Source organism: Kribbella sp. NPDC000426 (assembly GCF_040300265.1).
Lineage (GTDB): Bacteria > Actinomycetota > Actinomycetes > Propionibacteriales > Kribbellaceae > Kribbella.
This window is the reverse complement of the sequence record NZ_JBEPDK010000009.1, coordinates 398,979-456,649: the sequence shown is the minus strand read 5'-3', so window position 1 is coordinate 456,649 and position 57,671 is coordinate 398,979. Positions and strand designations below refer to the sequence as shown.

The 57,671-nt window shown below is 68.0% G+C and carries 50 protein-coding genes and 1 pseudogene (2 of these 51 cut by a window edge); 35 read left to right on the top strand and 16 right to left on the bottom strand.

Annotation, left to right across the window (positions count from 1 at the left end; translation table 11 throughout):
- From ABT313_RS39130 to ABT313_RS39090, 9 genes and pseudogenes are all read left to right on the top strand, one after another.
- Positions 1-1,300: the 3' portion of an MFS transporter gene (locus ABT313_RS39130; RefSeq protein WP_350864931.1), read on the top strand. The gene continues 179 nt to the left of window position 1, outside the view; 1,300 of the gene's 1,479 nt are visible here — the last part of the coding sequence; the start codon falls outside the window, past its left edge; its stop codon occupies positions 1,298-1,300.
- Positions 1,301-1,303: 3 nt separating this feature from the next.
- On the top strand, positions 1,304-2,206 hold the full coding sequence (locus ABT313_RS39125; RefSeq protein ID WP_350864929.1) for an ABC transporter substrate-binding protein: 903 nt from the start codon (positions 1,304-1,306) through the stop codon (positions 2,204-2,206).
- The gene (locus ABT313_RS39120; protein ID WP_350864927.1) at positions 2,203-3,192 is read left to right on the top strand and encodes an ornithine cyclodeaminase family protein; all 990 of its coding nucleotides are present in this window, start codon (positions 2,203-2,205) and stop codon (positions 3,190-3,192) included. The genes ABT313_RS39125 and ABT313_RS39120 overlap by 4 nt, the downstream gene beginning before the upstream one ends.
- A gap of 81 nt (positions 3,193-3,273) precedes the next feature.
- Positions 3,274-4,662, top strand: coding sequence for an NAD-dependent malic enzyme (locus ABT313_RS39115; protein ID WP_350864925.1), 1,389 nt, complete (start codon positions 3,274-3,276; stop codon positions 4,660-4,662).
- Positions 4,655-6,214, top strand: coding sequence for a malate synthase A (gene aceB / locus ABT313_RS39110; RefSeq protein WP_350864923.1), 1,560 nt, complete (start codon positions 4,655-4,657; stop codon positions 6,212-6,214). Before ABT313_RS39115 ends, aceB begins: the two co-directional genes overlap by 8 nt.
- Positions 6,202-6,933, top strand: coding sequence for an aspartate/glutamate racemase family protein (locus tag ABT313_RS39105; protein ID WP_350864921.1), 732 nt, complete (start codon positions 6,202-6,204; stop codon positions 6,931-6,933). The genes aceB and ABT313_RS39105 overlap by 13 nt, the downstream gene beginning before the upstream one ends.
- Before the next feature lie 108 nt (positions 6,934-7,041).
- A complete protein-coding gene (locus ABT313_RS39100) occupies positions 7,042-8,466 on the top strand; it encodes an MFS transporter (RefSeq protein ID WP_350864919.1) in 1,425 nt (474 codons plus the stop codon).
- Between the two features lie 13 nt (positions 8,467-8,479).
- Positions 8,480-9,901, top strand: coding sequence for a M24 family metallopeptidase (locus ABT313_RS39095; RefSeq protein ID WP_350864917.1), 1,422 nt, complete (start codon positions 8,480-8,482; stop codon positions 9,899-9,901).
- Positions 9,898-10,542: pseudogene (locus ABT313_RS39090) on the top strand (ABC transporter substrate-binding protein); the annotation flags it as partial. The gene ABT313_RS39095 and the pseudogene ABT313_RS39090, both read left to right, overlap by 4 nt.
- Before the next feature lie 270 nt (positions 10,543-10,812).
- Here ABT313_RS39090 and ABT313_RS39085 read toward each other — a convergent pair.
- Both ABT313_RS39085 and ABT313_RS39080 read right to left on the bottom strand, forming a co-directional pair.
- The gene (locus tag ABT313_RS39085; RefSeq protein WP_350864915.1) at positions 10,813-12,078 is read right to left on the bottom strand and encodes an ABC transporter ATP-binding protein; all 1,266 of its coding nucleotides are present in this window, start codon (positions 12,076-12,078) and stop codon (positions 10,813-10,815) included.
- A gap of 121 nt (positions 12,079-12,199) precedes the next feature.
- Positions 12,200-13,336 carry an N-acetylglucosamine-6-phosphate deacetylase gene (locus ABT313_RS39080; protein WP_350864913.1) on the bottom strand — a complete coding sequence of 379 codons (1,137 nt, stop codon included), beginning with the start codon at positions 13,334-13,336 and terminating at the stop codon, positions 12,200-12,202.
- 128 nt (positions 13,337-13,464) lie between these two features.
- On the opposite strand from ABT313_RS39080, the gene ABT313_RS39075 reads away from it, so the two are divergent.
- The gene (locus ABT313_RS39075; protein WP_350864910.1) at positions 13,465-14,247 is read left to right on the top strand and encodes a glucosamine-6-phosphate deaminase; all 783 of its coding nucleotides are present in this window, start codon (positions 13,465-13,467) and stop codon (positions 14,245-14,247) included.
- Here ABT313_RS39075 and ABT313_RS39070 read toward each other — a convergent pair.
- Positions 14,244-15,551, bottom strand: a complete 1,308-nt coding sequence (locus tag ABT313_RS39070; protein ID WP_350864907.1) for a Gfo/Idh/MocA family protein — start codon at positions 15,549-15,551, stop codon at positions 14,244-14,246. The genes ABT313_RS39075 and ABT313_RS39070 overlap by 4 nt on opposite strands.
- A gap of 11 nt (positions 15,552-15,562) precedes the next feature.
- On the bottom strand, positions 15,563-16,213 hold the full coding sequence (locus tag ABT313_RS39065) for an SGNH/GDSL hydrolase family protein (protein ID WP_350864904.1): 651 nt from the start codon (positions 16,211-16,213) through the stop codon (positions 15,563-15,565).
- 93 nt (positions 16,214-16,306) lie between these two features.
- On the opposite strand from ABT313_RS39065, the gene ABT313_RS39060 reads away from it, so the two are divergent.
- Positions 16,307-17,518, top strand: a complete 1,212-nt coding sequence (locus tag ABT313_RS39060) for a putative glycoside hydrolase (protein ID WP_350864902.1) — start codon at positions 16,307-16,309, stop codon at positions 17,516-17,518.
- 13 nt (positions 17,519-17,531) lie between these two features.
- On the top strand, positions 17,532-18,788 hold the full coding sequence (locus ABT313_RS39055) for a putative glycoside hydrolase (RefSeq protein WP_350864899.1): 1,257 nt from the start codon (positions 17,532-17,534) through the stop codon (positions 18,786-18,788).
- Positions 18,789-19,144: 356 nt separating this feature from the next.
- Here ABT313_RS39055 and ABT313_RS39050 read toward each other — a convergent pair whose 3' ends face one another.
- Positions 19,145-20,152 carry a LacI family DNA-binding transcriptional regulator gene (locus ABT313_RS39050; RefSeq protein ID WP_350864897.1) on the bottom strand — a complete coding sequence of 336 codons (1,008 nt, stop codon included), beginning with the start codon at positions 20,150-20,152 and terminating at the stop codon, positions 19,145-19,147.
- Positions 20,153-20,343: 191 nt separating this feature from the next.
- Between ABT313_RS39050 and ABT313_RS39045 the strand changes: the two genes are divergently transcribed.
- From ABT313_RS39045 to ABT313_RS38970, 16 genes are all read left to right on the top strand, one after another.
- Positions 20,344-21,939 carry an ABC transporter substrate-binding protein gene (locus tag ABT313_RS39045; RefSeq protein WP_350864894.1) on the top strand — a complete coding sequence of 532 codons (1,596 nt, stop codon included), beginning with the start codon at positions 20,344-20,346 and terminating at the stop codon, positions 21,937-21,939.
- Positions 21,936-22,940 (top strand): ABC transporter permease, encoded by a 1,005-nt coding sequence (locus ABT313_RS39040; RefSeq protein WP_350864891.1) that lies wholly within the window; start codon positions 21,936-21,938, stop codon positions 22,938-22,940. The genes ABT313_RS39045 and ABT313_RS39040 overlap by 4 nt, the downstream gene beginning before the upstream one ends.
- A complete protein-coding gene (locus tag ABT313_RS39035) occupies positions 22,937-23,848 on the top strand; it encodes an ABC transporter permease (protein WP_350864888.1) in 912 nt (303 codons plus the stop codon). The genes ABT313_RS39040 and ABT313_RS39035 overlap by 4 nt, the downstream gene beginning before the upstream one ends.
- Complete coding sequence (locus ABT313_RS39030) at positions 23,845-24,831, top strand: ABC transporter ATP-binding protein (protein WP_350864885.1); 987 nt, start codon at positions 23,845-23,847, stop codon at positions 24,829-24,831. Before ABT313_RS39035 ends, ABT313_RS39030 begins: the two co-directional genes overlap by 4 nt.
- Complete coding sequence (locus ABT313_RS39025) at positions 24,815-25,771, top strand: ABC transporter ATP-binding protein (RefSeq protein WP_350864882.1); 957 nt, start codon at positions 24,815-24,817, stop codon at positions 25,769-25,771. Before ABT313_RS39030 ends, ABT313_RS39025 begins: the two co-directional genes overlap by 17 nt.
- Positions 25,772-26,175: 404 nt before the next feature.
- Positions 26,176-27,675: a sulfatase-like hydrolase/transferase gene (locus tag ABT313_RS39020; protein ID WP_350864879.1), complete on the top strand. Its 1,500-nt coding sequence runs from the start codon at positions 26,176-26,178 to the stop codon at positions 27,673-27,675.
- Positions 27,676-27,677: 2 nt separating this feature from the next.
- The gene (locus ABT313_RS39015) at positions 27,678-29,000 is read left to right on the top strand and encodes an ABC transporter substrate-binding protein (RefSeq protein WP_350864877.1); all 1,323 of its coding nucleotides are present in this window, start codon (positions 27,678-27,680) and stop codon (positions 28,998-29,000) included.
- The gene (locus tag ABT313_RS39010) at positions 28,997-30,256 is read left to right on the top strand and encodes an ROK family protein (RefSeq protein ID WP_350864874.1); all 1,260 of its coding nucleotides are present in this window, start codon (positions 28,997-28,999) and stop codon (positions 30,254-30,256) included. Before ABT313_RS39015 ends, ABT313_RS39010 begins: the two co-directional genes overlap by 4 nt.
- A gap of 5 nt (positions 30,257-30,261) precedes the next feature.
- Positions 30,262-31,338: an enolase C-terminal domain-like protein gene (locus ABT313_RS39005; RefSeq protein WP_350864979.1), complete on the top strand. Its 1,077-nt coding sequence runs from the start codon at positions 30,262-30,264 to the stop codon at positions 31,336-31,338.
- A 3-nt stretch (positions 31,339-31,341) separates the two neighbouring features.
- Positions 31,342-32,256: a carbohydrate ABC transporter permease gene (locus tag ABT313_RS39000; protein ID WP_350864871.1), complete on the top strand. Its 915-nt coding sequence runs from the start codon at positions 31,342-31,344 to the stop codon at positions 32,254-32,256.
- The gene (locus tag ABT313_RS38995; RefSeq protein ID WP_350864868.1) at positions 32,246-33,073 is read left to right on the top strand and encodes a carbohydrate ABC transporter permease; all 828 of its coding nucleotides are present in this window, start codon (positions 32,246-32,248) and stop codon (positions 33,071-33,073) included. The genes ABT313_RS39000 and ABT313_RS38995 overlap by 11 nt, the downstream gene beginning before the upstream one ends.
- Complete coding sequence (locus ABT313_RS38990; protein ID WP_350864866.1) at positions 33,070-33,774, top strand: SDR family NAD(P)-dependent oxidoreductase; 705 nt, start codon at positions 33,070-33,072, stop codon at positions 33,772-33,774. The genes ABT313_RS38995 and ABT313_RS38990 overlap by 4 nt, the downstream gene beginning before the upstream one ends.
- A 30-nt stretch (positions 33,775-33,804) precedes the next feature.
- Positions 33,805-35,394 carry an arylsulfatase gene (locus tag ABT313_RS38985; protein ID WP_350864863.1) on the top strand — a complete coding sequence of 530 codons (1,590 nt, stop codon included), beginning with the start codon at positions 33,805-33,807 and terminating at the stop codon, positions 35,392-35,394.
- Position 35,395: 1 nt separating this feature from the next.
- The gene (locus ABT313_RS38980; RefSeq protein WP_350864860.1) at positions 35,396-36,784 is read left to right on the top strand and encodes a sulfatase family protein; all 1,389 of its coding nucleotides are present in this window, start codon (positions 35,396-35,398) and stop codon (positions 36,782-36,784) included.
- 14 nt (positions 36,785-36,798) lie between these two features.
- A complete protein-coding gene (locus ABT313_RS38975) occupies positions 36,799-38,601 on the top strand; it encodes a glycoside hydrolase family 2 protein (RefSeq protein ID WP_350864857.1) in 1,803 nt (600 codons plus the stop codon).
- Complete coding sequence (locus tag ABT313_RS38970; protein ID WP_350864854.1) at positions 38,598-40,586, top strand: alpha-L-arabinofuranosidase family protein; 1,989 nt, start codon at positions 38,598-38,600, stop codon at positions 40,584-40,586. Before ABT313_RS38975 ends, ABT313_RS38970 begins: the two co-directional genes overlap by 4 nt.
- On the opposite strand, the gene ABT313_RS38965 is transcribed toward ABT313_RS38970, so the two are convergent.
- Complete coding sequence (locus ABT313_RS38965; RefSeq protein WP_350864851.1) at positions 40,583-41,791, bottom strand: ROK family protein; 1,209 nt, start codon at positions 41,789-41,791, stop codon at positions 40,583-40,585. The two genes, ABT313_RS38970 and ABT313_RS38965, sit on opposite strands and share 4 nt — an antisense overlap.
- A 100-nt stretch (positions 41,792-41,891) precedes the next feature.
- Between ABT313_RS38965 and ABT313_RS38960 the strand changes: the two genes are divergently transcribed.
- Genes ABT313_RS38960 through ABT313_RS38950 form a run of 3 tightly spaced genes read left to right on the top strand, consistent with a single transcriptional unit; the run spans position 41,892 to position 44,599 of the window.
- The gene (locus tag ABT313_RS38960; protein ID WP_350864848.1) at positions 41,892-43,415 is read left to right on the top strand and encodes an alpha-L-arabinofuranosidase family protein; all 1,524 of its coding nucleotides are present in this window, start codon (positions 41,892-41,894) and stop codon (positions 43,413-43,415) included.
- Positions 43,416-43,451: 36 nt separating this feature from the next.
- A complete protein-coding gene (locus tag ABT313_RS38955) occupies positions 43,452-43,994 on the top strand; it encodes a SigE family RNA polymerase sigma factor (protein WP_350864845.1) in 543 nt (180 codons plus the stop codon).
- On the top strand, positions 43,994-44,599 hold the full coding sequence (locus tag ABT313_RS38950) for a hypothetical protein (protein WP_350864842.1): 606 nt from the start codon (positions 43,994-43,996) through the stop codon (positions 44,597-44,599). The genes ABT313_RS38955 and ABT313_RS38950 overlap by 1 nt, the downstream gene beginning before the upstream one ends.
- On the opposite strand, the gene ABT313_RS38945 is transcribed toward ABT313_RS38950, so the two are convergent.
- Positions 44,587-44,904, bottom strand: coding sequence for a TetR-like C-terminal domain-containing protein (locus tag ABT313_RS38945; RefSeq protein ID WP_350864976.1), 318 nt, complete (start codon positions 44,902-44,904; stop codon positions 44,587-44,589). The genes ABT313_RS38950 and ABT313_RS38945 overlap by 13 nt on opposite strands.
- Between ABT313_RS38945 and ABT313_RS38940 the strand changes: the two genes are divergently transcribed.
- A complete protein-coding gene (locus tag ABT313_RS38940; RefSeq protein ID WP_350864839.1) occupies positions 44,819-45,085 on the top strand; it encodes a VOC family protein in 267 nt (88 codons plus the stop codon). The two genes, ABT313_RS38945 and ABT313_RS38940, sit on opposite strands and share 86 nt — an antisense overlap.
- Here ABT313_RS38940 and ABT313_RS38935 read toward each other — a convergent pair.
- On the bottom strand, positions 45,073-45,717 hold the full coding sequence (locus tag ABT313_RS38935) for an HAD family hydrolase (protein ID WP_350864836.1): 645 nt from the start codon (positions 45,715-45,717) through the stop codon (positions 45,073-45,075). The genes ABT313_RS38940 and ABT313_RS38935 overlap by 13 nt on opposite strands.
- Before the next feature lie 43 nt (positions 45,718-45,760).
- Here ABT313_RS38935 and ABT313_RS38930 point away from each other — a divergent pair, with 43 nt between their 5' ends.
- The 3 genes from ABT313_RS38930 (at position 45,761) to ABT313_RS38920 (ending at position 48,544) form a co-directional block, all read left to right on the top strand.
- The gene (locus tag ABT313_RS38930) at positions 45,761-46,414 is read left to right on the top strand and encodes a class I SAM-dependent methyltransferase (protein ID WP_350864834.1); all 654 of its coding nucleotides are present in this window, start codon (positions 45,761-45,763) and stop codon (positions 46,412-46,414) included.
- Positions 46,411-47,430: a DUF4037 domain-containing protein gene (locus ABT313_RS38925; protein WP_350864831.1), complete on the top strand. Its 1,020-nt coding sequence runs from the start codon at positions 46,411-46,413 to the stop codon at positions 47,428-47,430. Before ABT313_RS38930 ends, ABT313_RS38925 begins: the two co-directional genes overlap by 4 nt.
- 208 nt (positions 47,431-47,638) lie before the next feature.
- On the top strand, positions 47,639-48,544 hold the full coding sequence (locus ABT313_RS38920; protein ID WP_350864828.1) for an enolase C-terminal domain-like protein: 906 nt from the start codon (positions 47,639-47,641) through the stop codon (positions 48,542-48,544).
- A gap of 30 nt (positions 48,545-48,574) precedes the next feature.
- Here the strand turns inward: ABT313_RS38920 and ABT313_RS38915 are convergent, their stop codons facing one another.
- The 8 genes from ABT313_RS38915 to ABT313_RS38880 form a co-directional block, all read right to left on the bottom strand.
- Positions 48,575-49,270: an SDR family oxidoreductase gene (locus tag ABT313_RS38915; RefSeq protein WP_350864825.1), complete on the bottom strand. Its 696-nt coding sequence runs from the start codon at positions 49,268-49,270 to the stop codon at positions 48,575-48,577.
- A 69-nt stretch (positions 49,271-49,339) separates the two neighbouring features.
- The gene (locus tag ABT313_RS38910) at positions 49,340-50,848 is read right to left on the bottom strand and encodes a sulfatase family protein (RefSeq protein WP_350864822.1); all 1,509 of its coding nucleotides are present in this window, start codon (positions 50,846-50,848) and stop codon (positions 49,340-49,342) included.
- Complete coding sequence (locus tag ABT313_RS38905) at positions 50,848-52,596, bottom strand: sulfatase (RefSeq protein ID WP_350864820.1); 1,749 nt, start codon at positions 52,594-52,596, stop codon at positions 50,848-50,850. The genes ABT313_RS38910 and ABT313_RS38905 overlap by 1 nt, the downstream gene beginning before the upstream one ends.
- Positions 52,593-53,420: an ATP-binding cassette domain-containing protein gene (locus ABT313_RS38900; protein ID WP_350864817.1), complete on the bottom strand. Its 828-nt coding sequence runs from the start codon at positions 53,418-53,420 to the stop codon at positions 52,593-52,595. The genes ABT313_RS38905 and ABT313_RS38900 overlap by 4 nt, the downstream gene beginning before the upstream one ends.
- Positions 53,413-55,107: a dipeptide/oligopeptide/nickel ABC transporter permease/ATP-binding protein gene (locus ABT313_RS38895; RefSeq protein WP_350864814.1), complete on the bottom strand. Its 1,695-nt coding sequence runs from the start codon at positions 55,105-55,107 to the stop codon at positions 53,413-53,415. The genes ABT313_RS38900 and ABT313_RS38895 overlap by 8 nt, the downstream gene beginning before the upstream one ends.
- Entirely contained in the window at positions 55,104-56,045 is a 942-nt protein-coding gene (locus tag ABT313_RS38890; RefSeq protein WP_350864811.1) for an ABC transporter permease, read from the bottom strand. Before ABT313_RS38890 ends, ABT313_RS38895 begins: the two co-directional genes overlap by 4 nt.
- 4 nt (positions 56,046-56,049) lie before the next feature.
- Positions 56,050-57,564, bottom strand: coding sequence for an ABC transporter substrate-binding protein (locus ABT313_RS38885; RefSeq protein ID WP_350864808.1), 1,515 nt, complete (start codon positions 57,562-57,564; stop codon positions 56,050-56,052).
- A gap of 10 nt (positions 57,565-57,574) precedes the next feature.
- Positions 57,575-57,671 carry the final stretch of a sulfatase family protein gene (locus ABT313_RS38880; RefSeq protein ID WP_350864805.1) on the bottom strand. Its footprint extends 1,469 nt past the window's final position, so the window shows 97 of its 1,566 coding nt (coding positions 1,470-1,566); its start codon lies beyond the right edge, outside the window — the gene reads right to left on this strand; its stop codon occupies positions 57,575-57,577.

The following is a 57,671-nucleotide window of genomic DNA, read 5'->3' as shown; positions in this document are numbered from 1 at the left end:
CGCGTTCTTCGACGTGATGGAGGAGAACTCGCTCGGCGCGGTCGGCCCGGCGCTGAAGTCGGTCTGGAACATCTCCACGCCGGAGCTCGCGTTCCTGCAGACGGTCACGATCGGCGCGATGATCATCGGCAAGGTGATCACCGGCGCGCTCGGCGACCACAAGGGCCGCCGGTTCGCGCTCGGCTTCAACCTCGCGATCTACTGCGTGGGCGCGCTGATCTGCGCGCTCGCTCCGGGCTACGCGGTGCTGGCCGTCGGCCGGTTCATCGTCGGTATCGGGCTCGGCGGCGAGATCGCCGCGGGGATGACGATGCTCAGCGAGCTGGTCTCGACGAAGTACCGCGGTGCGGTGGTCGCGTCGCTCAACGTCGGCGCGGGCGGCTTCGGCAACGTCGTGTCGTTCGGGTTCGCGGCGGTCGTGCTCGGTCCGCTCGGCAACTTCTTCGGCGGCCCGGACACTAGTTGGCGATGGATGTTCGGCCTGCTGTTCCTGCCTGCGCTGCTCGTGCTCGTCTACCGGCGGTTCCTTCCGGAGACACCGCGGTACCTGGCCTCCCGCGGCCGGATCGACGAGGCGAACGGCGTCCTCACCCGGCTCGCTGCCGGCCGGCTGAAGGACAAGGGCGGCCCGGTCACGCCGTACATCGAGACGGTGGTCGGTACGGCGCCGCGGGTCGAGAAGGTGCGGCTGTCGGAGGTGTTCCACGGTGTCCTGCTGCGTCGTACGTCGGCGCTCGCGGTGATCTCGTGGATGACGTTCGGCGCGCAGGTGACGGTGCTCGTGCTGATGCCGACGATCCTGGTCGAGCAGGGGTACACGATCACCAAGAGCCTCGCGTTCACGATGGTGATGAACGTCGGCAGCCTGCTCGGCGCGGCCGCGGCGACGTACGCGGCGCTGCACCTGCCGCGGCGGTTCGTGATCACCGTCGGCGCCGCGGCGGCCTGCCTCGCCGCACTGGCCTTCGGGTTCCTGGCGAAGTCGCCGGCGCTGGTTCTGTTGCTTGGAGCAACCTTCCAGTTCTTCGTGCTGCTGCTGAACAGCACGATCTTCGCGTGGGCCCCGGAGCTCTACCCGACCCGGGTCCGCGCGTTCGGCACCGCGATGGTGGCGGTCCAGGGCAATGTCGCCGGGGCGTTCGTCCCGATCGGCGCCGGGCTGCTGTTCGACCGCGCCGGTGTCGTCGCGGTGTTCGTCCTGATCGCCGCCATGTACTCGGTGATGGCTGTCGCCAGCCGGTTCGCGCCGGAGACGCACGGCCGCTCGCTCGAGGAAATCTCGACCTCTGAAGGAGTCTGACCTATGGATCGCTTGCACGTCAGCGCCACATCGCACTGGCCCAACTACCTGCCCGAGTACGTCGCCCGCGAGTTCGGGTACTACGAGGCAGAGGGCCTGGACTTCTCCCGCAGCGCGCCGGACGACTGGACGCAGGTGCTCACCGATCTCGGGAGCGGTACTGCGGACGTCGTACTCGGCGGCCTGTGGGTGCCGGCGATGTACCACGGCCGCGGCCGTGAGTACCGCGCCTTCGCCCAGCTCAACGCGCGCAACCCGAAGGCGCTGGTGACCCGGGAGAAGGTGACCGACTTCGACTGGAAGGACCTCGAGGGCAAGGTCGTCGTCGCACCGGGAGCCGGCGGCACCGCGCCGTACGTGCACACCGCGGGCCTGATGCGGAAGGCCGGTGTCGACATGTCGAAGGTGCGCTGGGTGCGCGACCTGTCCGGCTCGATGCTCACCGAACTGTTTCTCGGCGGCATGGGTGACGCGCTCGTCACCGACCTGGTGAATGCCGCCTTCCTCGAGCACCGGCAGCAGGCATTCGTTGCCGTGCGCCACGATCGCGCCGGCGGACTGATGCCGAACAGCGTGTACTACACGACCGACACCGTCCTCGCACGTGAGGATCGTCTGATCGAGCGGTTCTGCCGGGCGCTGCAGCAGTCGCTCGACTGGCTGAAGGCGCACGAGGCCGCGGAGCTGACCGACCTGCTGGCGCGCGAGTGGCCCGGGCTGGACACCAAGGTGCTGATCGGCGTCGTCGACGACCTGCGGGCCAGCGGGATCTGGGACGACCTGCGGATCAGCGAGGACGGGTACGGCGAGTGGATGCGCATCCTCGCCGAGGACGGTCTGCTCGACGAGGCTCCGGCGTACGACGACATCGTCGATGCGCGACCTGCGTCGGCGGTGGCGTCATGAGGCCGATCCTCGCGCTCAGCCGGGCCGAGATCGCGAAGACGCTCGAGATGCCCGAAGTGATCGAGGCCGTCGAGCAGGCGCACGCGGCGCTGACGACTGGCGGTGCCGTTCAGGCCGAGCGGTCGACGGTCGAGGTGCCCGGGTGTACGACGTTGCTCGTGCCGATGACGGCTGCGATCGCGTCCCAGCGGGTGGCGGGGATCAAGTTGCTGACTGATACCCCCGCGAACGCCAAGCGGTCGATGCCCGTGCAGCAGTCGACTGTGCTGCTCGTCGATCCGGAGACGGGGTCGTGCGAGGCCATTCTGGACGGGCCGGCGCTGACGTTGTTCCGGACGGCGGCGGCCTCGGCGGTGGCGACTCGTCATCTGGCGCGTGCGGCCTCGCGGACGCTTGGGCTGGTCGGTGCGGGAGCGCAGGCTCGGGCTCATCTGGATGCGTTGGCTGCTGTGATGACGGTTGATCGGGTTGTCGTGTGGAGTCGGACGAAGGCCCGCGTCGACGCGTTTGCCGCGTATGCCCAGGAACGTGTCGGAGACGTGGTCGTTGCCTCCGGGCCTGAAGAGGTTGTGCGGGCGGCGGATGTGCTGTGCACGTTGACGCCCTCGCGGGAGCCTGTGGTCCATGGCGAGTGGTTTGCGCCGGGTCTGCACGTGAATGCGGTAGGCGCTCCGCCGCGGCCGGATTATCGCGAGATCGACACCGAGGGCATCGTCCGCAGCCGAGTAGTCGTCGACAGCTACGACGTCGTACGGCGGGAATCGGGCGACGTGCTCGTACCGCTGGCCGAAGGCGCGATCACGGCCGAGCATTTCGAGACCGAGCTGGGTGATGTGGTCGCCGGCGTTCGACCGGGACGTCGTACGGACACCGAGATCACGCTGTTCGACTCGGTCGGGCTCGGTCTGCAGGACGTCGCGGCGGCACGGCTGGCGGTCGACGCGGCCCGCCGGACCGGACTCGGCGTGGAACTCAGGCTCAACTGAGCCCCGAAGACGTGTGACCCGCCCCTCGCCGGGATCGAGCCGGCGGGTCACACTTTCGAACCGATCAGAAGGAGTTGCAGTATGCCGACACCGAGCCCGGGCTACTCGATCACCGCACGCCTGGAGGCTCCCGCCTCCCCGCACACCACTGCCGGTCTGACCAGTGCGATCAGTGCAGCCGGCGGCGCACTCACCGCGCTCGACGTGGTCGAGTCGCGGGCCGACCGGGTCGTCGTCGACGTCACCTGTGACGCGGTCGACGCCAACCACGCGGCGGCCCTGGAGAAGGCGCTCGGTGAGGTCGAAGGGGTGGTCGTCCGTAAGGTCAGTGACCGCACCTTCCTGCTGCACCTCGGCGGCAAGCTCGAGGTTGTGCCGAAGGTTCCGCTGAAGCACCGCGACGACCTGTCCCGCGCGTACACACCGGGCGTGGCCCGCGTCTGCCAGGCGATCGCGGAGAACCCGGCCGACGCCCGCCGGCTGACGATCAAGCGCAACACGGTCGCTGTCGTCACGGACGGCTCGGCCGTGCTCGGGCTCGGCAACATCGGGCCGGCGGCCGCGCTGCCGGTGATGGAGGGCAAGGCCGCGCTGTTCAAGCAGTTCGCAGGGGTCGACGCGTGGCCGGTCTGTCTGGACACCCAGGACACCGACGCGATCGTCGAGATCGTCCGCGCGATCGCGCCCGTGTACGGCGGCGTGAACCTCGAGGACATCGCCGCACCACGCTGTTTCGAGATCGAGCGCCGGTTGCGCGAAGCCCTCGACATCCCGGTGTTCCACGACGACCAGCACGGTACGGCGATCGTCGTACTGGCCGCGCTCGCGAACGCGCTGCGCGTGGTGGGCAAGCGGATCGAGGACGTGCGGATCGTAGTGTCCGGCGTCGGCGCGGCCGGTCACGCGGTGATCCGGTTGCTGGCCGCCCAGGGCGCCGGCGAGATCGTTGCCTGCGGTCGCAACGGTGCGGTGCATTCCGGGCAGACCGGGTTGGAGACGTACCGGGCCTGGATCGCCGAGAACACCAACCCCCGTGGTGAGACCGGCTCGCTGGCCGAGGTACTGGCCGGTGCGGATGTCTTCATCGGTGTCTCCGGTCCGGGCCTGCTCACCGGCGCCGACATCGCCACGATGGCCGACCGGGCGATCGTTTTCGCGCTGGCGAACCCGGATCCCGAGGTGGATCCGGTCGCGGCCGGCGAACATGCCGCCGTGGTGGCCACCGGGCGGTCCGACTACCCGAACCAGATCAACAACGTGCTCGCGTTCCCCGGGTTCTTCCGCGGCATGCTCGACGCCGGCGCGCACGAGATCACCGACGCCGTGATGCTGGCCGCCGCGGACGCGATCGCGGACACGGTCGCGGCGGACGAGCTCAATCCGACGTACATCGTCCCGAGCGTCTTCGACGCGGCCGTCGCGCCGGCGGTCGCGGCGGCAGTCCGGCAGGCGGTCGAGGCGCATGCCTGAGATCACCGTGCTCGGCGAACCGAACGAGCAGATCCTGACCCCGGCGGCATTGGAGTTCGTTGCCCTCCTGCACACCGAGTTCGGTGCCCGGCGCAACGACCTCCTCGCGGCCAGACAGCGTCGGCGCGGCACGGAGCTGGACTTCCTGGCTGAGACCGCGTCGATCCGGGAGGCCGACTGGAAGGTGGCTCCGGCGCCGGCCGACCTGTTGGACCGTCGCGTGGAGATGACTGGTCCGACCGACCGGAAGATGGCGATCAATGCCCTCAACTCCGGCGCCCGCGTCTGGCTCGCGGACCTCGAGGACGCGAGTACGCCGCATTGGCAGAACGTGATCGGCGGGCAGGTGAACCTGTACGACGCGGTCCGCCGGACGATCACGTTCACGTCCGAGGCCGGCAAGGAGTACACGCTCAGCTCGGATCGACAGCTGGCGACTATCGTGATGCGGCCGCGCGGCTGGCACCTCGATGAGCGGCACGTGCTCGTCGACGGCGTACCGGTAGCCGGTGCGCTCGTGGACTTCGGGCTGTATTTCTTCCACAACGCCGCCGAGTTGCTCGCGCGGGGGAGTGGGCCGTACTTCTACCTGCCGAAGCTGGAGAGCCATCTCGAGGCGCGGCTGTGGAACGACGTCTTCGTCCGTGCGCAGGAGCAACTCGGCGTACCGCAGGGCAGCGTCCGGGCAACGGTCCTGATCGAGACGATCCCGGCCGCGTTCGAGATGGACGAGATCCTGTACGAACTGCGTGACCACGCTTCCGGACTGAACGCCGGCCGGTGGGACTACCTGTTCAGCGTGATCAAGTACTTCCGCGACTCCGGCCCCGACTACGTGCTGCCGGATCGCAACGCGGTGACGATGAGCGCGCCGTTCCTGCGCGCGTACACGCGGTTGCTGGTGCGGACCTGTCACCGTCGCGGCGCGTTCGCGATGGGTGGGATGGCGGCGTTCATCCCGAGCCGCAAGGATCCGTTCGTCAACGGGATGGCGTTCGCCAAGGTCCGGGCCGACAAGCAGCGCGAGGCCGGTGACGGGTTCGACGGCTCGTGGGTCGCGCACCCCGATCTCGTGCCGATCTGCCGGGAGGTGTTCGACGGCGTGCTCGGCGATCAACCGAACCAGCTCGGCAAACCGCTCGAGGACGTGGTCACCGACGCGCGCGATCTCGTCGACGTCCGGTCGACCCCGGGGGAGCCGACCGAAGCCGGCCTGCGCAACAACGTCCACGTCGGCCTGCTGTACCTGGCGTCCTGGCTGCGCGGCAACGGAGCTGTTGCCATCGACAGCTTGATGGAGGACGCCGCCACCGCCGAGATCGCGCGGTCGCAGATCTGGCAGTGGGTGCACAACGAGGTGAAGCTCGATTCGGGCGAGCAGGTGACGGCCGGGCTGGTCGAGCGGATCGTCGACGAGGAGATCGCCGCCCTCGGCGGCGGCTTCGAGGACGCCAGGCGGATCTTCTGCGATGTCGCTCTTGCCGATACCTACGCCGACTTCCTCACGCTGCCGGCCTACGACGCTGTACTGGAGGCGGAATGCGCATCCTGATCGCGAACGTGAACACCACCAAGACGATGACGGAGACGATCCGCGCGCAGGCAGCGGCGTACGCGTCACCTGGCACCGAGGTGCTGGGGCTCACGCCGGACGTCGGGCCGGAGTCGGTGGAGGGTAACTTCGAGAGCTACCTCGCGGCCGTCGCCGTGATGGACGCGGTCGTCCGGTACGACGGCCCGTACGACGCAGTCATCCAGGCAGGGTACGGCGAGCACGGGCGCGAAGGGCTGCAGGAGCTGCTCGACGTACCGGTCGTCGATATCACCGAGGCTGCGGCACAGGTCGCGATGCTGGTCGGCCGGAGCTACTCGGTCGTGACCACGCTGGACCGGGCGGTGCCGCAGATCGAGGACCGGCTGTTGCTGGCAGGACTGGCGGATCGGTGTGCTTCGGTGCGAGCGAGCGGTCTCGCGGTGCTCGAACTGGAAGCGGACCCGGGCCGTGCCGTCGACGCGATCGTCGAGCAGGCGGTCAAGGCAGTGACCGAGGATCGCGCCGAGGTGATCTGCCTCGGCTGCGGTGGGATGGCCGGCCTGGACCAGAAAGTCGCCGCGGCCACCGGCGTACCGGTGGTGGACGGCGTCGCGGCCGCGGTCGTGCTCGCCGAGTCACTGGTCCGGCTCGGACTCTCGACCAGCAAGGTCCGGACGTACGCCGCGCCCCGTCCGAAATCCGTCATCGGCTGGCCGTTGGGAGGGCGACGCCACTGACTTCGCAGAATCGCTTGAAACGTCAGACGACTGGTAATCATACTAACGACTACCGAGATCCCGGCTCGATCGACAGCTCAATCCCCTTGTCATCAGGAGGTCGGTCAGATGCACCCCTCGGACTCTCAAGTCACCGCTGCACCACCACCCGCCACCGGTCGCCTCTCGGAGGTGATGGACCGGATCGGCTGGACCCGCGCGCACTGGGTCGTGGCCGGCATGGTCCTGGCCGGTATGTTCTTCGACGCACTCGAACAAGACACCACCGGTGCCATCACCGAAGGCCTCAAGGCCAGCTTCGGCATGGACACCGGCGACCTCGCCTTCCTGAACACCGTGATGATCATCGGTGGACTGGTCGGCCGGGTCACCACCGGCTACCTCGCCGACCGCAAGGGCCGGCGCTACGCGCTCTCGTTCAATCTGCTGCTCTACACCCTCGGCGGCATCCTGAGCGCGATCGCGCCCAACCAGACGATCCTCGAAGTGTCCCGGTTCATCGTCGGGATCGGCCTCGGCGGCGAGTTCACCGTCGGCCTCGCGCTGGTGACCGAGATGGTCGCCACGAAGTACCGCGGCACCGTTGCCGCATCGCTCAACATCGGGTCCGGCGGCGTCGGCAACTTCGTTGCTTTCGGCCTCTTCCTGGTCGTGCTCGGTCCGCTGAACGACGTCCTCGGCGGCACCTCCGCGAGCTGGCGGTGGCTGTACGTGCTGCTCGCCGTACCTGCACTGCTCGTCGTGTTCATCCGGCGGTACATGCCGGAGTCGCCCAGATTCCTGTTGTCGAAGGGTCGATTGGACGAGGCGAACGCCGCACTGACCGCGCTCGCCTCCGGCCGGCTCAGCCGCAAGGGCAAGGGCCCGGTGACGCAGTACCTCACGAACGACGACATCCCTGATGTGGTCGGTCAGTCCGTGCCGCTGCGGACGCTGGTGACGATCGGTTCGCTGCGGCGTACGGCGGCTATCGGTGTGGCGTCCTGGATGTCGTTCGGCGCGCAGATCACCTTGCTGGTGTTGATGCCGAGCATCCTCGTTGCCCAGGGCTACAGCATCAGTGACAGCCTGGCGTTCACGATGGTGATGAACCTCGGCAGCCTGCTCGGCGCCTGTGCGGCAGCACTCGTCGCGCGCAGCGTCGGCCGGCGTACGACGGTTGTCACCGCGGGCATCCTCGGTTGCTGCGCCGCGGTCGCGTTCGCCACCTTCGCGCACGGCACCACGCTGATCCTGTTGCTCGGCGGCACGTTCCAGTTCTTCGCGCTGCTGCTCAACACCACGCTCGCCGCCTGGTCGCCCGAGGTGTACCCGACCGAAGTACGCGCCCTCGGTACGTCGATCGTCAACGGGATCGGGAACGTCTCCGGCGCCGTGATGCCGCTGATCGCCGTCCCGGTCTTCGCCGCCTGGGGGATGTCCGGCGTGTTCCTGATGCTCGCGCTGATGTACGTCGTCCTCGCGGTCGCGGCCCGGTTCGCGCCGGAGACGTACCGGCTGTCGCTGGAAGAGATCAACCAAACCCAAGTCTGAGAGGAAGTTCCTGGTGAGGGAATACAGCACCCCGATCGACTACCGGCGGATGGAAGCCCTGCTCCGCGACTTCGAGCCGAGCTTCGACTTCGAACCCGCCGGCCAGATCACGGAGGCGGAGTACGCCGACCGGATCGAACGGCTCCGCCGAGAGGCGACGGTGGCGGGACTCGACGCGTTGCTCGTGCACTCGAGCCTGGTCGGCTGGTACCACACGTCGAACCCGTTCCTGCGATACCTGTGCGACTGGATGCGGGAGGGGGTGCTGATCCTCCCGACCGATGCCGACCTCGATCCCGAACTGCTCTCGTTCTGGACCGAGTCGGCCGTCGTACCGCCCGGCGGCGAGCCGCTGCTCGTCGGCGACATCTGGCAGGTGTCGCCATTCGGCCGGGAGAGCGTGGACCGGCCCGGATCCCCGCTGCACAAGACGATCGACGGGTGCGTCGGCGCCCTGCGACGGCTCGGTCTCGCGGGCGGTGCGCTCGGTCTGATCGGTGACGAGACGGCCGCCACCTTCTTCGCCGGGTTGCAGTCGGAGCTGCCGTCGGTGGGGTTCACGAACGCCACCGACATGATCCTGCGGATGCAGCGGATCCGGACCACGGCCGAGATCGACATCATCCGGTCCGCGGGCGAACTGATCGGCATCGGCTGGGAGGCGCTCTGCCACGTCGCCCGGCCGGGCGTCACCGACTACGAGGCGTACGCCGCGTTCTCGTACGCACAGATGGCGCGCGGCGGCGAGACCGGTGACGGCTATCAGATCGGCGCGAACCGGTACGGGACGTTGTGCGGCAAGCCGTACGGGCATGTCCTCACCGAGGGCGATCTGCTCAACCTTTACATCTCCAACGTCACCTATCTCGGGTACTGCGCGCAGGCCGCGCGGATGATGGTGATCGGTACGGCGACCTCCAAGCAGGACGAGGTCCTGGAGATGACGGTGGACGCCGTACGCCGGGCCGAGGCGCTGATCAGGCCCGGTGTGAAGTTCAGCGAACTGCACGACGCCGCGTTCGAGGCGTACGTGGAGCGGGGCTACCTGAAGTCGAAGGAGACCCGGACCATGCCGTTCAACTGGGAGGCGATGCCGGACGGATCGCCACGTCCGGTGCCGCGCCAGTACGTCCCCGATGCGGACTGGGAGGCGCAAGGACGCCGGCTCATGCATGTCTGGCCGGCCGCTCCCGGTCCGCACAACCCGAACCTGGGGCACGCGATCGGGATGCCGAAGCTCCCGCAGTACAACGTTGCCTCGCACAACACCGACCGGATGGAACCCGGCATGGTGTTCGTGCTGCACGCGCAGTGGGTCGACCCCCTGGTCGCAGGCTCGAACCTGGGCGACCTGTACGTCGTCACCGAGACCGGTTTCGAGAACCTGACCTGCCGTACGCCGGTGGAACCGTACCGAACGGAGAAGACCGCATGACCGCCCTCAAACTCAGCTCGATGGCCCATGGCCTGAACTACCTTCCCGAATATGTTGCGCGCGGCAACGGAATCTTCGCCGCCAACGGTCTGGAGGTCCCGTACACACTGCGCGACCCCTGGGACGGCATCATGCACGACCTCGCCGACGGGACGTCGGACGTCGCGTTAGGCGGCATCTGGGTGCCGGCCATGTACTCCGGCCGCGGCCGCGACTTCGTCGCGATCGCCCAACTGAACGACCGCTTCCCGATGTGCATCGTCACGCGTGAGCGCGTCGACGGCTTCGAGCTGTCCTGGCTCCGCGACCGCACGATCCTCGTCCCCGGCCAGGGCGGCACGGCCCCCGCCGAATTCACCCGCGGCCTGATGCGCGAGGCCGGGCTCGACCCGTGGCAGACCCGCTTCGCGCACGACCTGTCGATGCCCATGCTCCATGAGCTGTATGTCAACGGCCTGGCCGACGCCTTCCTCACCGACCTGGTCACCGCGCTCGAACTGCAGCAGTCCGGCCAGGGCCACATCGCCTACCTGCACGCCGAACGCGGCGGCCGAATGCCCAACAGCGTGTACTACGTCCTCCGCGAACGCCTTGATGAGCTGACACCGGCGTTGATTCCGTTCGTCCGCTCGATCGACACGGCGATGCAGCAACTACGCGAGGGCACGGTGGTCGACCTTGTCGGCTTGTTCAGCGCCGAGTGGCCCGATGCCGACCCGTCGACGTTGCTCGCCGCAACAGAACTCCTGATCAAACACGGCGTTTGGAAAACTCCCCGCATAGACCCCACGGCCTGCGAACGCTGGACCGGCATCCTCCACACTGCGGGCCTGACTGTCACCCACGTGAAGTACCCCGACATCGTGGACACCCGAGCCATGCCTCTGGAGCAGCCTCACCTGGTGATTGCCTTACCGGGTGATTCGGTCTACTCGGTGGCCGATCTGGTCGAAGATGTGGATCCGGGTGGTGTCGAGGGCGAGGTGGATGCGGGAGCCGCGTTTCAGGTCGGCTTCGGCAGGGAGTTCGATGACCAGGTCGGCTCGGCGGTGAGTGGGAGGTAGCAGCTCGGCGGGGGCCGACGTACGGGACCGGACTCGCGACAGGACTCTGGTCAGCACCGACGTGGGCGCGTCCTGATGGGGTACGGCGTGCATCGGTCTCGCCTGGCCGACCTGGTCCGGGTTGACCGCCTCGATCCCGCACTCGACGAACGCGATGGATTGCTGCCCGTGGAACTCGAACGCCCGCAACGTCCCGACGAGCTGGTTCGCGACGTCCTCGTCGGTGATGACCCGGAAGGCGTTCGAGCGGGCGCCGACGATGACCTGCGCGCCGTCGTGGTGGCGCAGGATCAGCGAGCGGCGGTCGGGCGGGGGCAAGGCGATGGACTGGCTGCCGAAGTCGAGTGCGACCCGATGGTGTGCCGTGACGCGGACGGTCGCGGACAGCAGGTTGATCCGCGGTGCGCCGAGGAAGCCGGCGACGAACGCGGTCGCCGGGTCGTTGTAAACCTGCGCCGGCGTGCCGACGTCCTCGATCCGGCCGTCGCGCATGACCGCGATCCGGTCGGCCAGCGTCAGCGCCTCGACCTGGTCGTGGGTCACGTACAGCGTGGTGACGTTCAGGTCCCGCGTCATCGCGCCGATCTCCTGGCGCAGCTCGGTCCGCATCGTGGCGTCGAGGTTCGACAGCGGCTCGTCCAGCAGGAACACGTTCGGCCGGCGGACGAGCGCCCGCCCGATCGCGACGCGCTGGCGCTGCCCGCCGGACAGCGTCCGCGGCATCCGGTCGAGCACCGACCCGATGCTGAGGATCTGGGCCAGGCCGGCGGCGGTCGAGCTGGCGTCGTCGTCGCCCTGGCCGGCGATCTGGAGCGGGAACATGATGTTCTCGCGGACGGTCCGGTTCGGGTAGAGCGCGCCGGTCTGGAAGACCATCGCCACCTGCCGGTCCTTCGGCGGCAAGCGGGTTCCCTTGGTCCGCCCGAACCAGACCTCGCCGGCGGTCACCCGCTCCAGCCCCGCGATCATCCGCAGCAGCGTCGTCTTCCCGCACCCCGACGGCCCGAGCAGCACCATGAACTCGCCGTCGGCGATATCGAGGGACAGCTCGTCCACGGCCAGGTGTTCACCCTCGAACACCTTGGACACCCCGTCGAGCCGGATCGCTGTCATCCCGTTCCTTATACGGGAAGATCCGGTCCACCGGCAAGCACTGGCCCCCGCTTTGCAGGTACTTGCAGGCGGCAAGATTGAACGCCTAACTGTTGCTGCAGGCAACAGAGCTGAAGGCTCGTCAGGTGTGGCTGCCGTTGACGACCGTGGTGACGAGCTCGCCGATGCCGCCGTCCGGTGTGCGGGTCAGTTGGATGAGGTCGGCTCGGGCGCCTACTTCGAGACGGCCGCGGTCGGTCAGGCCGAGGAGGTTGGCGGGCGTGGTGGTTGCCATCGTGACGGCGGTGTCGAGGGGGAGACCGCCCGGGCCGGTGGACCAGCGGAGGCAGTCGAGGAGGGAGGCGCCGCTGCCGGCGAGGTACGGCGTACCTTGCAGGCGCAGGCTGCCGTCGGGGCCGACCGTGACCGCGCCGCCGACGGCCGTCGTGTAGTCGCCGGGAGCACAGCCGGCGAGTGCGGCGGCGTCGCTGGTGAGGACGCAGCGGGTCGGGTCCTTGGCGCGGACGAGGGCGGCGAAGGTGTCGGCGGGGAGGTGGTGGCCGTCGGCAATCAGGCCGGCGCTCAGGGCATCCTCGGTCAGCTGGGGCCAGATCGGGTTGTTGTGCCGGTCCAGCTGAGCCGGCAAGCCGTTGCCGAGATGCGTGGAGAGCCGGCCACCCGCGCCTGCGAAGGCGTGGATCTCCTCGGCCGTGGCGAGCGAATGGCCGACCGACACCACGACACCGTCCGCGAGGTGCCGGGTGAACTCGAGGGCGCCGTCACGTTCAGGGGCGACGGTCATGATGGCGATCGCGCCGGCTGCGGCCTTCTGCCAGCGGTCGAACTCCTCGGGATCAGGGTCGCGGATGACCGCCGGATCGTGCGCGCCGCGGGCACCCTCGGCGCTCGAGATGTACGGACCCTCGAGATGCAGCCCGGGCGCGCCGTACGCCGTGATCGGGTCGGCCGCCCGGGCTGCGGCCGCACGGGTGACGAGGGCGGTCGTGGTCGCGTCGTCCGCGGAGATGATCGTCGGGTAGACCGTGGTGACGCCCTGCTGCCACAGAGCGCGGACCAGGTCCGACAACTCGCTCGCCGGGCGCGAAGGATCGTTGACGTCCAGGCCGCCGTACCCGTTGAGCTGGATGTCGACCAGGCCTGGGAGCAGCAGGAGGTCGGGCGCTGCCGGGTGGTCGGTGATCTCCTCGATCCCGGCGGCGGAGTACCGCACCCGCACGCCACGGCCGTCGGCGGTGTGACCTTCCAGGACCTCGCTCATGCGGGTCTTCTCCCTCGGTTCGGGTACCGGACTTCCTGCTGGGACACAGAACTACATCTTGGGCTCAGCAGCAAGACATGCTAGTTTGCTGCAAACGTTTGTAGTCAACCCGTCCCGAGGAGTGCACCGTGCTCGACACCCGGACCCAGATCGAGGACCTCCGTCTCGAGGTCTTCGCCGCCACCGCGGACATGGCTGCCGCGGCCGCCGCCGGCACCGCCGAGGTGCTCACCCGTGCGGTCGCCGAGCGCGGCGCGGCGCGCGTCGTGATCGCCACCGGCAACTCGCAGCTCGCCTTCGTCACCGCCCTCGCCGGGTGCGACGTCCCGTGGTCGAAGGTCACCGTCTTCCACATGGACGAGTACGTCGGTATCGACGCGGACCACCCGGCGTCGTTCCGGCGCTGGATCCGGGAGCGGATCGCGGAGCCGTTCGGCCCGGCGCGGGTCGAGTACATCGACGGCGAGCCGGCCGACGTCGAGGCCGAGTGCGCGCGGTACGAGGCACTGTTGCGGGAGGCACCGATCGACCTGACCTGCATGGGGATCGGCGAGAACGGTCACCTCGCGTTCAACGAACCCGGACAGGCCGATTTCGACGATGCGCGCTGGGTCCGGCAGATCACGCTGACCCCGGAATCGCTGCACCAGCAGGTCGGCGAGGGCCACTTCCCGAACGTCGACGCGGTGCCGCCGACGGCGATCTCGCTGACCGTCCCGGCTCTGCTCAGCGCGCGACACGTTCAGGTGGTCGCGCCGGAGAAGCGCAAGGCGGCCGCCGTACGCAACACGCTGACGCTGCCGATCGACACAAGCTGCCCGTCGACGATCCTCCGCCGCACGGCGAACGCCACCCTCTACCTGGACGCCGACTCCGCCACCGACTCCCTAGACCTCCTCCCGGCCCCTTAGCCCGGCGGGAGGGCGAGGAGGGTGGGGAGGTGGACGGGGTGATGGGCGGCGATCGACTCGACGAGACCGTCGCCCATGGCAACGGCGTACGCCGCTTCGGTGCTTGTTGCCATCAGCCCTAATTCGAGCGATTCGGGACTCGGTCCGGCGAACAGGTCGTGCCGCATCAGCGGGTCCGCCCCGCCGTGACCACCCGTCTCCGCAACCACCTCCAGGACCCGCGTCGGGCCGAAGAGCTCGGAGACGGTGATCTGGTCGGATGCCGGCAAAGCCGCACCGTCGACCGTCCGGCCGTGCAGCAGCTCGACCGATCCGTGGGTGCCGCCAATGCTGACGCGGTACCCCTCCCAGCTGCTCGAGAAGTCCACCGAATAGGTCATCGAGGCCCCGCCGGCGTACTGCACGATTGCGCTGTACGTGTCCTCGATGTCGATCTCCGCGTCGTAGAGCGAGAGCGGTTGCGACGCCGGATACTGCTGCGGATAGTGCAGCCCGAAGAGGCCTTTGCGTGATCCGCCCTCGGTCGGGGACACCCCGGCTGCCTCCTGTGCGAGAAAGTACGGATCGTCCGGGCGATGCGGGCTCGACGGGCCGTAGTAGTTGAGCGCGCCGTACCCGAAGATCTCCTCGGGCACGGAGCCGATCCACCAATTGAGCAGGTCGAAGTGGTGCGACGACTTGTGCACCTGCAGCCCACCGGAGAACTCGCGCCGCCGGTTCCAGCGAAGGAAGTAGCTCGCGCCGTGGCGAAGGTCGACGTGGTAGTCCATCACCACCCGGGTAACCCGCCCGATCGTGCCGGCCTGGATCAGCCGCTTCACCTCACGATGCGCCGCCGGGTACCGGAAGTTGTGTGTGACCTGCACGGTCCCGTCCGACTCGCGCTCAGCCGCCAGCACCGCGCGAGCCGCGGCCGCGGTCGTGACCATCGGCTTCTCGGTGATCACATTCACGTCGTGCCGCAGCGCGCCGAGGATGTACTCCGCGTGCGTGTGATCGGGCGAGGTGACGATCACCGCGTCCGGCCGGATCATCGCGAGGAGCTCGTCGTACTGCGCCTGCGCGACGAACGGGATCGTCGTCCGCCCGAGCCGTTCCAGCGCCTGGTTGAACTCGGCCACGCGGGCCTCGTCCGTGTCGACGATCGCGACCACCTCGGCGTACTCGGACAGGTCGTCCTCGTCGCTGCCGTAGCCGAACCCGCCGTCGGCGGTGCGATCGGTCAGCCCGAGGATCGGGAGGACGAAGCTCGCCAGTCCGCGGGCGGACAACCCGCAGACGACGTACCGGCGGATCGAGGACATCGGGCGCTCCTTCAGTCGAGCAGCCGGCAGCAGGCGCTGTCGGCCGCGTACAGTCCAAGGCTCTCGAACAAGGTCCGCGCCATCACCCGGTGACCGCGGCCGCCGGGGTGGGTCGGATCGGCCATCCACTCGGCCGGAGCCCAGCCGTCCCCGGCCGCGCTCCAGTGCGCGAAGTGGTCGACCAGCGGCACGTCTCGCCGCGTCGCCATGGTGCGGATCGTCTCGGCGTACGCCGGGAGGTGGTCGCCGAGGTGGTACCGGCAGGTCCGCAGTACGGCGGTCGGCGTCTGCACGACGACGGCTGCGCCGGTGTCGAGGATCGTGGCCAGCAGCGTGTCGTAGCGCTGCTCGAACTTCTCCAGGCCGTCGGGGCCTGCCTTTGCATCGTTCGTGCCGACGCCGATCAGCACCAGATCGGGGGAGAGGTCGAGCGCGGCGGGGAGCCGACCGAGCGTGTCCTCGGTCGTCGCTCCGGAGACTGCCCAGCGGACGAACGAGTCGCCGTACCGCGTGAGCTCGTAGCGGACCCGCTCCTCGAGCAACTGCACGTAGTCGCGCTCGGCGCCGGTCCAGTGCGCGCCCTGGGCGATGCTGTCGCCGATCGTCGACCAGCGGATCGGGTCGCCCGAGTGCAACCGGGCTGTCACGGGGCTGTCTGCCATGACCGACACCATAGCAAGATTCTCTGCTATTGCGACAAACGTTTGCAGTCCGTATCGTCCAGCGCAGCCCGTCGGTCGCAGAGGAGCCCGCCCATGAGTGACGCCCCGAGAAACACGCACGGAATCACGCGCCGGAGTTTGCTGGCCGGGGCGGCAGTCGCCGCTCTCGCAGCAGGTACGACGACGTCGGCCCAGGCCGCGCCGTCCCTCACCCTTCCGAACCCGCCGGCCGACGGGATCGCCCGCGGCCAGGTGTTCGACAACCAGATCCCGGACCGCTCGGTGTACGCCGGTCTGGTCTCGTTCGTCTGGGGTGCGTCGAGCCTCGCGCAGCCGGCCGGCGCGGTGCCGTCGGCGTACATGCCGGCGTTCCGCGATTTCGACCAGTCGCACACGCTGGCCTGGTACCAGACGAACCACCCGGACTGGATCGTGTACAAGGCCGACGGTACGACGGTGGCGTGGGAGTTCGGCAACACGACGTACGTGCCGATCGACTTCCAGAACCCGGACGTGCGGACGTTCTACTGGAACTCGTTCGTGCAGCCGAAGATCGACGCCGGGTACCCGATCATCGCCTTCGACAACGTCCTGACCTTCAACGGCTACGGGAACGCCGGGCACTATGACGGCACGCAGTGGGTCCCGCAGTACTCCGGTGACCGGGTCGACGACGTCTGGGCCGAGGCGGTCCTCGACTGGTTGTCGTACCTCTCGGGGCGTCTGCACGCGCTCGGGATCGGCATGGCCGCGAACATCACCTGGAACGCCTCGGTGAAGGTTGCCGACATGCTGGAGGCGGTCGGCCTGGTCGATGTGTACGTCGACGAGCAGGGGTTCACCGTGCATCGGCCGGAGAACTACAACGACGCGGCCTGGGACAACAAGTTCAACTTCACCCGGCAGATCGCCGCGCAGACGTTGCACTTGGCAATCAACGAGACGACGGAGGAGACACTCGCGACGGCGACCCAGGAGCAGATCGACTGGGCGGTCGCGAACTATCTGCTGTACCGCGAGCAGAAGAGCATGATGACGCTCTGCGGCGTGGGGGAGTACCACGTGTTCGTCGATTGCCCGCAGCTTCACACGAACATCGGGACGCCTTCTGCGGCGCCGGTGCTAGATGCCTCGGGCGCCTATACCCGCTCCTACCAGCACGGACTGACGCTGGTGAACCGATCTTCCACGGCCACCGCTGTGGTCACGCTTCCCGCCGGGACCTGGACCGATCTGCACGGCTCCACGGTCTCCGGCCAACTGTCGATGCCGCCGAACTCCGGCAGCGTGCTGTCGAACCTCTGAGAGGAATCCGTCCATGAGACTCCGCCGAATGTCCTCGGCCGCGCTCGTCTTCGCGGTCGGCCTGGGTCTGCTCACGCCGACCGCCCAGGCAAGTGAACCCAACCGGTCCGGCGGCGGGTGCCCGGCTCCCCAAGCCGATGTCCCGTTGCCCGTGACGCGCGATCACGGCGTACTGCAGGCGCAGGTGTTCGATCGGCAGGTGCCGGATCCGTCGGTGTATGCGGGTCGGGTCGGGTTCGTGTGGGCTGCGTTGCAGTCGGCTCAGCCTGCCGGTGTGCTGGCCAGCTCGTACGTCACGGCGTTCCGGAACGCGCCGGCGCGGGAGTACACGCCGGAGTGGTTCAAGACGAACCATCCGGACTGGATCGAGTACACCGCTGATCGTGCGACGCCGGCGTGGGAGTTCAACAACCAGGTGTATACGCCGATCGACATCAGCAATCCTGCGGTTCGGCAGTGGTACACGAGCACGCTGATCGACCCGGCGATCGCCGCGGGTTTCAAGGTGATTGCCGTTGACAACATCGGCGTACGGAACGACTTCAAGGTCAGCGGCCACTACGACGCGAACGGTCAATGGGTGCAGCAGTTTGGGACCGACCCGAAGGATCCGGCGTGGGTCGCGGACGTGCTGGACTGGCTGCGGTACCTGCGCGACTACGCGCACGCGCGCGGGGTGGCGGTCGCGTTCAACCTGACGTTCAACGGCAGTCTGCACGACGAGTTCCAGGACAAGTCGCCGGAGTACATCGCGGATCTCGACCAGATGATCGACATCTCCGACATCTGGCTGAACGAGCAGGGCTTCACCGTGCACCGCGTCGAGAACGTGACCGACGACGAGTGGCAGCTGATGTTCGACCTGCTCCGCCGGCACCGCTGCAAGCCGTCGGTCGTGATGAACAAACTCCCCACCGCGTACTGGAACGAGGCCACACCCGAGCAGCGCCAGTGGGTAGTCGCAAACTACCTCCTCTACCGCGAGGCCCCCGCGATGCTCGAAAGCACCGGCACCAAGGACTACGCGGCCTTCAACGAGATCCCGGAAATGGCAGCTGACCTCGGCACGGCGATCACCCCGCCCGTACGCCGCGGGCCCGCGCTCTGGACCCGCCTGTACCGCGAAGGCATGACCGTCGTAAACCCATCCTCAACCCAGTCCGCCCAACTGTCCCTCCCACAAGGCACCTGGACCGACCTCCACAACATCCAGTACTCCGGCCACATAACCATCCCCGCCAACACCGGCCTGGTCCTCAAGAAGAGCTAACAACCCGCGCACCGCCCCCACCCGGGGGCGGTGCGCACCACCTGCAAGGAAAAGATCGAAGGAAACCAAAGAAAGACAAGGATGGAGTGGAGGTTTGGGTGCCTGGCTGGGTCCGGCGGTCGCGTGGCTCGCCGAGTCGTGGCGAACGGTCCCTGGCCGGTGCGCCGAGTCGTGGACCACGGCTGCGGAAGTCTCGCCAGAACCCACGACTCGACGGACCCGAGGCCAGCGTCGAACTCGGGGCTGATCGCCTGGAGTCGGCCGGCGCTTCGCGGAGAGAACTTTGCTCAGAGCGCCAACTATGTTCCGCTGAGCAGTGCCCGCGTCACGCACGAGCACGACCTAACTGCGCGGACTCACCCAGGACTTCTGAGGTTGGTTGGGGCTACGCCGGTGGAGCCTCGGATGACTAGGCGGGTTTCGAGGCGGACTGTTGTGGGGGTGGTGAAGTTGTCGCCTTCGCGGAGTTGGTCGAGGAGGAGGTCTACGGCTGCCGAGCCCAGCTCGGCCGCCGGGACGTGGATCGAGGTGAGCATCGGGTGGGTGACGGTTGAGAGGGGGCTGTCGTCGATGCCGATGACGCTGATCTCGCGGCCTACCTGCATGCCGCGTTCGGTCAGGCGCGACATCACACCCAGGGCGATCAGGTCGTCGTACGCGATGGCGGCCGCGGTTTCGGCGGACTGCAACAGGTCCGCGGCCCGCATACCGGCTTGGATCTGGGGCTCGAACGGGCCGAGCTCGCGGAGCTCGAGGCCGTGCTCGGCGCACGCGGCAGCGAGGGCGTCGCGGCGTTGCTGGTTGGACCACGAGCGGCGCGGGCCGGCCAGGTAGCAGACCTTGGTGTGACCGAGGGACACCAGATGCTCGACGGCCTCCGTCATACCCTCGGACTCGTCGATCACGACACTGCCGGCGCCTTCGACCTCGCGGTTCACGAAGACGACCGGCAGCTGCTTCGCGAGTCGGGTCAGCTCGGCCGGGTCGGTGCGGGGCGACGCGAGCACCAGCCCGTCCACCTGCCGGCTCAGCCCGCGGGCGAGCTCGAGCTCGTCGGCGACGTGCTCGTCGGTGTCGGCGATCAGCACGGAGTACCGCTTGTCGCGGGCGCGTGCCTGGACCGACTTGATGATCGGCGGGAAGAACGGGTTCGCGATATCCGGCACGACCAGACCGATGGTGTCGGTCCGGCCCGAGACCAGCGAACGGCCGGCCCGGCTCGGCGCGTACCCGAGCTGGCGGGCGACCCGCTCGATCCGCGTCCTGGTCTCGGCGTTGACCTTGTCCGGATCGGTCAGCGCCCGCGACACGGTCGACGTCGACACGTTGCAGGCCGCGGCCACCTCCGCCAGCGTGACAGCCATCGCAACTCCCCGGGCTCGTGGATAAGTCCTGGCATCGTAGCGCAAACGATTGCCGTGATCATTGACCCTGATTGTAACCACTTGGACGGCTTTCCACTGCAAACCGTTGACTCTTGCTGCAAACGTTGGCAGTCTCGTCTCACCCCGGCCGGTCAGGCCGCGGTTCGAAGGGAGATCCCGTGCGCTCCAGGATGAAACTGACAGCGGTCGTCGCCGGTCTGGCTGCCCTGACCGGCCTGACTGCCTGCTCAGGCGGCAGCAGCAACGCGGCCGGGAGTACGCCGCCATTGACCGTGGCGGCGTACTCGCAGCCGACGTTGCAGCCGAACTTCAACCCGTTCTCGGTGAACGCGTTGCGCGGCACGATCGGGCTGATCTACGAGCAGCTGTTCGACTTCAACACCGCGCACCAGAACGAGTTCATGCCGAGCCTGGTGACGAAGTACACCTGGGCGGCCGGCGGGAAGGCGATCGACCTCGCCCTGGACAACCGGGCGAAGTGGTCCGACGGCAGCGCGCTGACCGCCGACGACGTGATCTTCACCTTCGACTACATGAAGCAGCACCAGTTGCTCGCGTTGCCGGTCGACAAGGTGACCAAGACCGCCGACGGGGTACACCTCACCTTCACCAAACCGGCGTACGCCGCGATCCAGGACCTGGGCCGGACCGTGATCGTGCCGAAGAAGATCTGGGCGACCAAGGATCCGGACACCGACACGAACCTGAAGCCGATGGGCAGCGGCCCGTACTCGCTCGGGCAAGTCACCGGCCAGCAGGCCACTTTCAAGGCACGCGACGACTACTGGAAGCAGAAGGTCCCGGTCCCGCAGATCACCTACGTGACCACCAGCAGCACGAACCTGCTGACCCAGCAGCTCGTCCGCCACGAGATCGACCTCGCGTACGCCGGAATCCCGGACGTGAAGAACCAGTTCGTCCAGCGCGACCCGGCCCAGAACCACCTCTGGCCGATCTACGCGAGCATGAAGCCGCTGATGCTGAACCTGAAGCGCAAGCCGTTCGACAACGTGCATGTACGCAAGGGCCTCGCGCTGGCCATCGACCGGCAGGCGGTCACCGACGCGTACAACCCAGGTGTTTATGCGCCGGTGGGTCCGACTGGCCTCTACCAGGGCACGTGGTCGTCCTGGATCGCGCCGGCCGACCGCGACCCGGTCAAGCCCGACAAGGCCGCCGCGCTGGCCGAGTTCGCCCAGGCCGGCTACAAGCAGCAGGCCGGCAAGCTGATCGGTGCCGACGGCAAGCAGCTCAAGCTGCGGATCCTCACCGTCAGCGCGTTCGCCGACGGGATGGCGTACTCGCAGGAGCTCGCCGGACAGCTCGCCGCACTGGGCATCGACGCCGCGGTGAACGGCGTACCGTCCGCTGCTTACACCGGTGACGAGGACAAGCGCGACTTCGACGCGATCTACGGCGACGCGTTCACGTTCGGCACGAACCCGTACACCTTCTACAACAAGATGCTGTCGGCGAAGTCGAAGACCAATGTCGTCGGCTGGGACGACCCGGCCACCGAGTCCGCCCTCGGCGCGCTCGCCCAGGCCGCGCCGGACGCCCAGCTACAGCTGTCGAAGCCGTTGCAGCAGATCATGCTGACCCGGCTCCCGGTCGTCCCGGTCGCGGTGAAGGGTACGCCGTACATGTACAACACCGAGCACTGGACCGGCTGGCCGAGTGCCGAGAATCCGTACACGACGCCGGATCCGGGTGCGATCAGCGGGGTGTTCGCGGCCAAGCTGTTCCTGTCCCTGAAGCCGGCATGACGCGACTTCTCGGTACGCCGTTCGTCCAGCGGATCGGGTTCTACCTGTTGGCTGCCTGGTCTGCAGTGACGATCAATTTCGTGCTGCCGCGGCTGATGCCCGGCGATCCAGCGTCGGCGATCCTGTTCAAGATGTCCGAGCTCGGCCCGGTCTCGGAGCAGCAGGAGGAGTTGGTGCACCGGTTGTTCGGCGGTGCGCGCGGGCAGTCCTGGTGGCACGAGTACGTGAGCTATCTGAACGGGATCATCCACCTGGACTTCGGCCGGTCGATCTCGTTCTACCCGGCGACCGTGTCGTCGGTAGTGAAGTCCGGATTCCTGTGGACGCTGCTGCTGGTCGGCAGTGCGACCGTGATCGCGTTCGTGCTCGGCACCAGCCTCGGCATCGTGGCCGGCTGGCGGCCGGGCCGCGCGGTCGACTCGGTCGGCAGCCTGGTGTCGATCTTCCTGCACTCGCTGCCGTACTTCTGGGTCGCGCTGATCCTCGTGTACGTGTTCGCGTTCACGCTCGGCTGGTTCCCGCTGTCCGGCGGCGCCGACCTCGGCGTCGTACCGGGGTTCACGCCGGACTTCCTGAGCAGCGCGGTCCGCCACGCGATGTTGCCCGCCGCAACCATCGTGCTGACCTCGGTCAGCGGGTGGATGATCCACATGCGCAACATGATGGCCTCGGTGGTGAACGAGGACTATGTGCTGCTCGCCCAGGCGAAGGGCCTGGCCGGTCACCGGGTGGTGTTCTCGTACGCCGCGCGCAATGCCGTCCTGCCCAGTATCAGCGGGTTCGCGGTGTCGATCGGCATGGTGGTCGGCGGCTCGCTGCTGACCGAGATGGTGTTCAACTATCCCGGCCTCGGCAGCCTGCTCAACCAGGCGATCGTCAACGTCGACTACCCGTTGATGCAGGGTCTGTTCCTGATCATCTCGCTGACCGTGCTGGCGGCGAACTTCGTGGTCGATTCGCTCTATGTACTGATCGACCCGCGCACCCGGGAGGCGGCGTGAAGCGACTCGTGGGCGGTGACCGGAAGGTGACCGCCGGACTCGTGATCCTGGCCGTGATGCTGCTGATCGCACTGGTCGGACCAGTGCTCGTCAGCTCGGTCCTCGGCCAGTCACCGACCAAGCTGCACGCAGGCCCGGCCCTGGCAGGTCCGTCCGGTGATCACTGGCTGGGTACGACGTCGTCCGGCGTCGACGTCTTCGCGCAGTTCATCACCGGGACCCGGGTCTCGGTGTTCGTCGGCCTGGTCGGCGGGACGATCTCGACGTTCCTCGCCGTACTGTTCGGGCTGATCAGCGGCTATCACACTGGTCGGACCGGTGCGGCGCTGACCGGGTTCGTCAACATCTTCCTGGTCATCCCGGGGTTGCCGCTGCTGCTGCTGATCGCCAGCTACACGCGGGGCCGGGGCGGCTGGGCCGCGGTCGCGTTGATCATCGGTCTGACCAGTTGGGCCGGCGGTGCGCGGGTCAAACGGGCGCAGACGTTGTCGCTGCGAAACCGCGATTTCGTTGCCGCCGCGCGGTACAGCGGGGACAAGCAGTCGCGGGTGCTGTTCATGGAGGTTGTTCCGCACCTCGCGCCGGTGATCGCGTCGACCTTCCTGTTCGCGGTCGTCGGGTCGATCGCGGCGGAGGCCGGGCTGGACTTCATCGGCGCCGGCAACACGAACACGGTCAGCTGGGGCACGATGCTCTACTGGGCGCAGTCCCAGGGCGCATTGCAGAGCGGGGCGTGGTGGTGGTTCCTGCCGCCGGGGCTCGGGATTGCGCTCGTCGGTACGGCGGCCGGTCTCGTGAACTTCGGCATCGACGAGTTGTCCGACCCACGTCGTCGGACCCTCCGCGCCGGATCAGTGTCGAAGCAGCCGAAACGGCGCAAGGTTCGCCGTACGGAGGTGGCGGCATGACGTTGCTCGAGGTGCGCGACCTGGTGGTCGAGTACGGGACGGTGCGGGCGGTCGACAAGGTGTCGTTCGATGTCGGGCGCGGCGAGATCTTCGGCGTACTGGGGGAGAGCGGCAGCGGGAAGACCACGCTGATGACGGCCATCACCCGGCTGCAACGCCCGCCTGCGCGCATCGCCGGCGGCACGGTGACGTACCGACCGGCCGACGGTGTGCCGGTGGAGCTGGTCGGCTGTACTCCGAAGCAGTTGCGCGAACTGCGCTGGGAACGCGTGGCCGTGGTCTTCCAGAGCGCAATGAGCTCGCTGAACCCGGTGATGCGGGTCGGTACGCAGTTCGCCGACGCGATCCGAGCGCACCGGCCGATGAAACGCGCCGAGGCCTGGGACCGCGCCGCCGAACTGCTCGAGCTGGTCGGGATCCCGAGCGACCGGGTCCGCAGCTATCCGCACGAGCTGTCCGGCGGGATGCGGCAGCGCGCCGCGATCGCGTTGTCGCTGGCCTGTCAGCCAGACCTCGTCGTGATGGACGAACCGACCACCGCAGTCGACGTGGTGATGCAGCGCCAGATCCTCGACAACCTCAAGGAACTGCAGACGACGTTCGGCTTCTCGGTGCTGTTCGTCACGCACGACCTGTCGCTGCTCGTCGAGCTGGCCGACCGGATCATGGTGATGTACGCCGGACGCGCGGTCGAGATCGCATCGGCCGAAGACATCTACCGCGACCCGCAGCACCCGTACACCCAGGGATTGCGGGACTCGTTCCCGTCGCTGCACGGGCCGCGTCGTGAGCTGCGTGGGATCGGCGGCGCGCCGCCGGACCTCAGGCAGCTGCCGACCGGCTGCGCGTTCGAACCCCGCTGTCCGCAGCGCGTCGACGATTGCCGCGAAACCCTGCCGCTGCTGATCGAACGCGACCGTACCCAGGCAGCCTGCCTGCTGCTGGACGACCGGCTGGAGGCGCGCCATGCTGGAAGCCGTTGACGTCACGAAGCGGATGGCGCTGCACGGTCGTCGCCGTGGGCAATGGTTCACCGCGGTCGACTCGGCATCGCTGAAACTCGAGTCCGGCAAGGTGCTCGCGCTGGTCGGCGAGAGCGGTTCGGGCAAGAGCACGCTGGCCCGGATCCTGACGCTCGGCGACGAACCGTCGTCCGGGACGATCCGCCTGGCCGGCAAGGAGGTCAGCCTGCGTCGGCGGGCCGATCGGCAGGCGCACTTCGGTCAGGTCCAGCTGATCATGCAGGACCCGTTCGCCTCGCTGAACCAGCTGCACAGGGTGCGCTACATCCTCAGCCGTCCGCTGCGGAACTTCGGCGCGAGCGGCGACCTGACCGATCGGATCATCGAGCTGCTCGAACGGGTGAACCTGACACCGGGGGAGCAGTACATCGACAAGTACCCGCACGAGCTGTCCGGTGGCCAACGGCAACGAGTCGCGATCGCCCGTGCGCTGGCCGCGGACCCCGTCGTACTGATCGGTGACGAGCCGGTGTCGATGCTCGACGTGTCGATCCGGCTCGACGTACTGCGGTTGTTTGCGGACCTCTGCGTGAACGACGGGCTCGCGATGCTCTACATCACCCACGACATCGCCAGCGCCCGGTACTTCGCCGACCAGATCAACGTGATCTACGCGGCCCGGATGGTCGAGGGCGGACCGGCCGAGGAGGTGACCCAGCGGCCGCGTCACCCGTACACCCAGCTGCTGCTGGAGTCGTCACCGGATCCGGATCGCAACGGCGCGCGCAGTACGCTGCCCCTGGTCGCTGCAGAGCCGATCGACCGGGAGCATGAGTTGGCGGGATGCCCGTTCGCGGCGCGGTGTCCGCACGCGATGCCGATCTGCTCCGAGCAGCCACCGCCTACGACGACGTTCGCCGACGGCCACTGGTCGCGCTGCTGGCTGCACACGGAGAGTTAGATTTGCGGGCGATCGGGGTATTGGTAGTAGGTGACCAGGGGATGGTTTGCGATTGCTCCCGGCGCGCTGCTCCTGCTGGCGGCGTGCGGAGGAGCCGGCACGGCCGGGACTCAACCAACGGCGACCGTCACAGTCACTCAAACTGTCACCGCACAACCGACAACACGCCAGCGGTCAGGGTCGTCTGCTGATCAATGACCGCAATTGGGTCGTCGTCTCCCAGCAGCCGGCCGGCGGCACTCGCGCGCCTGCCGACACCAAGATCGTCCTGCGCTCGAAGAAGATCGGTGAGTAGCCGGTTTCCTTCTGGCTGAAGTTAATTCCGTCCGAGCGGTTGACAGCCGATCTCCGCCGAATTAACTTCAGCTGGAAGTAAAGCCGTCGAAACCGACAAGGTGGGGCGTGTGAGCGACCGTCTGAACGTGCTCGTCGTGATGGCTGACGAGCAGAGCTGGAACACCCTGGGCTGTACCGGAAACCCCGCTGCGCGGACGCCGAACCTCGACGCGCTGGCGGGGGAGTCGACCGTCTTCGACGCCTGCTACACGCCGTTCCCGTTGTGCTGCCCGGCGCGGACGAGTCTGTGGACCGGTCTGATGCCGCGGCACCACGGCGTACTCGGGAACTGGCGGCCGATCGAGCCGCAGCTACGGTCAGCGGGTGTCGCGCAGGCATTCGCCGCGGCCGGCTACCACACGCATTACAACGGCAAGTGGCACGTGCCCGGTACGACGCCTGCGCAGATGGGCTGGGCCGACAGCAGCGCAATTCCAGCCGTACTGCGGGGGCAGGATCGCGGGCGCTACATCGAGGACTACCGGACGTGGGCGGCCAACCGTGGGTACGCGTTCGATCCGGACCACATCGAGAACCTCACGACGGACGATCTCGTTGCGCTGAGCAAGGAGCCGTACGCGACGTCGAGCGTTCCACTGGATTCGTTCCTGGAGACCTGGCAGTGCGACACGTTCCTCGACGGCCTCGACCGGCGCCCTGCCGACAAGCCGTGGCTGGCGGTCTGCTCGATGAACGCGCCGCACTTCCCGATGCTCGTCCCCAGCCCTTACGACCGGCTCATCGACCGTGATCGCGTGCGGCTGCCGGCGAGCTGGTCGACGGGTACGGCGACGAAGCCGCGCGAGGTCCGCGACTCGCACTTCGCACGCGACTTCGAGCACCTCAGCGAGCAGGAGTGGATCGAGGTCACGAGCCACTACCTCGGCCTGTGCGCGCTCGTCGACACGCAGTTCGGCCGGATCCGTCAGTACCTCGAGGACGCCGGCGAGTGGGACCGGACGGTGGTCGTGTTCACCTCCGACCACGGCGATCTGATGGGCGCGCACCGGCTGATGGAGAAGGGGCACTTCCTCCACTACGAGGAGGACCTCCGGGTGCCGCTGATCGTTCGGCATCCCGACGGCCGGCAGAGCCGGAACGCGAACTTCGTCTCGCTGGTCGACGTCGCGGCGACGATCAGCGAGCTGGCCGGCGTGACCTGGGACGAGCAGCACGACGGACGGTCGTTCGCGGCGATGGTCGGCAACGACACCGCCGCGCCGATCCGCGAGTACGTGACCGCCGAGACGATGCTGCACGACGGCCACCCGGGCGGGAACGGCGATCCGTTCCACGCGAAGGACTGGCAGTACCCACGGGACAGTCTGAACCTGTCCGTCCGGACTGCCGACCACCGGTACATCTTCCGGTCTCACGACGAGGCCGAGCTCTACGACCTGGCCACCGACCCCTGGGAGCAGCGCAACCTCGCGTCGACCGCCGAGGGCGCATCGACCGCCGCGTTGCTCGCCGGGTTGCTCGCGGACGAGGTCTGCGACGTACTGCCCGAGGCGGCGGCGCTGGTCCGCAAGTCCGTCCCGGCCGACACCCCTGCATCGAAAGGCTGATCATGACGTCCAACTCCCAGTTCTCCCGGCGGCGGCTCCTGCAGTTCGGAGCAGCGGCGGCCGGAACCGCAGCCCTCGCCTCCTGCGGCCGCGGCCTCGGCGGCAGCAGCTCGTCGTCGGGCGGCGGAGGCTCGAAAGGCGCGCTGGACTTCATGTTCTGGGGTGAAGGCGACCAGAACAAGAAGCTGATCGAGGCGCTCGACCTCTACCAGAAGAGCGAGGGCGCCACGAAGGTCAACCCGCAATACTCCGGTTTCTCCGGGTACTACGACAAGCTCGCCACCCGTGTTGCCGGGGGCAACCCTCCGGACGTCTACCAGATCCACCTGCCGTACCTGATGGAGTACGTCAAGCGTGGTGCGGTGGCGCCGCTGGACCAGTACAAGGACGACCTCGGCCTGGACCAGATGCCGGACTACGTGGCGACGACGACCAAGGCGGACGGCAAGTACTACTTCGCGCTGCTCGGCGCCGCGACCCAGCCGGCCATCATCGTCAACACCACCAAGCTGAAGGGTCTCGGCCTGTCCGCGCCCGGTCCGGACTGGACCATCGACCAGTACAAGTCGGCGATGGCCGACGTCTGGAGCAAGAGCGGCCACAAGCTCGCCGGTACGGCGGACCTCGGCGGCAGCCCGATCGCGCTCGAGTCGTTCCTGCGCGGCCGCGGCAAGGCGCTGTTCGGTGACGGCGGCTCGCTCGGGTTCGGCGAGGACGACATGGCCGCGTGGCTGCAGCTCTGGCAGGACCTGCGCGGCAACGGTTCCGCCGTACCGATGGCGGTGACGGCCGCGGCGACCGGCTTCCAGAACGACCCGGTGACGATCGGCAAAGCGGCGTACACCGGTACGGCGACGTCGCGGGGTCTGCCGTCGATGCAGAGCCTGACGAAGGAGACGCTGAGCCTCGGGACGTTCCCGTCCGGCGGGCCCGGCTCGCAACCTGGGACGAACATCATCCCGGCCGGCTGGTTCGCGATCTCGCCGAAGTCGAAGAACATCGAGGGCGCGGTCTCGATGCTGAAGTACCTGACCAGCAAGCCGGATGCGGCCAACGCGATGGGTCTGGCCCGCGGCGTTCCGATTCCCGAGGACATCCGCGACGGGGTCGCCAAGTCTGCGACCGGGCTGAACAAGCTCGTGCTCGACAACTACGCCCTGGTCGCGTCCAAGGGTCCGGCCGCGCTGCAGATGTACCCGCCGGGTGCGAGCAAGCTGCTGCAGACCTCGCTGCCGAACGTGAACCAGGTCGTCGGCTTCGGCAAGAGCTCGGTGTCCCAGGCGGTGACCAAGTTCTTCTCCGACGCCAAGGCCGCGCTGAAGTGACCGACGGTGCGAACGGTACGGCCTGGCAGATCCGGCCGGACCAGGGACAGATGCGGTCCGCGCAGCCGTTCGACGTACGGCAGCAGAACTACTCGGCGATCCTGCGCGCGGTGATGCGGCACGGGCCGGTGGCGCGCTCGGAGCTGTCCGGCCTTACCGGCATGACCACCGGGACGATGACGAAGCTGACCAGCCTGTTGTGCGAGGCTGGTCTGCTACGTGAACTGCCGGCCGAGACGGGGCACGGTGCCCTCGGCCGGCCGCGGATGCCGATGGTGGTGGACGACCGTACGCATCGCGTCGTCGGTGTGCACTTCGGCCTGCGCCGTACGACGGTGTGCCTGCTCGATCTGCGCGGGACGCTGCTGGCCGAGGTGCGGCTGCCGCATCGGGGCCGGCGTGCGTTCGAGCCGCTCGTCGCGCAGGCCGTCCAGGGGATCCGGGAGCTGGTCTCGCGGAACCCCGGAAAGATCCTCGGCGTCGGTGCGAGCACGGGTGGCTGGGTCGACCGCCAAGCAGGTGTGGTCCGTGATCATCGGGTACTGCGCTGGCGGGACGTACCGCTGCGGGACGCGCTCGGTGGCGGGCTCGGGCTGCCGACCGAGGTCGACTCGAGCTTCCGGGCGCTGGCGATGGCCGAGCGGTGGTTCGGCGGCGCTCAAGGCATGGATGATCTGATCGGGCTGTTCGTGGGAAACGTCGTCGGCGCCGGGTTCGTGCTCGGCGGGCGGGTCTTCTCGGGGTACCGGGCCGCGGCCGGGACGGTCGATCATCTGTCGGTCGGAGTCACCGCGGCCGAGGCGTGTTCGTGCGGCCGACGGGATTGCCTGCACGTGGCCGCGAGCGACCTCGCCGTACTGGCGCAGGCTCGGCGAGACGGGCTGATCGGAGTCCGCGGGACGCTCGAGCATCTCGTCCAGGCGGCTCGCGACGGGGACCTGCGGGCCGACGGCCTGCTGGTTGCGCGGGCCGAGTTGGTGGGAGTCGCGGCGGGGACGTTGATCGAGATGCTCGATCCGGAGGTTGTGGTCGTCAGCGGCGGCGTGGTCGATGCACCGGAGTACCTGCGTTCAGTCCAGCGCGGGGCGCGCGCGTACTTGCGAGACAAACGTCCGGTGGACGTGGACTCGGTGGTGCGGCTGAGCGCGTTCGGCGCGGACGGTGTGGCGGTCTCCGCGGCGAGTGTGATCCTCGATCGGATCTATGCGGCGCCGGCGGAGTTCGTCCCCGGTCTGCTCGAGCTGCGGTACGGGTGACGGGCATGGTGTGTCTCGAGTCTGCCGCGGTGTGGTCGCATCGTGCCTCGTCGCGGAGTACGTGGGTGATGGTCGAACTGGTTGCCGACGGCATCCGGGGAGTCGGTGAGCTGTCCGATGGCGGGCCGGTGGCCGAGTTGGTGGCGGCGGCTCGATCGGTCGGGTCGTCGATCGTCGGCCTGCCACTCGAGCAGGTCCGGACCGAGCTTCGGTCGGCGGACACGTTCCTTTGGTCGACGGTGCTCGGCGGGTACGAAGCGGCGCTCGCGGATCTGGTCGCGCGGCTCGAGGACCGGCCGCTCGCCGAGTCGCTCGGCCTCGGCGAACCGCAGCCGGTGCGGCTGTATGCGAACCTCAACCGGCGGTACGGCGGGGACGGCGCGGACGCGATCGTCGCCGAAGCAGTGTGTGCCGTAGGCAACGGATTCTCGGCGGTGAAGGTGGCGCCGTTCCTCGACAACCACGCCCGGGGTATGTCCGGCATGCAGCTCGTCGACGCCGGGCTCGAGTTGGTGACGAAGGTACGCGAGACGCTGCCCGACGGCGTACGGCTGATGGTCGACTGCCACCACCTCGTGCCGACGGGGTCCGTGGCGCCTGTCGCCCGGGAGTTGGCCGCGCTGGACCTGTACTGGGTCGAGGACCTGGTGCGGGTCGACGATCCCGCGGCGATGGAGGCGGCCGCCGCGTCCGGGTTGGCGCTGGCCGCGGGGGAGCACGTATGGCGGCCGGCTGCTGCCGCGGCGGCCTGTGCTGGCGGTGCGTTGACGTATTGGCTGGTTGATCCGAAACATGCGGGCGGACCGGCTGGTGTCGCGCGGATCGCGGAGGCGGTCGGGGACACGCAGCTGACGTTCCACAACCCGAGCGGGCCGATCGGTACCGCGCACGCAGCTCATCTTGCTGCGCTGGGCGGCGCCGGCACCTGGCTCGAATTCGCGTGGGGCGAGACGGATCGCCTCGCGTTCCTGGACCCTCCCGAGGTGGTGGTGGACGGCAGGTTACGACCCGCGGGTCCCGGCATCGGGTGCGCGCCGCGTACGCCGTACGGAGTCGAGCTGACACGAGTCGGAGAGGAGTGAGCTGTGGCTGTTGCGTTTCCGGCGTTACGTGGCGGGCGGCGGACCCGGTACCAGAACGGGTGGGCGCTGCTGTTCCTGGCGCCCTGGCTGATCGGGTTCCTGGCGTTCACCGCGGGGCCGATGCTGATGTCGCTGTACCTCGCGTTCACGAAGTACGACCTGCTGACCGCGCCGAAATGGATCGGGTGGGGCAACTTCGGGCGGATGTTCGGCGACGACCCGCTGTTCCTGCAGTCGCTGAAGGTGACCGCGATCTACGTCTTCGTCGGCACGCCGCTCAGCCTGTTCTTCGCGCTCGCGGTCGCCGTCGTACTCAACCGTGGACTGCGCGGTCTCGACTTCTACCGGTCGGCGATCTACCTGCCGTCGTTGTTCGGCGGCAGCGTGGCGATCGCGGTGCTGTGGCGGAAGGTCTTCAACGGCGACGGTCTGGTCAACCAGATCCTGGCGCTCGTCGGCATCCACGGCCCGTCGTGGATCTCCGAGCCGCATACCGCGCTCGGCACGCTGATCGCGCTCGAGGTCTGGCAGTTCGGGGCGCCGATGGTGATCTTCCTGGCCGGGCTGCGGCAGATACCGCGGGAGTTCTACGAGGCGGCGCAGGTCGACGGGGCCAGCAAGTCACGTCAGTTCTGGAGCATCACGATGCCGTTGCTGAGCCCGATTCTGTTCTTCAACCTCACGCTGCAGCTGATCCGCTCGTTCCAGGCGTTCGCGCCGGCGTTCATCATCAGCGACGGCTCGGGCGGGCCGGCCGACTCGACGCTCTTCTACTCCCTCTACCTCTACCAAGAAGGATTCGTGAACTTCGACATGGGTTACGCCGCGGCGATGGCATGGATGCTGGTGCTGCTCGCAGGCGCTGTCGTGGCCGTCAACTTCTTCTTCGCCAAGTTCTGGGTGCACTATGAGAACTAAGCGGGTGTTCGCGCATGTTGCGCTTGTCGTGGTCACGCTCGTCATGCTGTATCCGCTGGTGTGGATGGTGGCGAGTTCGTTCAAGCCGACCGACGAGATCTTCTCCCAGCCCGGGCTGATCCCGCGGCACTTCGAGCCGTCGAACTACGCCGAGGGCTGGAAGGGCATCTCGACCGCGTTCAGCATCTTCATCGAGAACTCGTTGTTCATCTCGGTGCTGGCGATCATCGGCAACGTCATCTCGTGCAGCTTGGCGGCGTTCGCCTTCGCCCGGCTGAACTTCTTCGGCCGCCGGATCGCGTACGCGACCATGCTCGTGACGCTGATGCTGCCGACCCATGTCACCCTGGTGCCGCAGTACATCTTGTTCAACAAGCTCGGCTGGGTGAACACGTTCTACCCGTTGTTCGTGCCGCATTTCTTCGCCGTCGACGCCTTCTTCGTGCTGTTGATGGTGCAGTTCATCCGCTCGCTGCCGCGGGAGCTGGACGAGGCGGCCCGGCTGGACGGGTGCTCGCCGTGGAAGATCTACCGGCACATCGTCTTCCCGTTGCTGCGGCCGGCGCTGGTGACCACGATCATCTTCACGTTCATCTGGACGTACAACGACTTCTTCAAGCAGCTCATCTACCTGAACGACGTGCAGCTGTTCACCGTGCCGCTCGGCCTGCGGCAGTTCCTCGACTCGACCGGCGACTCGTCCTGGGGACCGATGCTTGCCATGAGCACCCTTGCGCTGGTTCCGCCGCTCGTCCTGTTCGTCACGTTCCAGCGCAAGATCGTCGACGGCGTCGCGACCTCGGGTCTGAAGGGATGAGGCCGGTCGCGCTCGTCACCGGGGCCGGCGGCGGTATCGGTTCGGCTGTGGTGACGACGCTGGTGAAGCACGGCTGGGTGGTGGTCGGCGTCGACCTGGTGGATCGCCCAGCCGGCCTCGAGAGCGTCGAGTGGGTCGTGGGCGATGTGCGCGACCAGTCGACTGTCGAGCACGCGCTGGCCGTGGCGTCGCAGTACGGCGAGGTCGGTGGGCTGGTGACGGCGACTCTCGCCGAACAACGCGGATCATTGGAGAGCCTCGATCCGGCGGCGCTCACGACCGTGTTCGAGGTGCAGGTCGCGGCCGCGTGGGCGTGGAGTACGGCGGTCGTCGCGGCCGCGCCTCTCGAGGCGTCACTCGTGCACATCTCCAGCGTGCACGCGCAACGAGCTGTGCCCGGGATGGCGGCGTACGCGATGGGAAAGGCTGCGCTGGACGCCTTGGTGCGGGCCGCCGCGGTGGAGTGGGGTCCACGTGGCGTGCGGTGCAACGCCGTACTGCCCGGCTTCGTCCCGGTGCAGCGGAACCAGCACCGTCGGTCCGAGGAACGCCTGGCCGGCCATCCGCTGCGGCGCTACGTGACCGCGGAGGATGTGGCGCAGGTTGTTGCCTTTCTGCTCGGCTCCGAGTCGCGAGCCGTGACCGGCGTGTCCCTTCCGGTGGACGGCGGGATGCTCGCGACGCTGCCGCACTGGGCCTGACGAACAAACCGACTGGACTGTGAGGTTTCTATGCGACCCAATGTTCTGATCATCCTCGTCGACGACATGGGGTACTCCGATATCGGCTGCTACGGCGGCGAGATCGGTACCCCGAACATCGACGGTCTCGCCGCGCGCGGTGCGCGGCTGACGAACTTCTACAACACTGCGCGCTGCAGCCCGTCCAGGGCATCGCTGCTGACCGGTCTGCACCCGCATCAGACCGGCGTCGCCGAACTGGTGAACAACGACGGACCCGGTGGCTACCCGGGCAGCCTCACCAGCAAGTCCGCGACGCTGGCAGAGACGTTCCGCGCGGTCGGTTACCAGACGCAGATGACCGGCAAGTGGCACTTGTCGAACGAGCGTGAGCGTCCGGCCGACACCTGGCCGACGCGACGCGGCTTCGAGCGTTTCTGGGGCACGATCAGCGGCGCCGGCAGCTACTTCCAGACCACCACGCTGCACGACGGCGAGACGCCCGTACCGCTGTCCGACCTAGGTCCGGACTTCTACTACACCGACGAGATCGGCTCGCATGCCGCCGCCGCGATCCGGGATGCGGCCGGAACCGATCAGCCGTTCTTCTCCTATGTCGCCTTCACCGCACCGCACTGGCCGCTGCACGCGAAGGAGGCCGATCTGGCCGAGACGCGCGGGATGTTCGACGAAGGCTGGGACGTACTGCGTACGCGCCGCCGGCAGCGTCAGCTCGACGCCGGCATCTGCGCCGAGGACGCGACGCTCGATCGCCGCGATCCCGACGTACCGGCGTGGTCGGACGAGCCCGAGCAGAAGTGGCAGCTCGAGCGGATGGAGGCGTACGCCGCCCAGGTGCGCGCGATGGACCGCGCTGTCGGCACGATCCTGACCGCGCTCGACGACACCGGGCAGCGCGACAACACGATCGTCGTGTTCCTGTCCGACAACGGAGGCTGCGCCGAGGAACTCCGCAGCGACCCCGACGGCGCGGACCAGTTCCGCAAGCATCACCTGATCATCCCGCCGAGCGCTCCCGACGGTACGCCGATGCGCGTCGGCAACTCGCCCGACATCCGGCCCGGCGGCGCCGACACCTACACGAGCTACGGGCAGGCGTGGGCGAACCTGTCCAACACGCCGTTCCGCCTCTACAAGCGCTGGGTGCACGAAGGCGGAATCGCCACTCCGCTGATCGTGTCGTGGCCCGCGGGCAGTCTGTCCGGCACCGTGATCGACGCACCGAACCAACTCACCGACATCGCACCGACGTTGCTCGAGGCAACCGGCGTACCCGCGTTGTCTCAGCGTGCCGGCGAGACGCTGCCCACGCTGCCCGGCGTGAGCATGCTCGACCTGCTCCGCGGCGGCCCCGCAACCGACCACGACCTCTTCTGGGAACACATCGGCAACGCCGCCGTCCGCTCGGGCCGCTGGAAGCTGGTCCGCGAGCACGAAGGCCCCTGGGAGCTCTACGACCTCGCAACCGACCGCAGCGAAACCCACAACCTCGCCCCCGAGCAACCAGAGCGCGTCGAGAACCTGGTCCAGCGGTGGCACCAATGGGCGGACTCCGTCGGCGTAATCCCGTACGCCGACGTACTCACCGCCCGCGCCTCAATGCCCAACCAGCCGGCTTGAGATGGCAACCCGCCGCCCGAACATCCTGCTGGTGATGACGGACAGCTCCCGCCGGGACACGCTGTCCTGCTACGGATCCGCACACGCCGTCTCGCCGAACCTCGACCGGCTGGCAGCGGAAGGCGTCCGGTTCGAGCAGGCGCACACGACGGCGCCGGTGTTTACGCCGGCACGTGCCGCCCTGCTGACCGGAACACACACGCCCGTGCACGGTTGTGTGGAGAACGGGATCTCGCGCCGGCCCGACCTGATTACGCTGCCGGAGTTGCTGGGCGGCGCCGGCTATCACACGATCATGGTCGGGAAGACCCACTTCGGCGGACCGGCGGCGTTCGACGTCGAGTGCGTGCTCGGTGGCGAGAAGGGCGCGACGGTCGAGGACGACTATGCGCGGCATCTGGCCGAGCACGGGTATGCGCGGGCGTCGGCGCACCCGAACCCGATCCCGCCGGACCTGTTCTGCGATGCCTACCTGGTCGACAGAACCATCGAGGCGATCATGAACCGACCCGCGGACCGGCCGTACTTCGCGTTCTGCTCGCTGCCCAGTCCGCACTCGCCGCTGGACCCGCCGGGGGAGTGGGCCGGACTGTTCGACGACGTGGAGCTGCCGCCCCTGAACCACCAACCCGGAGAGGAGACCTGCCGTCCCGCTCACCTCGAAGCGCTGGTCGGGCGACGCGGCGTCGAGTCCGAGCAACAGGACGGCCCGCTCGACCTGACCGCAGTGGACGCGCAGCGGCGGCTGTACTACGGGCTCGCGGCGTACTGCGACGCGCAGATCGGGCGCTTGCTCGACCACGTCGACCCCGACAACACGCTGGTCGTCTTCACCACCGATCACGGGCAGCAGTACTTCGACCACGGGTTCAACGACAAGCACACGTTCTACGACGAGTCGTGGCGTATCCCGCTGATCATGCGCTGGCCCGGGGCGATCGCGCCCGGCACGGTGGCGGACTGGGCGATGACGACGGACCTGACCGCAACGTTCGCGGCGGTTGCCGGAGTCGATGCGCCGACGTTGCAGGGATCCAACCTGCTCGACCCGGCGGTACGGCGTACTTGCGCGGCCTCTGTCCTGCACAGGTCGTTGGCGTTGGCAACGGACGGCTGGAAGCTCGAGTACTACCCCGAGGACGGCACGGGCCGGTTGTTCGACCGGCGGAACGATCCGCGCGAACAGCACGACTGCTGGTCGGACCGGTTGGGAGTTCGGCAGCAGTTGCTCGAAGCGCTGCTCAGCTGGCGTGCCGATCTGACCGATGTGCAGTACCTGCAGGAACACACCCATCAGGGCGGTCCGGTCGCGCAGCGGGTGGCTGCGCAGACGGCCCGCCGTACCGGTCTCGACGCGGAGTTGCGGCTCAGCGCTCGCGTCCCAGTTTGAGAGGACCCAGCTGTATGGAGGTACGTCCGGAATATCCCCGGCCGCAGTGGCAGCGGCGGCGTTGGCAGTCGCTCAATGGTGAGTGGGACTTCGAGATCGATCACGGCGACACCGGACTCCAGCGCGGTCTGCGGAGTACGCCGTACAGCCGGCGGATCGTGGTGCCGTTCGCGCCGGAGTCGGAGCTGTCGGGGATCGGGAACACCGACTTCATGGACGCGGTCTGGTACCGGCGCGAGATCAGCGTCGATCCGAGCTGGACAGGCGAGCGGATCCTGCTGCACTTCCAGGCCGTCGACCACGACACGACCGTGTGGGTGAATGACGTCGAGGTCGGCCGGCATCGCGGCGGTTCGACGTCGTTCGCCTTCGACATCACCGAGGCGCTCGACGGCGGTACGGCGACTGTGGTCGTGCGGGCGCGGGACCCGCGGACCGGCGTACAGGCCCGGGGCAAGCAGGCGACCTGGTACGAGAACACCGGGTGCTACTACACGCGGACGACCGGTATCTGGCAGACCGTTTGGCTGGAGCCCGTCGGCCGCTCGTACCTGCAACGCCCGCGCATCACCCCGGACGTCGCGAACTCGCGATTCATCGTCACCGTGCCGATCGACGCACCCCGGCGCGGACACCGGCTGACTGTCGAGCTCACCGACTCCGGCGGCGTGGTCTCGTCCGAGGAAGTTGCTATCGGCACCGACTTCGTCGCGACCTGCGTGCTCCCGGTGCCGTCCGACCGGCGACGGCTGTGGAGCCCGGCCGATCCGCACCTGTACGGACTCCGCTTCGTGCTGGACGACGGTGAGGTGCTCGACGAGGTCGAGAGCTACGCGGGCCTGCGCTCGATCGCGATCGAGGGCAACCGGTTCCTGCTGAACGGCGAGCCGGTCTTCCAGCGGCTGGTCCTCGACCAGGGTTACTGGCCGGACGGCATCATGACCGCGCCGACCGACGATGCGCTGGTGCGCGACATCCAGCTCGCGCTCGACGCCGGGTTCAACGGCGCGCGCCTGCATCAGAAGGTGTTCGAGGAGCGGTACCTGTACCACGCCGACCGCCTCGGCTATCTGGTGTGGGGCGAGTTCCCGGACTGGGGTGCCGCGGGCCAGGGGCCGAGGGGCAACAACCAGCAACCGACGACGGCGTACGTCGCGGAGTGGCAGGAGGTCCTCGCGCGGGACTTCAACCATCCGTCGATCATCGGCTGGTGCCCGCTCAACGAGACCCATCAGGACCTGCACGACCGCGAGACGCAACTCGACGACGTCACGCGGGCGATGTTCCGGGCGGCGAAGGCCGCTGATCCGACCCGGCCGGTGATCGACGCGTCCGGGTACAGCCATCGCGTGCCGGAGACGGATGTCTGGGACAGCCACTCCTACGAGCAGGACCCGGCGGCCTTCGCGCTGGAGCAGGCCGGTCTCGCGAACGGCGAGCCGTTCGGCAACGTCAGCCGGCAGGGCGCGCCGCAGTCCCTGCCGTACCGCGGCCAGCCGTACATGGTGAGCGAGTACGGCGGCATCTGGTGGAACGCCGCGGCCGCATCGGCCAGCGGGGCGGACCGGCGCGAGTCCTGGGGCTACGGGCAACGAGTCGGATCGCTGCAGGAGTTCTACGAGCGGTTCGAGGGCCTGACTCGCGTGCTGCTCGAAGACCCCGCGATGTTCGGGTACTGCTATACGCAGCTGACCGATGTGTTCCAGGAACAGAACGGCATCTACGGCTTCGACCGCTCCGAGAAGTTCGACGTCGCGCGGATCCGGGCCGTGCAGACCCAGCAGGCGGCGTACGAGCGTGAGGAGGTGCGGGTATGAGGAGGCGAGCTGCGGTGACGGCCGCCGTGCTGGTGGCGGCCGGCCTGACACAGATGCAGGCGGCCGATGCCCAGCCGCGCGCCGGCCGGGTCGAGATCCGGGTGGATCGTGGGCCGTTGATCATGGCTGACGGGGTACCTGCGCCGGTGATCGGGCCGGAGATCTTTGGCGCGAATGCGCGGTGGATCGACGATGAGCTCGGGGCCTGGGACCCGGTGACGCGGGGGCCGGCAGCAGGGTTCGCGGATGCCGCCGCGGCTGCGAAGCTCGAGCTGATCCGTTACCCGGGTGGCACGGTTGCGAACTTCTTCGACTTCAAGAAGGCGATCGGGCCGGTTGCGCAGCGTGGATGCCAGACGTCCGGTGGGTTTGCGGCCGTGCGCTTCGGCAACCTGCCGGGGCCGCGCAACGGCTTCGGTCCGGACGAGGAGGAGGCGCTGGCGACGCAGATCGGTGCGAAGACGATGGTGATGGTTCCGTCGATCAACCAGACCGCAGCGGACGCCGCGGACTACGTCGAGTACATGAACTCACCCAGCGACGGAGCGGCGACCAATCCGAACGGCGGGACCGACTGGGCCGAAGTACGCGCCGCGAACGGACACCCGGCGCCGTACGGCATCACCAAGTGGGAGTACGGCAACGAACCGTTCCTCGACGGGCAGCGGTACTGGCGTGACGAGGATCTGCAGACTCGGGTGCAGCAGTTCATCGAGGGCGGCTGGAGCCGGCAGACGGCCGCGTCGGCGACGTACCAGAACGACGACGGCCTGTTCAGCGGCTGCGATCTGGTGAATCGGAAGACGAGTACGGGCGCGGCCGACCAGACGTACCGGACCCGGTACAACCCGATCGCGCTGCCGTCCGACGCGACACCCGAGTCCGGCCCGATCGCGGAGCCGGTGCTGACGGTGAACGGGTTGCAGTGGACGCGGGTGAACTCCCTGGCCACGGCCGGCGCGACCGATCAGGTCTACGAGATCGGGCAGGCCGACGGCGCGGTCAGGTTCGGTGACGGCACGCATGGCGCGATTCCGGCGAAGGGCGCGGCTCTCAGCATCGAGTACACGACCGGCCGGCAGGACGGGTTCCTGGATTTCGTCAAGGCGATGAAGGCGGTCGACCCGAAGATCACCGTCTGTTCGGGCTGGGGCAAGCCGGAGTTCGTCGATGCCATGGGCAACCGTCCGTACGACTGCATCGGCATCCACTCCTACACCGACCAGGCCGGCGGCGACGCGGACGGCGCCTACGACTCGACCGAGCTCTACCAGCAGTTGATGAATGCCAGTGACGTTCCGACCCGGGAGCTGGCGGAGTTGCGCAAGCGGATCGCCCGGAACTTCCCGGATCCGCGGCGGCGTCCGATGCTCGCGGTCACGGAGTACGGCACGATCAGCCAGAACGGGCCGACCGGAGTGAGTACGCCGAACAACTTCGCTGCGATGCAGATGCACAACGTGTACGAGACGACGATGCTGATCGGTCAGCTCACGAACGGCGTCCGGCTCGCGATCAACTCGAACCTCAACGGCGGTCCGGCCGCCGATCCGGCGAAACGGGACTGGGGCAACATTCTCGGATCGCCGCCGGGCTTCGGGATCACCGGCCGGTCGATGTCGCTGACGTTGGCGGCGCCAATGATCGGTGCGGCGCCGCGGAAGATGACGACGACCGGTAACCCGACGCTGCCCGGTCAGGACTACACAGCCGTCGTCGCCGCTGCCACCCGAAATGCGGGCGGCATCCAGTTGCTGGTCGTGAACCGGAGCCTGGATCAGGCGATGCCGATCACGGTGGATCCGGCCGGCGGTCCCGCGGTGCGGTCGGCGCGGCAGACGACGGTGACCGACGACGACATCACGGCGTACAACAACGACCGGGTGCAGCCGGTCCAGCCCACCATGACGACACTCAGGAAGGGGCCCAAGGTCGAGGCCGAGCTACCGCCGCACTCGGTCAACCTGATCGAGCTGGACTACTAGACCGCGTGCGCCGTGAGGGCCGGGACGAAGGTCTCGGGGGAGCGGTAGACGGAGTCGAGCATGATCGCTCCCGCGGCGATCCCCAGGGCGTACGGACCGAAGGCGCTCGGGCGGATCCGCGCGGTGGCGTCGATGTCGCGGTCGACGGCGAGCTTGGCCTGCGCGGAGTCGCGGATGGTCGCGACGTCGTCGACCGGGGCGGTGATGCCGCCGCCGAGGATCACCAGCTCCGGATCGAGGAGCTCGATCAGGGTGGCCGCGGCGGCACCGACGACGACGGCGCGCTCGCGCAACAGCCGACGGGCGCGGGCGTTGCCCTTCACCGCGAGCTCGAAGACGTCGTACACCTCCTGGTCGGCGTCGATCAGGCCGGCCGTCCGCGCCCGGCGGGCAACTTCGAGATCTCCGGCGACCATGGCGAAACAGCGCCGGCTGCCACACGCGCAGACCTCGCCGGAGCGGTCGGCGATCGGCAGATGGTCGAGTCCGCCGGCGGCCGCGTGCGCCCCGCGGTACGGCATGCCGTTGAGGACGAACCCGGCGCCGATGACGTTGCCGACGAACAGGTGGATGAAGTTGTCCACTCCGGTGGCCGCGCCGAACCAGTGCTCGGCCAGCGCGAGCGCACGCACCTGCGAGTCGATCAGCACGGGCAGGCCCATCGCCTTGTTCAGCGCGGCGGCCAGCGGGACGTTCTTCCAGTCGAGGAGGGGCTGGCTCTGCACCCGGCCCGTCGAGCTGTTCACCCAGCCGCCGGTGCTCGCGCCGACGCCAAGGACGGTCAGCTCGGTCCCGTCGATCAGCTTCCGCACGGCCCGCGCCGCGCTGCGGACCAGACGCTCGAAGTTCGTGGTGCGCTCCGTCGTGTGGACCTCGGCCACGAGTTGCCCGCGCAGGTCGATCAGGCAGGTGTTGACCCGGTGCAGCCCGAAGTGCACACCGACGACGCCGTACGTCGACTCGTCGATCGCGACCGGCACCTTGGGGCGCCCTGTCCCGCGCTGTGCCGGCTCGGCGGCCTCCTTGACCAGCCCGGCCCGGACGAGGGCCGCGGTCAGCCGGGTCACCGAGCCGGTCGACATCCCGATCACCGAGGCCAGGTCGGTGCGGGCGGTCGGGCCGGAGCGCATGAGCTCACGCATGATCGTCGAGTAGTTCTGCTGCCGGATGTCGCTCAGCTGGGCAGAACGCGGGAGCTCCTTCATGCCGTCGGTTCTAGCACGGCCGCGGCACAGGTCCATTGACAGACCCGAGCCGGACTATTTAACTTCAAGTCAGAGAAAAGGCGACGAAGAGACTGTGCGGGTGAGCACGCGAGCGACGTTCAAGCTGCGGGGGACCGTGAATGCAACGATCCGGCCGGAGATCTACGGGCAGTTCCTGTCCCGCCGCCGCTGGGTGGCCGACGAGGCGCTGCACAACCCCGATCACCCGGACGCGGGCCGGGACGGTCTGCGCCGGAGCGTGGTCGACGCGATCGCGGAGCTCGGTGCGCCGGTCGTGCGCTGGCCCGGCGGCTGCACGGGGACGTCGTACGAGTGGGAGCGCGGGGTCGGACCGGACCGGGAGCGGACCGTCGACTGGCATTTCGGGTACGACGTCGGCAACGGCTTCGGTACGGCGGAATTCGTCGAGTACTGCCGGCGGATCGGGGCCGAGCCGCAGATCAACCTGACGACCGGGACCGGCTCGTTGCGCGAGGCACTCGCGTGGATCGAGTACTGCAACGGCACCGGCGACTCGGTCTGGGCGAACCTGCGCCGCTCCCACGGGTACGACGAGCCGTTCAACGTCCGCTACTGGCAGATCGGGAACGAGGAGTGGGGACCGTGGGAGATCGGCCAGGTCGGCCCGCAGGAGAACGCCGTCCGGTGCCGTGAATGGGCCAAGGCGATCAAGCGCCTCGACCCGGACCTGAAGGTGCTCGCGATCGGATGCTTCGAGCCGACCCAGGCCGTCGACTGGAACCTTGCCCTGCTTCGCGAGGCCTGGGGCCACATCGACTACCTGACCCTGCACACCTACTGGCAGTTCGATCCGACCGCCGACGGCGGCGACTACGCGCGGGTGCTGAGCGGTCCTCATCGCACCGAGGAAGCGATCGTCGCGATCCAGGGCCTGGTTGATCTGGTCGCCCGCGAGAAGCCGGGTACGCCGAAGCCGGAGCTCGCCTTCACCGAGTGGAACTGCGCCGACGCGACCCGCTTCGAGATGAGCCCGAAATGGCGTCCGGGCGAGACCCGCTACCGGACCGTCGACGCGCTGGCAGTCGCGTCGTTCCTGAACGTCATGCAGCGGCAGGCCGGCAGCGTGACCCTGGCCAACTTCGCCCAGACCATCAACGTCGTCGGCGCTCTGGTGGTCACCGACGACGAGGTCGTGCGCGAGACCGTCTACTGGCCGCTGTGGATGCAACGCCGCCACAGCGGCGAACTCTCCCTGGCCGGCGACACCACCTGCTCCACGGTTCCCGGCGAAACGCTGGAGCGCACCCCGATCGAACTGCCCGCCCTCGACGTCAGCGCCTCAACGAACCCCGGCGAGGCGAAGGTATGGCTCTCGGTCATCAACCGGGACCGCAACCAACCCGCGCAGCTGTCCATCGACCTCGGCCTGCCGCTGGCGAGCAACGTCGCACGCCTGCACCAACTGCACACCGAAGACCCACTCGCCCAGAACACCCTGACCGAGCCGGACCGCGTAGCGCCCCACTCCGACGAGGCCAAACTGACCGACAACCTCACCCTCGACCTCCCCCCTAGCTCGTACACAATCATCGAACTGACCACGACCGGTCCGGTCGTCGGGAAGAAAGTTGAGCAGGAGTGACAACCATCGGCGGGGTGAGTCGACTCCTGTAGGGGTATGACCGCTGAGTTGTCGGCTGTTCGGGGGCAGGTGGAGGATCGGCGCGGGGCCAATGCGGCGGACTTCGACGAGTACGTCGCGGTCCGCTATCCACAGCTGGTCCGGATGGCGTGGTTGTTGACGCAGGACTGGGGGCTGGCCGAGGACCTGGTGCAGACGGCGTTGGTGAAGTGCTGGGCGGCGTGGGGGTCGATCCGGAACGAGGATCCGACAGCGTACGTGCGTCGTACCGTGATGACGACGTACTTCGCCTGGTGGCGCTGGCGACGGTCACGGCCGGAGCGGTTGACGGATGTCGATGTGGACCTGGTGGCGGTCGACGAGTACACGCGGGTCGACAACGCGGACCTGCTGGAAGCACTGCGGTCGTTGCCGAAGCGGATGTGTGCGGTCGTGGTCCTGCGGTACTTCGAGGACCTGACCGAGGCGCAGACTGCGGCCGCACTGGGCTGCAGCGTGGGCACGGTGAAGAGCCAGACGCACCGGGCGCTTCGACGGCTCCACCTGGAGCTGTCCGCAGCTGAGGAGGCGGACCGGTGATGAACGTCGACGAACTCCGCGAACAGCTCCAGAGCGCTGCCCAGCCGCCACGTCCGCTCGTGGCGCCGTTGCAGGACCTGCACCGGCGCGGACGTCGCCGCAGACGCCGACGCTCGGCCGTCCTGGCCGCGGGGCTGGCTGCGGTAGTCGGCGTGGTTGTGGGCGGGACGCAGTACCTCGGCAAGCCGGACGTAGAGCCGGCGACCCGCCCGCTGGAGCCCTTCCCGGGGGAGCTGAGTGTTTACCGGTTGGCGGACCAGGAGGCGGGGGCCAGCGGCCAGACGGACTTCACACCGACCGTGCTGGCGACGGCGCTGCAGGCGGCGGCCGGAGCGACGCTGTCGATCACGTGCACGGCACGCGATGCTGAACATCGGCAGGTCCTGGTGACCAGCCAGGGTGGATTGCCGCAGCTCGTCGCGTGCTCGAGCTACCCGACGAACCCGAGCACACTCGGCGGGTTCGACTCCGCAGGCACGCAGGTGGTGCGGACCCCTCCGGTCAGGTTCCGCATCGTTGACCTGGGCTACCGGCTCGGCGAGACCCCGCCGGCGGCTGTGCAAGATCCCGCGGCGCGGCTGGCGGTGGCGGTCTACGTGCCCTGACCGGCCAGCCGGCGAGCTGCTGCAGCGGCCTCGGTTGTTGCGGTGTGGAGGTCGGGTACGACGCCCTCGCGCACGAACGCGGCGAACCCGTGGGCGGTGGCGGCGACGCTGTGGATCAGGGCGAGCGCCGACGCGGGGTCGGGACGAAGCTGCTCGGCGGGGGAGCGGAGTACTGCGAGGACTCGCTGGCCGGCCTCTTCGAGTCCAGGATGGTCCGGCTTGTGCAGGCCCGCGCTGAAGGCGACGTCGAACAGCGCGGGCTCCCCGACCGCGAACTCGACGTACGCCGCGGCGAACCGGGCCAGCTGCTCGGGGTACTTCCACTGGGCGCTGTCCGTCGACGACCTCGACGCGACGTTCACGCACCTGCTGGACGCCGGCGCGACCGAGGTCTCCGCCCCGGCCCCGGCAGCGCGTGCCGGAGCGCGGTTCGCCTACGTCAAAGATCCCGAAGGAAACCTGCTCGAGCTGATTCAGCCCAGCTGACGGATCGCCTCGGCGATCGAGTCGGTGACCGGCGCACCGGTCGCCTCCAACGACGACCGCGTCATCGCGCCGGTCGACACGAGGATGCACTGCGTGCCGGCCGCCTGAGCCGCCTCGCCGTCATCCACGACGTCTCCGATCAGTACGACGGTCGCCGGGTCCAGCTGCTGCGCCTCGAGGTGGCGGACGAGGCTGTCGGCCTTCGACCCACCGCCGACCTCGCCGGGCAGTCCGTCGACCCGCGTGAAGTACGACGTGAGCCCGTACTGCTCGACGGTCGGAGTCAACCGCGCGTGGAACCACATCGACAGCAACGACTGCGTCCGGCCGCTCTCGGTGCACTGCCGCAGTACGTCGAGAGTCCCGCCGGCGAGCTCGCAGGTGTGCAGCAGCGCGTCGTACCGCTCGTGGTACAGCTTGTCGACCCGCGCCCAGTCCTCCTCGTCGAGCGTGCGCTGCAAGATCTGCTCGTACGAGACTCGCATCGGCCGCGCGTACGCCGCCTGCCAGTCACCCCAACTGAGCTCCGGCCGCCCGAACCCGGCACAAACCTCGTTGACCGCAGCTAGTACGGCGTGATTGTCATTGAGTAGCGTCCCGTTCCAGTCCCACACCACATGCGCAGCCTTCACCGGGGTAACTGTAGACGGGCTCTCGGATTGGAAAGGTGGCGTAGTGGGTCAGATCACGGAGCTGACACGGGTCGTACCGGCGGACCCCGGGAAGCCTGTTCGTCCCGAAGCAGCAGCCAGTCAACAAGCCTCCCGTGAGCTCGCCGAACACCCGGCGACCTGGTCACACGAGCAGGCGGAGGACGTCGTACGGCGCTACACCGAGCTGGCTCCGGTCTGGGACGGTGACCGCGGTGGCTACCGCGCTGTCCCGCTGACCGACGCGCTGCAGCGTGGTGGGCCCTGGCCCGACGGACTGTGCTTGGAGGTCGGCTGCGGGACCGGACTGCTCTCCGCACTCATCCATGACGTCTGGCCGAAGGTAGTCAGCCTGGATCTGACCTGGGCGATGCTGAGCCGTTCGACTGCTCCGTGGCGGGTTCTGGGTGATGCGTCGCAACTGCCCGCCGGCGACGGATCGGCGCGGGCGGTCGTGCTGGCCGACGTACCTCTGTTTGCTGATGAGGTTGTGCGCACGCTGACGCCGGATGGTGTGGTCGTGTGGTCCAACGCGCTCGGTGAGGACGCGCCGCATCACGTGCCGATCGAGACGGTGCTGGGTGCGCTGGAGAAGGCTTCGCAAGCGGACTGGTCCGCGGTGATGTCTCATGCGGGTTGGGGTTTGTGGGCCGTGCTGCGTCGAGAGGAGGCGGCATGAGCTTCCGGAGTGCTGCTGAGATCGGGGTCGGGTTTCACAGGGACGTGATCGCGCCTCTGGTCGGGGACGTCGGGTACGCGGCCGGGCTGCTCGGCTGGGGATCGGACGTGCTCGGGTACGACACCGATCGCTCGACGGACCACGGGTGGGGTCCGCGGGCTGTGGTGCTGGTGGATGCGAGTGAGGTCGAGCGGGTGCGGAAGGCCGTCGACGACGGGCTGCCGGACGAGTACGACGGGCATGCGGTCCGCTTCGGTTGGGACAGTCAGGAGCCGGTGCACCACGTCACGGTCACGACGCTGGGGGAGTGGCTGCGTGGGCAGCTCGGGTTCGATGCGTCGCAGGGAATTGGGATCGCGGACTGGTTGGTCACGCCGCAGCAGCAGTTGTTGGGTGTCGTGGCTGGTGAGGTGTACGCCGATGACGGACGGTTGGCCGCGGTACGTGATGCGCTCGCCTGGTACCCGGACCAGATCTGGCGTTGGCTGCTCGCCTGCCAGTGGTCGCGGATCGCGCAGGAGAAGGCGTTCGTCCAGCGCACGTACGAGGTGGGAGACGAGCTCGGGTCGCGGGTGGTCACGGCTCGGTTGGTGCGTGACGTGATGCGCTTGGCGCTGCTGCAGGCGCGGACCTATGCGCCGTACACCAAGTGGTTGGGTACGGCGTTCGCACGGCTCGACCACACCGACGGCCTGGACCAGGCACTCGCCGACGCGACAACCGCCGTCCGGTTCGCCGATCGCGAGCAGGCGCTCGTCACGGCGTACGAACTGGTCGCCCGCCGCCACAACACCCTCGCCATCACCGAGCACATCGACCCCACACCCCGCCCGTACTTCACCCGCCCCGCCCAGGTAATCGACGCCGGCCGCTTCGTCCACGCCTGCCTAGCAACCGTCACCGACCAAGCAGTAGCCCGCTGCGGCCTGATCGGCTCCATAGACCAATTCGCCGACAACACCGACGTCCTCAGCAATCCAGCAGCCTTCCGCAAGTTCACCGCCGTCTACCACTGAAAGAAAGAAACGAGAGCCGGAGCGGGCCACGACTCGGTCAGGTCGGGCGGGGGGTCTGGATGGCTACTAGGGTTGAGTGATGACTCTTGCCAGCCATGTCGTTCGGTCCGTCACGACCGCCGATCATCGTTATGAGTACCTGCGCACGATTGGGCGGAACTCGTTTCTTGGTAGTCATGGGAGCGGGGGTAAGCAGACGGTGTACGTCGTGGAGACCGATCGGGGAGCCACCGGGTGGGGGCTGGCGTTGTACGACGCGGACCCGCGGGGGCTGATCGGTCGTAATCTGGCCGAGTTGATCGACCCGGAGCGCGGGGTGATCGATCCGGCCGCCGAGTTCCTCGACTATCCGTTGCACGATCTCGCGGCGCGGATCCTCGACGTGCCTGTCTACGCGATGCTCGGTGGACGCGGCCCGACCCGGGTGCGTTGCTACAGCGGCGGCATCTACTTCGACGACCTCGACCACGGGCTGGAGGCGATCCGGACGAACCTGGCCCAGGACCAAGCCTTCGGGTTCCGTGACTTCAAGCTGAAGATCGGGCGCGGCCACCGCTGGATGGATTCGCGGGCCGGGCTGGCGCGCGACATCGAGGTGACCCGGCTGACGCGTGAGCTGTACCCGGACGCCGGGATCCTTGTCGACGGCAACGACGGGTTCAGCCTCAACGGCCTGTTCGAGTACCTCGACGGCGTCGCGGACTGCGACCTGTACTGGATCGAGGAGCCGTTCCAGGAACGCCGCCCCGATCTGCAGGCGCTCCGCGAACACCTGCAGACCATGACGAACCGCCCGAAGGTGGCCGACGGCGAGTACGACCCGGACGTCGACCACGTACTCCGGCTGGCCCGCGAAGGCCTCGTCGACGTAGCCCTCATGGACGTTATCGGCCACGGCCTCACCGCCTGGCGCCGCACCATGCCGGAGCTCGCCTCCGAAGCCTCACCGCACGCCTGGGGCGTCCCGCTCAAGACCCTGTACGCCGCTCACCTGGCGGCCGGCCTCGGCAACGTCCCGATCGTCGAAGGCGTGCCGGGACCAGGCGCCTACACGCTCGAGGACGGGTACGTCGTCCTGTCCGAGGAGCCCGGCTTCGGCCTCGCCCAGCCGTAGTCAGGTCAGCCGTAGTCAGGTCAGCCGTAGTCAGGTCAGCGGTTCGCCGCCGTCCACGCGCAGCGTCGTACCGGTCACGAAGGTGCTGGTCATCGCGAACAGGACGGTCTGCGCGACGTCGTCCGCCGTACCGATCCGCCGGGCCGGGTTGCGCTCGCTGATGTCGCGGAAGTAGTCGTCCTTGCCCGCGCCGAGCCCGTCCCAGGCGCCGGTGTCGATGACGCCGGGGGAGATCGCGTTCACCCGGATCGGCGCCAGCTCCAGCGCGAGCGACCGGGCGAGGATGTCCGCCGCGCCGTTGGTGATCGCGACCGCGAGCGTGCCGACCGCGATCTTGGCGGCCGCGACACCGGAGAAGATCGTCAGCGAACCGCCGTCGTTGATCCGCGGCGCGAGGTGCTTGGCGAGCATCAGCGGGCCGATCACCTTCGTGTCGAACGACGCCCGGACCGCGTCCCGGTCGAGGTCCGCGATCTTCCCGCGGGCCCGGGCCGACGCGGTGGAGACGATGTGGTCGACGGTCCCGAGCCGCTCGCCGAGGGCCGCGATCGAGGCCTCGTCGGTCAGGTCGACGTACTCGGTGGTGATACCCGGCTCACCGTCGTACGCCGCCTTCAGCTTGTCCTGGCTGCGGCCCGCGGCGACGACCTGGGCGCCGGCGTCCCGTGCGGCCAGGGTGACCGCACGGGCAATGCCGCCGCCCCGGCCGACGACCAGAACTGTCATGCCTTGAAGTGTCATGACGCATACCGAACACGAGCGGCCGGCCGGCTCGCATCCGCCACTGGCTGGCCTTCAGACCTCCTGGCCGAGGCGCTTGGTGTACTCCGCGACCTGGCGCAGCGACTTCTCGTCCGCCCACGACCACTCCGGTCGCGGCGTGTCCGGCCCGCCGTACGGCGTATCCGCGTAGTGCGCCTGCAGCTCCGCCAGCTGTGCAGTCAGCTCCGCCCGGACCGAGGTGTACGCCGGGTCGTCGGCGACGTTCACCAGTTCCTCCGGGTCCTTCTGCAGGTCGTACAGCTCCCACTCCGACTCGAACAGCCGCTCCGACGACCCGGGCACGCCCAGACCGGCGCCGTAGTAGTGGATGAGCTTGTATTCCTTCGTCCGTACGCCGTAGTGGGCCGGAGCGTGGTGGATCGGATCGTCGTGCTCCCAGTACCGGTAGTAGATCGCGTCCGGCCAGTCCGGGACCTCCTCACCCCGCAGCACCGGCAGGAAGCTCCGGCCCTGGGAGGTGGGCATATCCAGCCCGGCCATGTCGAGGAACGTCGCTGCGAAGTCCACGTTGGTCACCATGGCGTCGCAGGTGCTGCCGGCCGGGATCACCTCGGGCCAGCGGATCATCATCGGCATCTGCAGCGACTCGTCGAACATCAGCCGCTTGTCGAACCACCCGTGATCCCCGAGGAAGAACCCCTGGTCGGAGGTGTACACGACAACCGTGTTCTCGCCGAGCCCCTCCTCGTCGAGTACGTCGAGCAGCCGGCCCACGTTGTCGTCGATCGACTGCACGCACTGCAGGTAGTCCCGCAGGTAGCGCTGGTACTTCCACCGCATCCGCGCCTCCCGGTTCTCCGGTCCACGCAGCTCGTCCGGCAGGTCCTCGCCGAGCTCGTCCGCGCCCAGGTCGTCGGCAACGGACATGCGTACGCCGCGAACCGCCTGGCTGCGAGTGCTGTGGTCGTCGAACAGCGTGCTCGGCTCCGGGATCGATCCGACCGGGTAGAGGTGTTTGTGCTTCTCGTCCGGCACCCACGGCCGGTGCGGCGCCTTGTGGTGCACGAGCAGCAGGAACGGCCGATCCGGGTCCCGCTGCCGGATCCAGTCGATGCTCTGGTCGGTGACGATGTCGGTCGCGTACCCGGGCACTGTCTCGGCGCCGTCCGGTCCCAGCATCAGCGGATCGACGTACTCACCCTGTCCGGGGAACACTCGCCAGGCGTCGAAGTGCCGTGGCGCCGACTCCGGCCGCTCGCCGAGGTGCCACTTGCCGAACAGTGCGGTCTGGTAGCCGGCGTCCTTCATCACCTCGGTGAACGTCGGCACCCGGTAGTCGATCTCGGTGAAGATCGACGCCACGCCGTTCACATGGCTGTAGGTGCCGGTCAGGATCGACGCCCGGGACGGCGAGCAGATCGAGTTCGTGCAGTACGTCGCATCCATCCGCACCCCGTCCTGGGCCAGCCGGTCCAGGTGCGGCGTGCTGTTGACCTTGCTACGTGTGTTGTTGCTGTACGCCGAGATCGCGTGCGCGGCGTGGTCGTCGGACATGACGAAGACGATGTTCGGGCGTGCCATCAGCTTGCCTTCCGGGTGAATGCAGCGTCGATCTCGAGCATCATCTGTGCGGTCACACCTGGATGCCCGGCGAGGACCTCGAGCAGGGGAGCGGTCGGGGTGAGCCGTCGCATCCCGCTGAGCCCGGCGACGATGTGAGCCGGGAGCAGGTCCGGGTAGTCGTCCAGTACGTCTGTCAGCGTAAGCGTTCGCAGTGGAGAGTCCTCCTTCAGATCAGTCCGGCGCACCGACGGCTTGAGCGCTCGTTGCAGCTGCTCCCACTGGTGCCCGATCAACAGGTGCTCAGTCAGAGCCGGTCCGTCCGCCGGTAGCCCAAGACGTTTGTACTGCTCGGGTGGAGCGTCGTTGGCGCGCATGAGGTCGAGCATCAGACCACACAGGCGCAGCTCGAGTTCGTCGTCACGCAGAGGGTGCTGCTGCTGCGGATCGGTGTGCAGGTCGAACAGGATCGAGCCATGCCACCACGGGTTCCCAACCGACGGCCCTGGCAGGCGGAGGAGGCGCACGTCTTTCGTGAACTTGAAGCCGTCGACCAGCTCGGCGTTCTGGAGTTCCTCAGGGCTGAAGCGCGCTCGCATGTGGGTAGGCATCAGGGTGTAGTTGTAGAGCGGTGTGTTCGACGGGTCGGCGCAGGCGCGCATATAGACGTACCGGCCGTCCGTCACGTTGACGTGCGCGCCGTGCGCGCCGAACAGCGCACCCTCTCGCTCAAGTTCACCGGACAGCGGCAGGCCTTGCATGTCAGGCGGACTGTCGACGGCGAAGTAGTCCAGCAGCGTCGGCGCGATATCGATCGTCTGCACCAAGGACGCCCGCCGTACGCCGGCCGCGCCGTCCCGGGGATCCCAGACGAACAGCGGAGTGTGGATGGTCTCGTCGAACCACGGCTGGACGCTCTTGCCCCACCATCCGCGCTCGCCGAGCAGGAAGCCGTGGTCCGTGCAGACGATCAGCATCGTGTCGTCCCACAACCCGTGCTGGTCGAACAGATCGAGCACCCGACCCAGCGACCGGTCACACATCGCCAGCAACGACAAGTACTCGCCGCGTGCTCGCTCCACCTCCTCCGGCGTCTCGATCACACGCCGGTACGACGGCCAGTCGAACACCGGCGCATCGGTGTCGACCCCGAGCAACCGCCGGTACTGCTCGTAGCTGAAGAACGGCTCGTGCGGGTCGAACGTCTCGATCTGCACGAACCACTTGTCCTCGGCAAGGTTCGTCTCGATGAACTCGACACCGGCGTCGAAGGTCAACGTCTGACTGTGCTGCGACTCGTCCTGCATGTACTGCCGGTTCACCCAGTCCTGCCGGCTCAGGAAGCTCGCACCGTTCAATGTCTCCGGTACGTCGGGCTCACGGACCTGCCCCTTCCACCGGTCACCCTCCTGCCCGCGGAAGAACTCGTACGTCGAGTACCTGTTGTGGTACGTCGCGCCGCCGTCCTCCCAGTAGTGCTGGTGATCGGTCGCCAGATGCGTGTGTACGCCGTGCTGCCGCAACAGCTCCGGCATCGAGTCGTCGAACGGCTCCAGCGGGCCCCACGACCGGTGCAGGAAGTTGTACCGCCCGGTGTGCAGCTCACGCCGTGCAGGCATGCAGGGCATGCTCCCGGCGTAGCAGTTCTCGTACAGGGCAGTGTGTTCGGCCAGCCGGCTGAAGTTCGGCGCATGTACGTTCTCCGCGCCGTACGGCGGGAGCATGCGCCGGTTGAGCGAGTCGTACATGACCATGACAGCGCGTTTCATCCGACCGCCTCACTGGCCAGCAGCTCACGCCGTTCCTGGCGGCGGACAGCCTGCCGGTCCGGGTCGGGGATCGGTGCGGCCATCAGGAGACGCTTTGTGTACAGGTGTTCGGGCCGCTCGGTCACGGCGGCGGCGTCGCCGTACTCGACGATGTCGCCGCGGTACAGCACCGCGACGCGGTGGCTGATGTGCCGGACGACGGCGAGGTCGTGCGAGATGAAGAGGTAGGCCACTCCGGTCTCCTCCTGGATAGAGATGAACAGGTCGAGCACGCGCGCCTGCGTGGACAGATCGAGCGCGGACACGGGTTCGTCACAGACGATCAGCTTGGGCCTGAGCGCCAGGGCGCGGGCGATCGCGATGCGTTGCCGTTGGCCACCGGAGAACTCGCGGGGCAACCGGCGTACGGCGTCCTGGGGCAGACCGACCTGGTCGAGCAGCGTGCGGACCCGCTCGGTCGCAGCAACGCGACTGACCGACCCACGGGCAACGAGTGGCTCGACGAGGATGTCCTCGACGGTCATGGACGGGTTGAGCGAGCTGTACGGGTCCTGGAACACGACCTGGATGTCGTCACTCAGCCGGCGCCGCTCCCGGCGGGACATGCCGACCAGCTCCTGCCCGTCGAACCGGATCGACCCGGAACTGACCGGCACCAGGCCGAGGACCGCCCGTCCGATCGTGGTCTTGCCGGAACCGGACTCACCGACCAGTCCGAGTGTCTCGTGCGGCTTGATGTCGAACGAGATGTCGTGCAGCGCCCGGAAGGCATTCGCCCGCCGGCGTCCGGCGTAGTCGACGACGACATTCTTGGCCTCAAGCATGGTTCACCTCGAGTCGGGTGCGTGGAGTGCTGTCCTCGAGCGTCGAGCCGAGCAGCGTCTGCGTGTAGGGGTGCTGCGGGCTCGCGAACAACGGCCGTACGTCGTTGACCTCGACGATCCGCCCGTCCTGCATCACGGCCACCCGGTCGCAGATGTCCGCGACCACACCGAAGTTGTGGGTGACCAGCAACATCGCCATCCCGAACTCCGTCTGCAGACCGCGCAGCAGATCCAGTACGTCGGCCTGCACCGTCACGTCCAGCGCCGTCGTCGGTTCGTCCGCGATCAGCAGATCAGGCTTGCCCGACACTGCACCAGCGATCAGCACGCGCTGCGCCATACCGCCGGAGATCTCATGGGGGTAGGCGGCGAAGGTACGGCGTGGATCCGGGATGCCGACGCGTTCCAGCAGACTCAGAGCCTCCGCCACAGCAGCCTGCTTGGACAGACCGGACACCACACGCAATGGCTCCACCAGCTGCTCGCCGACCCGGAAGCACGGGTCCAGGTTCGACATCGGCTCTTGCGGGATGTAGCCGATCCTCTTGCCTCGCAGTGCTCGTCGCTGCGACTCCGACTGCCGGGCCAGCTCGGCGCCGTCGAAGACGATGCTGCTGCGACCGATCAGCGTGCCGCCGGGTGAGAGCAGACCGAGCACCGAGAACGCGGTCTGCGTCTTGCCGGATCCGGACTCGCCGACCAGTCCCATCACCTCTCCGTGCCGGACGTCGAGATCGACGCCGTGCACGACCTCTCGATAGCCGTCGTTGCTCGGGTATCCGACCGTCAAACCAGTGATCCGCAACAGCGGGAGATCGGTCGTGTCGGGTGTCGTCGGCGCCAGTTTCGGAGGTCGAGGTGGTTTGCGCGGCCGGTCCGTGCGCTGGATGACGTCCCGGATCGCGTTGCCCAGCAGGACGAGCGAGGCGACGGTCAGCGCGATCGTCATACCTGGCCACCAGATGGCGACCGGTGACGTGTAGATGTTGGTGAACGCGTCCTGCAGCATGCCGCCCCACGTCGGCGTACCCGGATCGCCCAGGCCGAGGAACTCCAGCCCGGACTGTACGACGATCGCGATACCGGCCACGACCGATGCCTGGATGACGATCGGAGCGCGGACGACCAGCAGCACGTGCCGCCCGATGATCCGGGGATCGCTCAGCCCGGACACGCGCGCCGCGTCGACGTACAGCTCGTGTTTCACCGCCATGACCTGACCGCGGACGAGCCGGTGGAAACCGGGGGAGAGCATCACGCCGAACGCGACCATGGCCAGATAGATCGACGAGCCGAGGGCCTGGAACAGTGCGAGCAGCACGATCATCGTCGGCAGCGCCATCAACAGGTTGGCGCCCCAGCCGAGCACACCGTCGAGCAGGCCGCCGTAGTACCCGCTGAGCAGACCAGAGATCACTCCGAGCACCAGTGCGACTGCTAGAGCGATCACTGCGCCGGTCAGGGTGTTGCGACCGGCGTACAGCAGTCGGCTGGAGATGTCGCGGCCGGCGCCGTCGCCACCGAGCAGATAGCCACTGCCAGGACCAGCGTTGATCTTGTCGAGCCGCAGCGCCGTCGGACTGTGCGGTGCGACCAATGGCGCGAAGATGCTCGCCAGCACGATCACCAGCAGTACCACGAACGCAGCAATCGCCAGCGGGTTACGGAGTACCTTGCGGACCGTCATTGCACACGCACCTTCGGGTTGACCCAGCCGCTGATGACGTCGATGACCAGGTTGACGATGACGACCAGCACGACCAGCGTGACCACCACGCCCATCAGCACCGGTACGTCGCCCTGCAGGGCCGCGTTGATCGTCAGCGTGCCGAGACCGGGGATGGCGAACACCTTCTCGATCACCACGGCACCACCGAGCAGAGCGATGAACTGCAGTGACAGCACGGTCAGCGCGGGACTCGCGGCGTTCCGCAGGGCGTGGCGGAACAGTACGGACCGCGGACTGATACCCCGGGCCCGCAACGTGCGGACAAAGTCCTGACGCAGTACGTCGATGACCGCACCACGTACCTGTTGGGCGGCTGACGCGGTGCTCCCGATCACCAGGGACGCCACCGGCAGGACGAGGGCTGCTGCCCAACTGCCAGGTGACTCCGAGAGCCGCACGTAGCCGGTCGCCGGTAGTACTCCGAGGCCGACCGAGAAGAACACCACGAGAACCAGTGCGACCCAGAAGTTCGGCAATGCGAACCCGGCCACGCTCAGCACCTGGATGACCCGGTCCAGCCAGCCACCGCGAACGGCAGCTGCCACGCCGAGCCCGACACTGATCAATGCGGTCAGCGACACGGCCAGGACGACCATCGACAACGTCACTGGCAGTCTGTTGGCAATCGCCTGCGCCACCGGCTCGTTGGTGAACCATGAGATGCCCAGGTCGCCGTGCAGAGCGTGCGAGGCCCAGGTGCCGAGCTGTGCGAGCAGAGGCTTGTCCAGTCCGAGCTCAGCGTTCTTGGCCGCCAACTGATCCGGAGTCGCGTTCTCACCGAGCAGGTTGCGGGCGACGTTGCTCGTGCCGGAGAAGGCGAGCAGGAAGGTGATGCCGGCGATCACCACGACCAGTACGACGCATGCGACCAGCCGGCGTCCGATGAATCGAAACATGCCGTCACTCCTTCGGGGCGAACGAGCTGATGGCGGGCGCCACGTTGTAGGCCTGCATGGCGACGGCGGTCTTCGCGTCGCTCAGGTAGACGCTGTTCTCGCGGTACCACGGGTCGAACCAGGCGTTGTCGACCAGCCACTTGCTGACCGCCTTCATCGCCGCCGGCAGCTGCGCCTCCGGAGCGTTCTGGGCGGTGGCCAGCAGCTTGTCGAGCTGCGGGTCGCCCGCCTTCAGCGGGTTCCACGGCGCCTTCCGGGTGACGGCCTTCTGGATGTCCTGCCACGCGGACTGGCTGCCCAGCGTCATGAACGCGACCGGGTACTTGCCGGACAGGATCTCCGGGATGACCGCGTTGGCCGGGACCTTCACCCACTTCACCTTGATGCCGATGGCCCCCAGTTGCTGCTCGATGATCGCGTTGTACTGCGCGAACCCGGGCGACTCCGGCATCGTGATCGAGAATCCGCTGCCGTAACCCGCCTCGGCGAGCAGCTGCTTGGCCTTCGCCGGATCGTAGTTGTACGTGCTGTCCAGCGCCTTGTCGTAGCCGTCGCCGGCGGTGTTGAAGATCTGCGTGGTCAACGCGCCCTGCCCGTGCGAGACGTTCTTCAGGATCGCCTCCCGGTCGAAGGCGTAGTTGATCGCCTTGCGGACGCGCAGGTCCTTCAGCGCCGGGACGAGCTTGCCGTCGCGGTCCATCAGCAGCAGGCCGTTCCAATTCACCGGTGTGGTGTTCGCGGTGAGTCCGCTGCGCTGGGCGTCGGCCAGCGAGTTGGTGTCGGTGAGCGCGCCGTTGACCTGGCCGGACTTGATCGCGTTCAACCGGGCGGTCAGATCCGTCATCGGCTTGATCACGATCTTGTCGTACGGGAACGCGGCGGTGTTCCAGTAGCCGGGGTTCCGCTTGTACGTATAGGTGCTACCGGCAACGGTCCCGGTCTTGTCCAGCTCGTACGGTCCGCTGCCGACCGGCGTGGTCGCGACATCCTTGGCCTTGAGCGACTTCGGGCTGGCCATCACCCCGCCGACGCTGGCCAGATAGTCGATCAGCCCGGGATCCGGCGTCTTCAGCTTCAGGTTCAGCTCGGTCGGGCTGACGATCTGGTACGCCGCGATCGACCGGCTCATGTACGAGTTCTGGCCGGTTCCGGCGGCCAGGTTGGTCATGTTGTCCTTCACCACGGTCGCGTCGAACGGCGTACCGTCGCTGAACTTCACGCCGCTCTTGAGCTTGAGGTTCAGCGTGGTGCGCCGGGCGTCGTACTTCCAGGACGTCGCGAGCCATGGCAGCAGTTTGTTGTCCTTGTCGCGGGTCAGCAGCGTGTCGAAGACCGGCGACCAGTACTGCATCTGGTTGCCGATGTTCAGCTGGGTGGGGTCGAACGAGTTGTTGTCGAGGACGGCCGCGATCGTGAGGGTCTTCGACGCGGACGAGCTGGCGCCGGCGCCGGAGCAGGCACCGGCACCGACGACGAGGGCGGCAGCGGCCAGCAGGGCGCTGCAGCGGCGGATGAGCATGATCGGCTCCTTAGCGTGCGGGTGGTGCGACCGGGATGTCTGCGCTGGGCTGGAAGCCGAGCCGCCAGGTCTTGACCCAGATGGGTGTGGGTGAGGTGAGCGGGGCG

Coding starts and splice junctions, on each gene's coding strand:
- ABT313_RS38925 (WP_350864831.1), top strand. CDS start 46,411: ATGAGCTTCCGGAGTGCTGCTGAGATCGGGGTCGGGTTTCACAGGGAC.
- ABT313_RS39115 (WP_350864925.1), top strand. CDS start 3,274: ATGCCGACACCGAGCCCGGGCTACTCGATCACCGCACGCCTGGAGGCT.
- ABT313_RS38965 (WP_350864851.1), bottom strand. CDS start 41,791: ATGAAGGAGCTCCCGCGTTCTGCCCAGCTGAGCGACATCCGGCAGCAG.
- ABT313_RS38990 (WP_350864866.1), top strand. CDS start 33,070: ATGAGGCCGGTCGCGCTCGTCACCGGGGCCGGCGGCGGTATCGGTTCG.
- ABT313_RS39120 (WP_350864927.1), top strand. CDS start 2,203: ATGAGGCCGATCCTCGCGCTCAGCCGGGCCGAGATCGCGAAGACGCTC.
- ABT313_RS38980 (WP_350864860.1), top strand. CDS start 35,396: ATGGCAACCCGCCGCCCGAACATCCTGCTGGTGATGACGGACAGCTCC.
- ABT313_RS39005 (WP_350864979.1), top strand. CDS start 30,262: ATGGTGTGTCTCGAGTCTGCCGCGGTGTGGTCGCATCGTGCCTCGTCG.
- ABT313_RS38970 (WP_350864854.1), top strand. CDS start 38,598: ATGAGGAGGCGAGCTGCGGTGACGGCCGCCGTGCTGGTGGCGGCCGGC.
- ABT313_RS38890 (WP_350864811.1), bottom strand. CDS start 56,045: ATGTTTCGATTCATCGGACGCCGGCTGGTCGCATGCGTCGTACTGGTC.
- ABT313_RS39040 (WP_350864891.1), top strand. CDS start 21,936: ATGACGCGACTTCTCGGTACGCCGTTCGTCCAGCGGATCGGGTTCTAC.
- ABT313_RS38985 (WP_350864863.1), top strand. CDS start 33,805: ATGCGACCCAATGTTCTGATCATCCTCGTCGACGACATGGGGTACTCC.
- ABT313_RS39055 (WP_350864899.1), top strand. CDS start 17,532: ATGAGACTCCGCCGAATGTCCTCGGCCGCGCTCGTCTTCGCGGTCGGC.
- ABT313_RS39100 (WP_350864919.1), top strand. CDS start 7,042: ATGCACCCCTCGGACTCTCAAGTCACCGCTGCACCACCACCCGCCACC.
- ABT313_RS38895 (WP_350864814.1), bottom strand. CDS start 55,107: ATGACGGTCCGCAAGGTACTCCGTAACCCGCTGGCGATTGCTGCGTTC.
- ABT313_RS39065 (WP_350864904.1), bottom strand. CDS start 16,213: ATGGCAGACAGCCCCGTGACAGCCCGGTTGCACTCGGGCGACCCGATC.
- ABT313_RS39105 (WP_350864921.1), top strand. CDS start 6,202: ATGCGCATCCTGATCGCGAACGTGAACACCACCAAGACGATGACGGAG.
- ABT313_RS39030 (WP_350864885.1), top strand. CDS start 23,845: ATGACGTTGCTCGAGGTGCGCGACCTGGTGGTCGAGTACGGGACGGTG.
- ABT313_RS39085 (WP_350864915.1), bottom strand. CDS start 12,078: ATGACAGCGATCCGGCTCGACGGGGTGTCCAAGGTGTTCGAGGGTGAA.
- ABT313_RS38915 (WP_350864825.1), bottom strand. CDS start 49,270: ATGACAGTTCTGGTCGTCGGCCGGGGCGGCGGCATTGCCCGTGCGGTC.
- ABT313_RS38885 (WP_350864808.1), bottom strand. CDS start 57,564: ATGCTCATCCGCCGCTGCAGCGCCCTGCTGGCCGCTGCCGCCCTCGTC.
- ABT313_RS39070 (WP_350864907.1), bottom strand. CDS start 15,551: ATGTCCTCGATCCGCCGGTACGTCGTCTGCGGGTTGTCCGCCCGCGGA.
- ABT313_RS38995 (WP_350864868.1), top strand. CDS start 32,246: ATGAGAACTAAGCGGGTGTTCGCGCATGTTGCGCTTGTCGTGGTCACG.
- ABT313_RS39125 (WP_350864929.1), top strand. CDS start 1,304: ATGGATCGCTTGCACGTCAGCGCCACATCGCACTGGCCCAACTACCTG.
- ABT313_RS38910 (WP_350864822.1), bottom strand. CDS start 50,848: ATGGCACGCCCGAACATCGTCTTCGTCATGTCCGACGACCACGCCGCG.
- ABT313_RS39015 (WP_350864877.1), top strand. CDS start 27,678: ATGACGTCCAACTCCCAGTTCTCCCGGCGGCGGCTCCTGCAGTTCGGA.
- ABT313_RS39050 (WP_350864897.1), bottom strand. CDS start 20,152: ATGGCTGTCACGCTGGCGGAGGTGGCCGCGGCCTGCAACGTGTCGACG.
- ABT313_RS39045 (WP_350864894.1), top strand. CDS start 20,344: ATGAAACTGACAGCGGTCGTCGCCGGTCTGGCTGCCCTGACCGGCCTG.
- ABT313_RS38955 (WP_350864845.1), top strand. CDS start 43,452: ATGACCGCTGAGTTGTCGGCTGTTCGGGGGCAGGTGGAGGATCGGCGC.
- aceB (WP_350864923.1), top strand. CDS start 4,655: ATGCCTGAGATCACCGTGCTCGGCGAACCGAACGAGCAGATCCTGACC.
- ABT313_RS39060 (WP_350864902.1), top strand. CDS start 16,307: ATGAGTGACGCCCCGAGAAACACGCACGGAATCACGCGCCGGAGTTTG.
- ABT313_RS39025 (WP_350864882.1), top strand. CDS start 24,815: ATGCTGGAAGCCGTTGACGTCACGAAGCGGATGGCGCTGCACGGTCGT.
- ABT313_RS38900 (WP_350864817.1), bottom strand. CDS start 53,420: ATGCTTGAGGCCAAGAATGTCGTCGTCGACTACGCCGGACGCCGGCGG.
- ABT313_RS38905 (WP_350864820.1), bottom strand. CDS start 52,596: ATGAAACGCGCTGTCATGGTCATGTACGACTCGCTCAACCGGCGCATG.
- ABT313_RS38975 (WP_350864857.1), top strand. CDS start 36,799: ATGGAGGTACGTCCGGAATATCCCCGGCCGCAGTGGCAGCGGCGGCGT.
- ABT313_RS38950 (WP_350864842.1), top strand. CDS start 43,994: ATGAACGTCGACGAACTCCGCGAACAGCTCCAGAGCGCTGCCCAGCCG.
- ABT313_RS39080 (WP_350864913.1), bottom strand. CDS start 13,336: ATGAGCGAGGTCCTGGAAGGTCACACCGCCGACGGCCGTGGCGTGCGG.